This window comes from Sporosarcina sp. P18a (genome assembly GCF_002743135.1).
In the GTDB taxonomy this organism is placed as follows: Bacteria; Bacillota; Bacilli; order Bacillales_A; family Planococcaceae; genus Sporosarcina.
In genome coordinates, this window is sequence record NZ_PDYQ01000004.1 from 57,672 (window position 1) to 114,639 (window position 56,968).

At 42.9% G+C, this 56,968-nt stretch carries 61 protein-coding genes, 1 pseudogene and 1 riboswitch (2 of these 63 only partly in view); of the genes and pseudogenes, 40 read left to right on the plus strand and 22 right to left on the minus strand.

Features of this window, described 5'->3' with window-relative positions; translation table 11 throughout:
* Nucleotides 1–1,264, minus strand: the 5' portion of a protein-coding gene (locus tag CSV75_RS11850) for a DNA topoisomerase III (RefSeq protein ID WP_099676131.1). Its footprint begins 929 nt before the window's first position; 1,264 of the gene's 2,193 nt are visible here — the first part of the coding sequence; the start codon lies at nt 1,262–1,264; its stop codon lies off the left edge, out of view.
* 201 nt (nt 1,265–1,465) lie between these two features.
* Here CSV75_RS11850 and CSV75_RS11855 point away from each other — a divergent pair, with 201 nt between their 5' ends.
* Nucleotides 1,466–1,903 carry a GatB/YqeY domain-containing protein gene (locus tag CSV75_RS11855; protein ID WP_099632016.1) on the plus strand — a complete coding sequence of 146 codons (438 nt, stop codon included), beginning with the start codon at nt 1,466–1,468 and terminating at the stop codon, nt 1,901–1,903.
* Nucleotides 1,904–1,954: 51 nt separating this feature from the next.
* Here the strand turns inward: CSV75_RS11855 and CSV75_RS11860 are convergent, their stop codons facing one another.
* From CSV75_RS11860 to CSV75_RS11870, 3 genes are all read right to left on the minus strand, one after another.
* The gene (locus tag CSV75_RS11860) at nt 1,955–2,557 is read right to left on the minus strand and encodes a hypothetical protein (protein WP_099675994.1); all 603 of its coding nucleotides are present in this window, start codon (nt 2,555–2,557) and stop codon (nt 1,955–1,957) included.
* Between the two features lie 513 nt (nt 2,558–3,070).
* Nucleotides 3,071–4,588, minus strand: coding sequence for an ABC transporter permease/substrate-binding protein (locus CSV75_RS11865; RefSeq protein ID WP_099675995.1), 1,518 nt, complete (start codon nt 4,586–4,588; stop codon nt 3,071–3,073).
* The gene (locus CSV75_RS11870; RefSeq protein WP_099675996.1) at nt 4,581–5,531 is read right to left on the minus strand and encodes an ABC transporter ATP-binding protein; all 951 of its coding nucleotides are present in this window, start codon (nt 5,529–5,531) and stop codon (nt 4,581–4,583) included. Before CSV75_RS11870 ends, CSV75_RS11865 begins: the two co-directional genes overlap by 8 nt.
* A gap of 167 nt (nt 5,532–5,698) precedes the next feature.
* Here CSV75_RS11870 and CSV75_RS11875 point away from each other — a divergent pair, with 167 nt between their 5' ends.
* From CSV75_RS11875 to CSV75_RS11885, 3 genes are all read left to right on the plus strand, one after another.
* Entirely contained in the window at nt 5,699–6,730 is a 1,032-nt protein-coding gene (locus tag CSV75_RS11875) for an ABC transporter permease (RefSeq protein ID WP_099675997.1), read from the plus strand.
* A gap of 1 nt (nt 6,731) precedes the next feature.
* The gene (locus CSV75_RS11880; RefSeq protein WP_099675998.1) at nt 6,732–7,409 is read left to right on the plus strand and encodes an ABC transporter ATP-binding protein; all 678 of its coding nucleotides are present in this window, start codon (nt 6,732–6,734) and stop codon (nt 7,407–7,409) included.
* 189 nt (nt 7,410–7,598) lie between these two features.
* Nucleotides 7,599–8,228 carry an alpha/beta hydrolase gene (locus CSV75_RS11885; protein ID WP_099676132.1) on the plus strand — a complete coding sequence of 210 codons (630 nt, stop codon included), beginning with the start codon at nt 7,599–7,601 and terminating at the stop codon, nt 8,226–8,228.
* A 226-nt stretch (nt 8,229–8,454) separates the two neighbouring features.
* Here CSV75_RS11885 and CSV75_RS11890 read toward each other — a convergent pair whose 3' ends face one another.
* From CSV75_RS11890 to CSV75_RS11900, 3 genes are all read right to left on the minus strand, one after another.
* Nucleotides 8,455–9,360, minus strand: a complete 906-nt coding sequence (locus tag CSV75_RS11890) for an EamA family transporter (RefSeq protein ID WP_099675999.1) — start codon at nt 9,358–9,360, stop codon at nt 8,455–8,457.
* 161 nt (nt 9,361–9,521) lie between these two features.
* Nucleotides 9,522–9,761 carry a hypothetical protein gene (locus CSV75_RS11895; RefSeq protein WP_099676000.1) on the minus strand — a complete coding sequence of 80 codons (240 nt, stop codon included), beginning with the start codon at nt 9,759–9,761 and terminating at the stop codon, nt 9,522–9,524.
* A gap of 16 nt (nt 9,762–9,777) precedes the next feature.
* Nucleotides 9,778–10,077: a DUF3243 domain-containing protein gene (locus tag CSV75_RS11900; RefSeq protein ID WP_099632064.1), complete on the minus strand. Its 300-nt coding sequence runs from the start codon at nt 10,075–10,077 to the stop codon at nt 9,778–9,780.
* Nucleotides 10,078–10,234: 157 nt separating this feature from the next.
* Here CSV75_RS11900 and CSV75_RS11905 point away from each other — a divergent pair, with 157 nt between their 5' ends.
* Complete coding sequence (locus CSV75_RS11905) at nt 10,235–10,702, plus strand: YflT domain-containing protein (protein ID WP_099676001.1); 468 nt, start codon at nt 10,235–10,237, stop codon at nt 10,700–10,702.
* Between the two features lie 199 nt (nt 10,703–10,901).
* Here the strand turns inward: CSV75_RS11905 and CSV75_RS11910 are convergent, their stop codons facing one another.
* Complete coding sequence (locus tag CSV75_RS11910; protein WP_099676002.1) at nt 10,902–11,111, minus strand: CsbD family protein; 210 nt, start codon at nt 11,109–11,111, stop codon at nt 10,902–10,904.
* 294 nt (nt 11,112–11,405) lie between these two features.
* Complete coding sequence (locus CSV75_RS16655; RefSeq protein ID WP_255397303.1) at nt 11,406–11,528, minus strand: hypothetical protein; 123 nt, start codon at nt 11,526–11,528, stop codon at nt 11,406–11,408.
* Nucleotides 11,529–11,673: 145 nt separating this feature from the next.
* Between CSV75_RS16655 and CSV75_RS11915 the strand changes: the two genes are divergently transcribed.
* Nucleotides 11,674–12,867, plus strand: coding sequence for an MFS transporter (locus CSV75_RS11915; RefSeq protein WP_099632004.1), 1,194 nt, complete (start codon nt 11,674–11,676; stop codon nt 12,865–12,867).
* A gap of 48 nt (nt 12,868–12,915) precedes the next feature.
* Here CSV75_RS11915 and CSV75_RS11920 read toward each other — a convergent pair whose 3' ends face one another.
* Nucleotides 12,916–14,565 (minus strand): SLC13 family permease, encoded by a 1,650-nt coding sequence (locus tag CSV75_RS11920; RefSeq protein WP_099676133.1) that lies wholly within the window; start codon nt 14,563–14,565, stop codon nt 12,916–12,918.
* A 256-nt stretch (nt 14,566–14,821) separates the two neighbouring features.
* Between CSV75_RS11920 and CSV75_RS11925 the strand changes: the two genes are divergently transcribed.
* Nucleotides 14,822–15,901, plus strand: coding sequence for an AI-2E family transporter (locus CSV75_RS11925; protein ID WP_099676003.1), 1,080 nt, complete (start codon nt 14,822–14,824; stop codon nt 15,899–15,901).
* A gap of 99 nt (nt 15,902–16,000) precedes the next feature.
* A complete protein-coding gene (locus CSV75_RS11930; RefSeq protein WP_099676004.1) occupies nt 16,001–16,279 on the plus strand; it encodes a hypothetical protein in 279 nt (92 codons plus the stop codon).
* A gap of 37 nt (nt 16,280–16,316) precedes the next feature.
* Here CSV75_RS11930 and CSV75_RS11935 read toward each other — a convergent pair whose 3' ends face one another.
* Entirely contained in the window at nt 16,317–17,024 is a 708-nt protein-coding gene (locus CSV75_RS11935; protein WP_099676005.1) for a hypothetical protein, read from the minus strand.
* Between the two features lie 107 nt (nt 17,025–17,131).
* On the opposite strand from CSV75_RS11935, the gene CSV75_RS11940 reads away from it, so the two are divergent.
* The 4 genes from CSV75_RS11940 to CSV75_RS11955 all read left to right on the plus strand — a co-directional run bounded on the left by CSV75_RS11940 (nt 17,132) and on the right by CSV75_RS11955 (nt 21,015).
* The gene (locus tag CSV75_RS11940) at nt 17,132–17,950 is read left to right on the plus strand and encodes an ABC transporter permease (protein WP_099631999.1); all 819 of its coding nucleotides are present in this window, start codon (nt 17,132–17,134) and stop codon (nt 17,948–17,950) included.
* Nucleotides 17,951–17,955: 5 nt separating this feature from the next.
* Nucleotides 17,956–18,735 carry an ABC transporter ATP-binding protein gene (locus tag CSV75_RS11945; protein WP_099676006.1) on the plus strand — a complete coding sequence of 260 codons (780 nt, stop codon included), beginning with the start codon at nt 17,956–17,958 and terminating at the stop codon, nt 18,733–18,735.
* Nucleotides 18,736–18,809: 74 nt separating this feature from the next.
* Nucleotides 18,810–19,838, plus strand: coding sequence for an ABC transporter substrate-binding protein (locus CSV75_RS11950; RefSeq protein ID WP_483315692.1), 1,029 nt, complete (start codon nt 18,810–18,812; stop codon nt 19,836–19,838).
* 283 nt (nt 19,839–20,121) lie between these two features.
* Complete coding sequence (locus CSV75_RS11955; RefSeq protein WP_099676007.1) at nt 20,122–21,015, plus strand: DMT family transporter; 894 nt, start codon at nt 20,122–20,124, stop codon at nt 21,013–21,015.
* A 48-nt stretch (nt 21,016–21,063) separates the two neighbouring features.
* Here CSV75_RS11955 and CSV75_RS11960 read toward each other — a convergent pair whose 3' ends face one another.
* The 4 genes from CSV75_RS11960 to hutG all read right to left on the minus strand — a co-directional run bounded on the left by CSV75_RS11960 (nt 21,064) and on the right by hutG (nt 26,015).
* On the minus strand, nt 21,064–22,017 hold the full coding sequence (locus tag CSV75_RS11960) for a DMT family transporter (protein ID WP_099676008.1): 954 nt from the start codon (nt 22,015–22,017) through the stop codon (nt 21,064–21,066).
* 4 nt (nt 22,018–22,021) lie between these two features.
* Nucleotides 22,022–23,248, minus strand: coding sequence for a peptidase T (gene pepT, locus CSV75_RS11965; protein WP_099676009.1), 1,227 nt, complete (start codon nt 23,246–23,248; stop codon nt 22,022–22,024).
* A 620-nt stretch (nt 23,249–23,868) separates the two neighbouring features.
* Nucleotides 23,869–25,059, minus strand: a complete 1,191-nt coding sequence (gene gltS / locus CSV75_RS11970; protein WP_099631993.1) for a sodium/glutamate symporter — start codon at nt 25,057–25,059, stop codon at nt 23,869–23,871.
* A complete protein-coding gene (hutG, locus tag CSV75_RS11975) occupies nt 25,056–26,015 on the minus strand; it encodes a formimidoylglutamase (protein ID WP_099676010.1) in 960 nt (319 codons plus the stop codon). Before hutG ends, gltS begins: the two co-directional genes overlap by 4 nt.
* 113 nt (nt 26,016–26,128) lie before the next feature.
* On the opposite strand from hutG, the gene CSV75_RS11980 reads away from it, so the two are divergent.
* Nucleotides 26,129–27,049 carry a LysR family transcriptional regulator gene (locus tag CSV75_RS11980; RefSeq protein WP_099676011.1) on the plus strand — a complete coding sequence of 307 codons (921 nt, stop codon included), beginning with the start codon at nt 26,129–26,131 and terminating at the stop codon, nt 27,047–27,049.
* Entirely contained in the window at nt 27,042–27,923 is an 882-nt protein-coding gene (locus CSV75_RS11985) for a DMT family transporter (protein WP_099676012.1), read from the plus strand. The genes CSV75_RS11980 and CSV75_RS11985 overlap by 8 nt, the downstream gene beginning before the upstream one ends.
* On the opposite strand, the gene CSV75_RS11990 is transcribed toward CSV75_RS11985, so the two are convergent.
* Both CSV75_RS11990 and CSV75_RS11995 read right to left on the minus strand, forming a co-directional pair.
* Complete coding sequence (locus CSV75_RS11990) at nt 27,912–28,562, minus strand: LysR substrate-binding domain-containing protein (RefSeq protein WP_158231654.1); 651 nt, start codon at nt 28,560–28,562, stop codon at nt 27,912–27,914. The genes CSV75_RS11985 and CSV75_RS11990 overlap by 12 nt on opposite strands.
* A gap of 124 nt (nt 28,563–28,686) precedes the next feature.
* Nucleotides 28,687–28,908, minus strand: coding sequence for a DUF2187 family protein (locus tag CSV75_RS11995; RefSeq protein WP_099631988.1), 222 nt, complete (start codon nt 28,906–28,908; stop codon nt 28,687–28,689).
* Nucleotides 28,909–29,194: 286 nt separating this feature from the next.
* Here CSV75_RS11995 and CSV75_RS12000 point away from each other — a divergent pair, with 286 nt between their 5' ends.
* The 7 genes from CSV75_RS12000 (at nt 29,195) to CSV75_RS12030 (ending at nt 34,952) form a co-directional block, all read left to right on the plus strand.
* Nucleotides 29,195–29,458 (plus strand): metal-sensitive transcriptional regulator, encoded by a 264-nt coding sequence (locus CSV75_RS12000; protein WP_099631987.1) that lies wholly within the window; start codon nt 29,195–29,197, stop codon nt 29,456–29,458.
* A gap of 90 nt (nt 29,459–29,548) precedes the next feature.
* A complete protein-coding gene (locus CSV75_RS12005) occupies nt 29,549–30,028 on the plus strand; it encodes a DsrE/DsrF/DrsH-like family protein (protein ID WP_099676014.1) in 480 nt (159 codons plus the stop codon).
* Nucleotides 30,029–30,073: 45 nt separating this feature from the next.
* Nucleotides 30,074–30,652, plus strand: a complete 579-nt coding sequence (locus CSV75_RS12010) for a sulfurtransferase TusA family protein (RefSeq protein WP_099676015.1) — start codon at nt 30,074–30,076, stop codon at nt 30,650–30,652.
* The gene (locus tag CSV75_RS12015) at nt 30,649–31,770 is read left to right on the plus strand and encodes an MBL fold metallo-hydrolase (protein ID WP_099676016.1); all 1,122 of its coding nucleotides are present in this window, start codon (nt 30,649–30,651) and stop codon (nt 31,768–31,770) included. Before CSV75_RS12010 ends, CSV75_RS12015 begins: the two co-directional genes overlap by 4 nt.
* 46 nt (nt 31,771–31,816) lie before the next feature.
* Nucleotides 31,817–32,044 (plus strand): sulfurtransferase TusA family protein, encoded by a 228-nt coding sequence (locus tag CSV75_RS12020; protein WP_099673456.1) that lies wholly within the window; start codon nt 31,817–31,819, stop codon nt 32,042–32,044.
* A gap of 57 nt (nt 32,045–32,101) precedes the next feature.
* The gene (locus tag CSV75_RS12025; protein ID WP_099676017.1) at nt 32,102–32,878 is read left to right on the plus strand and encodes a sulfite exporter TauE/SafE family protein; all 777 of its coding nucleotides are present in this window, start codon (nt 32,102–32,104) and stop codon (nt 32,876–32,878) included.
* A gap of 534 nt (nt 32,879–33,412) precedes the next feature.
* Nucleotides 33,413–33,516, plus strand: a riboswitch (SAM riboswitch).
* Between the two features lie 155 nt (nt 33,517–33,671).
* Complete coding sequence (locus CSV75_RS12030; protein WP_099676018.1) at nt 33,672–34,952, plus strand: O-acetylhomoserine aminocarboxypropyltransferase/cysteine synthase family protein; 1,281 nt, start codon at nt 33,672–33,674, stop codon at nt 34,950–34,952.
* A 47-nt stretch (nt 34,953–34,999) separates the two neighbouring features.
* Here the strand turns inward: CSV75_RS12030 and CSV75_RS12035 are convergent, their stop codons facing one another.
* Entirely contained in the window at nt 35,000–36,487 is a 1,488-nt protein-coding gene (locus CSV75_RS12035; protein ID WP_099676019.1) for a glycine betaine uptake BCCT transporter, read from the minus strand.
* Between the two features lie 370 nt (nt 36,488–36,857).
* Here CSV75_RS12035 and CSV75_RS16445 point away from each other — a divergent pair, with 370 nt between their 5' ends.
* Complete coding sequence (locus CSV75_RS16445; RefSeq protein WP_099627696.1) at nt 36,858–37,034, plus strand: hypothetical protein; 177 nt, start codon at nt 36,858–36,860, stop codon at nt 37,032–37,034.
* Between the two features lie 223 nt (nt 37,035–37,257).
* Here the strand turns inward: CSV75_RS16445 and CSV75_RS12045 are convergent, their stop codons facing one another.
* Nucleotides 37,258–37,440 carry a hypothetical protein gene (locus CSV75_RS12045; RefSeq protein ID WP_099676020.1) on the minus strand — a complete coding sequence of 61 codons (183 nt, stop codon included), beginning with the start codon at nt 37,438–37,440 and terminating at the stop codon, nt 37,258–37,260.
* A gap of 213 nt (nt 37,441–37,653) precedes the next feature.
* Between CSV75_RS12045 and CSV75_RS12050 the strand changes: the two genes are divergently transcribed.
* From CSV75_RS12050 to CSV75_RS12100, 10 genes are all read left to right on the plus strand, one after another.
* Entirely contained in the window at nt 37,654–38,343 is a 690-nt protein-coding gene (locus CSV75_RS12050) for a response regulator transcription factor (protein WP_099676021.1), read from the plus strand.
* Nucleotides 38,344–38,499: 156 nt separating this feature from the next.
* Nucleotides 38,500–40,698, plus strand: a complete 2,199-nt coding sequence (locus CSV75_RS12060) for a HAMP domain-containing sensor histidine kinase (protein WP_099676022.1) — start codon at nt 38,500–38,502, stop codon at nt 40,696–40,698.
* 148 nt (nt 40,699–40,846) lie between these two features.
* Entirely contained in the window at nt 40,847–41,209 is a 363-nt protein-coding gene (locus tag CSV75_RS12065; RefSeq protein ID WP_099631974.1) for a hypothetical protein, read from the plus strand.
* A 55-nt stretch (nt 41,210–41,264) separates the two neighbouring features.
* Nucleotides 41,265–41,726: a DinB family protein gene (locus CSV75_RS12070; protein ID WP_099676023.1), complete on the plus strand. Its 462-nt coding sequence runs from the start codon at nt 41,265–41,267 to the stop codon at nt 41,724–41,726.
* Between the two features lie 248 nt (nt 41,727–41,974).
* Entirely contained in the window at nt 41,975–42,319 is a 345-nt protein-coding gene (locus CSV75_RS12075) for a lmo0954 family membrane protein (RefSeq protein ID WP_099676024.1), read from the plus strand.
* Nucleotides 42,320–42,334: 15 nt separating this feature from the next.
* Nucleotides 42,335–42,967: a PspA/IM30 family protein gene (locus tag CSV75_RS12080; RefSeq protein WP_099676025.1), complete on the plus strand. Its 633-nt coding sequence runs from the start codon at nt 42,335–42,337 to the stop codon at nt 42,965–42,967.
* 50 nt (nt 42,968–43,017) lie between these two features.
* Complete coding sequence (gene liaF, locus CSV75_RS12085) at nt 43,018–43,719, plus strand: cell wall-active antibiotics response protein LiaF (protein WP_099676026.1); 702 nt, start codon at nt 43,018–43,020, stop codon at nt 43,717–43,719.
* Complete coding sequence (locus CSV75_RS12090; protein ID WP_099676027.1) at nt 43,716–44,759, plus strand: sensor histidine kinase; 1,044 nt, start codon at nt 43,716–43,718, stop codon at nt 44,757–44,759. Before liaF ends, CSV75_RS12090 begins: the two co-directional genes overlap by 4 nt.
* Nucleotides 44,734–45,369, plus strand: coding sequence for a response regulator (locus CSV75_RS12095; protein WP_099676028.1), 636 nt, complete (start codon nt 44,734–44,736; stop codon nt 45,367–45,369). Before CSV75_RS12090 ends, CSV75_RS12095 begins: the two co-directional genes overlap by 26 nt.
* A 272-nt stretch (nt 45,370–45,641) precedes the next feature.
* Nucleotides 45,642–46,472: an undecaprenyl-diphosphate phosphatase gene (locus CSV75_RS12100; protein ID WP_099673466.1), complete on the plus strand. Its 831-nt coding sequence runs from the start codon at nt 45,642–45,644 to the stop codon at nt 46,470–46,472.
* Between the two features lie 517 nt (nt 46,473–46,989).
* Here CSV75_RS12100 and CSV75_RS12105 read toward each other — a convergent pair.
* Both CSV75_RS12105 and CSV75_RS16120 read right to left on the minus strand, forming a co-directional pair.
* Nucleotides 46,990–47,727 carry an MBL fold metallo-hydrolase gene (locus CSV75_RS12105; protein ID WP_099676029.1) on the minus strand — a complete coding sequence of 246 codons (738 nt, stop codon included), beginning with the start codon at nt 47,725–47,727 and terminating at the stop codon, nt 46,990–46,992.
* Nucleotides 47,728–47,924: 197 nt separating this feature from the next.
* On the minus strand, nt 47,925–48,119 hold the full coding sequence (locus CSV75_RS16120) for a hypothetical protein (RefSeq protein WP_144034782.1): 195 nt from the start codon (nt 48,117–48,119) through the stop codon (nt 47,925–47,927).
* Nucleotides 48,120–48,371: 252 nt separating this feature from the next.
* Here CSV75_RS16120 and CSV75_RS12110 point away from each other — a divergent pair, with 252 nt between their 5' ends.
* The 5 genes from CSV75_RS12110 (at nt 48,372) to CSV75_RS12130 (ending at nt 53,796) form a co-directional block, all read left to right on the plus strand.
* Entirely contained in the window at nt 48,372–49,568 is a 1,197-nt protein-coding gene (locus tag CSV75_RS12110; protein ID WP_099676030.1) for a class I SAM-dependent rRNA methyltransferase, read from the plus strand.
* An 82-nt stretch (nt 49,569–49,650) separates the two neighbouring features.
* Nucleotides 49,651–50,037, plus strand: coding sequence for a hypothetical protein (locus CSV75_RS12115; RefSeq protein WP_099676031.1), 387 nt, complete (start codon nt 49,651–49,653; stop codon nt 50,035–50,037).
* Between the two features lie 16 nt (nt 50,038–50,053).
* Nucleotides 50,054–50,548: a DUF1648 domain-containing protein gene (locus CSV75_RS12120; protein ID WP_099676032.1), complete on the plus strand. Its 495-nt coding sequence runs from the start codon at nt 50,054–50,056 to the stop codon at nt 50,546–50,548.
* A gap of 90 nt (nt 50,549–50,638) precedes the next feature.
* Nucleotides 50,639–52,369 (plus strand): DUF2207 domain-containing protein, encoded by a 1,731-nt coding sequence (locus CSV75_RS12125; protein ID WP_099676033.1) that lies wholly within the window; start codon nt 50,639–50,641, stop codon nt 52,367–52,369.
* A 23-nt stretch (nt 52,370–52,392) separates the two neighbouring features.
* A complete protein-coding gene (locus CSV75_RS12130; protein ID WP_158231655.1) occupies nt 52,393–53,796 on the plus strand; it encodes a cryptochrome/photolyase family protein in 1,404 nt (467 codons plus the stop codon).
* Here the strand turns inward: CSV75_RS12130 and CSV75_RS12135 are convergent.
* Complete coding sequence (locus CSV75_RS12135) at nt 53,793–54,674, minus strand: MerR family transcriptional regulator (protein WP_158231656.1); 882 nt, start codon at nt 54,672–54,674, stop codon at nt 53,793–53,795. The two genes, CSV75_RS12130 and CSV75_RS12135, sit on opposite strands and share 4 nt — an antisense overlap.
* 128 nt (nt 54,675–54,802) lie before the next feature.
* Between CSV75_RS12135 and CSV75_RS12140 the strand changes: the two genes are divergently transcribed.
* From CSV75_RS12140 to CSV75_RS12150, 3 genes and pseudogenes are all read left to right on the plus strand, one after another.
* Nucleotides 54,803–55,249, plus strand: coding sequence for a hypothetical protein (locus CSV75_RS12140; protein ID WP_099676036.1), 447 nt, complete (start codon nt 54,803–54,805; stop codon nt 55,247–55,249).
* 137 nt (nt 55,250–55,386) lie between these two features.
* On the plus strand, nt 55,387–56,679 hold the full coding sequence (locus CSV75_RS12145) for a globin-coupled sensor protein (RefSeq protein WP_099676037.1): 1,293 nt from the start codon (nt 55,387–55,389) through the stop codon (nt 56,677–56,679).
* A gap of 16 nt (nt 56,680–56,695) precedes the next feature.
* Nucleotides 56,696–56,968, plus strand: a pseudogene (locus tag CSV75_RS12150) (ABC transporter permease) (it continues 799 nt past the right edge of the window).

Genomic DNA, 56,968 nt, shown 5'->3' on the forward strand with positions numbered 1-56,968 from the left:
CTGTGAATCGTTCGTCTGCAATTTTTGCATGAACCGTTAGTTGTTCGTATTCATGTGCTGGGAACAGAACGGCTAAGAATCGCTTAACAACCAGATCATAGATTTTCCGTTCGCGATCGGACAATTTGTCGAGTAATACGATTTCTTCTGTCGGAATGATTGCGTGGTGATCGGATACTTTGCTATCGTCAACAAAGGACTTACTCGTCTTCAGCGGTTTCTTCAATATTTTATTCGCAAGTGCACGATATTCGCCTATACCGACAGTTTTCAAGCGCTCGGGAAGTGTTGCAACGAGATCGCTTGAAAGGAAGCGAGAGTCGGTGCGTGGATAGGTAAGTATTTTATGTTGTTCATATAATTTCTGCATGATGTTTAGTGTATCTTTTGCCGAGTAGCCAAACATTTTGTTGGCATCACGCTGTAATTCAGTTAAATCGTATAGACCTGGTGAGAATGTCTTTTTCGCTTTCTTCTCGACATTTTCAATTACAGCTTGTTTGCCATCCACTTTTTGGACGATGGCAGATAGTTTATCACGGTCAAATGATCGGGTATCGCCTGTTTTTGCATCCTGCCATGTCAGTTTTAATTTAGAGTCAGACTGTGCTTCGATGCCGTAAAAAGTTTTAGGACGGAAGGTGTTAATTTCCTCTTCACGCTGTGCAATAATTGCAACGACAGGCGTCTGCACACGTCCGCAATTCAGTTGTGCGTTGAATTTGGTTGTCAGTGCGCGCGTGGCATTGAGACCGATATACCAATCAGCTTCAGAGCGGGCGACTGCAGCTTCAAATAAATTTTCATAAGCTGTACCAGGTTTTAACTGAGCGAAACCATCTTTAATTGCTTTGTCCGTTACGGATGAAATCCATAGACGTTTAATCGGCTTCTTAACTTTCGCTTTTTCAATAATCCAACGTGCGACTAATTCTCCTTCACGTCCAGCATCTGTCCCGATAATGATATCTGAAACGTCCGTGCGAAGTAGTTGTGCTTTTACGGCATTATATTGTCTGCTCGTTTGTTTAATGACGGTAAGTTTCAAGTCCTTGGGCATCATCGGTAGATCATCTAGTTTCCACGTCTTGAATTTCGTATCATAATTTTCTGGATCAGCGAGTGTCACCAAGTGTCCAAGAGCCCATGTCACGATATATTTATCGCCTTCTAAATAGCCGTTACCTTTTTTATTGCAGTTCAGCACGCGGGCAATATCCCTCGCCACGGAAGGCTTTTCCGCGAGTACTACACTTTTTTTCATATAATGAACTCCTTTTTTATACATGTCGAAAAACTCCTCCAATAGATAAGGTTTATGGCCTTACGCTAAATGAAGAAGTTACTTACTAAAAAGTGTAAACCAGACCGCTACTTTCGTCAATTAAGGCGGAGTGACAATACAAGACTGAACGCAGGATTATTTTGTATACTGTAAGTAACACTATAGAAACGAGGGATTTCAATGTCAGAACTAAGAGATCGTTTAATGGCCGATATAAGGACAGCAATGAAGGAAAAAGACACAATGAAGAAAGGTGTCATCAATTTATTGAGAGCAGGTCTACAGAATGAATCACTAGATCTAAAGCGTGAACTGACGATCGAAGAAGAAATCAAAATCGTTCAGCGTGAGCTCAAGCAAACCAAACAATCGCTTGAAGAAGGTCAAAAAGCCAATCGCGAAGACATCGTGGAAGCAGAAAAAGCGAAGATCGCGATTGTCGAATCGTATTTGCCGAAGCAGATGAATGTGGAAGAAGTAAAAGAATTGATAGCATCATTAGGCATTCCAACCGATGCATCAATGGGGCAGACAATCGGCGTTGTAATGAAGGAAGTTGCTGGTCGTGCAGAAGGAAAGACTGTTTCGCAGGCAGTAAAAGAGTATTTGCAGAATTGAATTACCAATCGGGAACTGGGCGACAAGTCGTGTACTTGTCATCCAGTTCTTTTATTTTTCAAACGAAGCCCGTAATACGTAAACCACGTCGTATTCTTTTAATTCGTCCAAGTAGCCTTCTTTTTGTTCATAAAAATCGTTAGATAACGTACTAGTCGGTGAACCCTCTGTCGTAGATGTGTAGATGATACCGGCCAACAACATGTTATCCGAGAGAAGTAAACCTTCTTGTGGATTGGTATTAAATAGAGTCGCCATGTCATCCATACTCTTAAGTTCTTCTTGATTACTCACACTCGCAGAGCCTTTAGCGTCACTAACACTTGCGGAGAATAATAATTGTTCCTCGAGTGTTTGTGTGACCGTCAAAACGATACTACCCTTCGTCGACTCACCAGGCAGTGGAGTAGATAACTCGCTGATTGGTTCTGCAACCTTCTTACCTTTTTTGTACTTTTCTACCCACAAAGTTACCTTTTTATAGTTTTGATCGGCAGTATAATCAAAGACAAATGCAGTATTGGCAGCTGTTTCAAGTATTTGTTTTTCACGATCTGTAAGTTCAGGCATCGTCAATTTATTCGTATCGGTTGCTGCACAGGCACTTAGAAATAATATGTAACTTAAGAGAGCTATACTCATCCATTTTTTCATCGCATATGCCTCCTTATCTATATATTTTATTATAACATTTTCCAGTATTGTCTGAAGCCATTGGGCATTCCGAATATGTAAAAGAAACCTATCTATTATTATTAAATATGTACTAGTTAACTAAAAAGGAGGAGATGAATTGTTGCGAGTGTCAAGTGGCCGTGGTAATTTGACGAGTTAGGTAGAGAAGTTTATACGCGAGGGCGTGCACGCGTTATGATGGGGGCAACAACCTACGTGTTGCGTGGATGGATTAATTAAATAAACTAAAAACAGTCACCAGCATTTTTCTGCCAGCGACTGTTTTTAATTTACTGGATGCCTTGGTAAGTAGAAGAGGGCTGTTCCGTTTTGCTCATTAAACCGTATAAGCGATCATAATGTTCGATCAACCGCTCTAAGACGGTGTACAAGTGCTCTATCAGCGTGCACACCCGCACTATCATGCACCGCACGCGCTCATACTTGCCCTGTAACCGCTCAATACGTACAACAACGGCTGCACTTTCGGCACTACTCCAACAAACCCTGTTCTTTCAAAAATGCCTCTGCTACTGTTTTCGCACTAGCACCTTCCGCGTTCACTTGATAATTCATTTCACGCATCTCATCGTCCGTCACGATTCCGGCTAGGCTATTTAACGCTTCCTCAAGTTCAGGATACTTCTTCAACGTCTCTTTGCGAAGCAATGGCGCGCCTTGATACGGTGGGAACAGTTCTTTGTCGTCTTCTAGAACTGACAAATCATATTCGCGTAGCTCGCTATCTGTCGAATAGGCGTCCATCAAGTTGATTTCGCCTGCCTCTATAGCTTGATAGCGCAGCTTCGGTTCCATCGTTTGGATGGAAGGGAACGTAATGCCATAAAGCTTTTGAATGCCTAGGTATCCATCTTCACGGTCATTAAATTCGAGAGTAAAGCCCGCTTTTGCGGCCTGTTCAACTGCGGCTAGATCAGAAATTGTTTTAAGTCTGTACTCTTCTTGGAATGCTTTGGAGACAGCGAGTGTATACGTATTATTGAAGGACATCGGTGTCAGGAATGTCATATTAAATTGTTCGTCTAGTCCTTTTCGCGCTTGCTCATAGACTTCGTCCCGGTCATTGCTGACGGCTTCTTCCTTCAAAAACTCGGATATAGCCGTACCTGTAAACTCCGGGTACAAATCGATGCTTCCAGATTTCAGTGCATTGAAGACGAATGACGTTTTACCGAGCCCTGGTTTTAATTCCACGGAGAGATCCGTTTGGTCTTCGATCAATAGTTTGTACATATTAATAAGAATTTCAGGTTCTGCGCCAAGTTTGGCACCAATGACTATTTCTTGTTTGGAGTTACCGCCTATGAATGGAGCTGCAATCATCAGAACCGCTACAATAACGAAAATGACAAACGCGGTAATAGCTTTTCTAAACGAAAGACCTTCAAATATCTTTAATAGGTAATCGAAGAAAAGTGCTAGTAACGCTGCAGGTATAGCGCCTAGGACGATTAATGATGGATTATTACGATCAATACCAAGCAATATCAAATCACCTAGTCCACCTGCGCCAATCAAAGCCGCTAATGTCGCTGTTCCGACAATCAATACCATCGAAGTGCGGATACCTGCCATGATGATCGGCATTGCGAGCGGTAATTCAACTTTCATCAGCCTTTTTCGGGTATTCATTCCCATCGCAGTCGCTGCTTCTTTAAGTGAAGGATCCACTTCTTTAATGCCCGTGTATGTATTACGTAAAATGGGCAACAACGCATAGACGACTAACGCTATAATTGCGGGTATTTTCCCTATACCGAATAAAGGAATCAATAGACCGAGAAGTGCAAGGGAAGGAATCGTCTGCAATACAGCGCTTGCACCGATGACAGATTCCGCCATTTTTCGCCGATTTGTCAAATAGATGCCAAGTGGAACAGCAATTAGTACCGCAATTAATAAGGAGATTAATGAGATTTGAATATGTTCGATCAGAGCTTCCAGTAATTGACCGCGCCGATTTTGAAGAACAGCCAGGAAACTATTCATTCGTTATACCTCCTTTACGTGACTGCTCCGCCAAAAAGTGGAGTATTCCTTCTCGTGTAACCATTCCAACAACGTGTCCGTCTTGTTCAATCGCGACTTGGTCATTAGAAGCCAAGAACTGTAAGAGCGGCCCCCATTCTGAGTCAATCGGGATCGCGAAAGCCAGCGATAGATTTGTAGGAATCTCCTCTAGATGATCCGCAATGGAAAATGTGCGTGCTGCAGCCGATGCGGTAAATTCGCGCACGAACGGTGAAGCGGGCCTAGTAAGAATTTCTTGCGGAGTTGCAATTTGCTCGATTTTACCCTCATTCATGATACAGACCCGATCACCTAATTTAAATGCTTCTTGTAAATCATGTGTGACGAATACAATAGTTTTATGAATTCGTTGCTGTAAATCCAGTAGATCATCCTGAAGTTTCAAACGACTAATTGGATCCAGTGCGCTAAATGGTTCATCCATCAATAGAATATCTGGGTCTGCTGCAAGTGCGCGCACAACGCCTACTCGCTGTTGCTGACCACCTGACAATTCACTCGGTTTACGTTTTCTATACACTTTGGGATCCAGTCCCACCATTTCAAGTAGTTCCGTTACACGTTCGCGAACTTTTTTCTTTTTCCAGCCGACCAATTCCGGGACAATTGCAATGTTTTCTTCGATTGTCATATGAGGAAATAAAGCGATTTGTTGTAATACATAGCCGATTTGCCAACGAAGCTCATGGATTGAATAATCACTGATTCGCTTGCCATCGAGCCAAATCGTGCCTTTTGTAAGTGGGATCAGTCGGTTGATCATCTTAAGCGTGGTGGTCTTTCCGCAACCACTTGGTCCCACTAGAACAAGAAACTCCCCCCGCTGAATCTCTAAATTCACCGATTCCACGACTAGGCGTGACATATCATAACTTTTTGAAACTTCTTCAAAACGAATCATCGAAACCCCACCTTTTTAGTATAATTTTCACATAGTGTCGAAAGAATAGAAAGTTATATCCCTTCGAGAAGAATAATGAAAATTCGTGCATTGTAATAAGCCGTTCATTTTCCGTTCACCTTCACAAGATAAGATGTGAGTATAAAGAATAACACGGAGGCGTTCATATGAAAATCGCATGGAAAGAAATGAAGAAAAGCAAAGCCAAGTTTCTGATTCTCGGATCTATTATATTTCTCGTCAGCTTCTTGACGTTTATTATTTCAGGACTAGCAAATGGATTATCTCAGGATAATGCTGCGCTAATAAAAGATTTACCTGACGGACAATTTTATCTAAGTAAAGATGCAGATAGTACGTATAATCTCTCCAAAATAGACGAAGAGGTTCAAAAGCAAATACTTATAGACAATCCTAATGCAACCGCATTTTCGGTTCAAATGGGATTTGTCAACGATGCGGAAGATAAGCAGCATAGTGTAGCATTCGTTGCATCTACTGAGTCAAAGCTATTTGAAAATGTCAAAGATGGGGAAATCGTTCTGGATAGCTCTTTGAAAGAAGACGGTATTGAAGTCGGTGACGTCTTAACTAACAATCAATTTAGTGGAGAATTCATTGTAAAAGGATTTGTGGAGCAGCAGAAATACAGTCACGCACCCGTTGCATTCATTGGAATGACGAACTACCAAGAGATCTACTGTGTGATGGAAATGCAGACGATTTTCATTCCGGGAAAAGATGCACCAACACTGAGTGCACTCGATTCTTTTTCGAATAAAGAGTTCTTACATGCAATTCCGAGTTACAGTGCAGAGCAGATGTCATTGAATATGATTGTCTGGTTCCTTGTCATCATCAGTGGTATGTTGTTTGCAATTTTCTTCTATATGATGAATGTTCAGAAGATCGGGTTGTACGGCATATTGAAAGCGATTGGTATGAAGACGATTTCGTTATTCAAGATGATTTGGTATCAGATGCTAGTCATTACCGCTATTTCACTCGTATTGTCCATTGCGCTCAGCCAAGCATTCAGTTTTGTTGCCCCTGAAGGCATGCCGTTCCACTTAACGATGGATACAGTATGGATGCTATCCGCAGTATTTATGGCGGTCGGTTTTATCGGTGCGACCATTTCAGGAATCCAAGTGAAAAATATTGAACCGCTTCAAGCGATTCAACAAGGAGAGATGTAATATGTCTGCCTTTACTATTGATCAAGTAAAAAAGACGTTTTCCAATGGAGAAATTGAAGAAGAGATATTAAAAGGTGTGAATTTGTCGTTGAAAGAAGGGGAAATTACCGCGTTGATCGGCCCTTCAGGTTCTGGGAAATCGACAATTTTGACGATTGCTGCAGGTTTGCAAAGAGCCTCTGGCGGTGAGATATTATTTGAAGGAAATGACATGACGAAGATGAGTCAGGAAGAGGTTCGTCATGTTCGTGCAACAGACTTCGGATTTGTTTTTCAGTCTTCCCACTTAGTTCCTTTTTTGACGGTGGAAGAGCAACTGCAGTTGATGCTTGACGTAGCGGAAACGAAAACGAGTAAAAAGGAACAGGCCAAAGCAATAGATAAGATGTTAAAGTTAGTTGAAATGCAGCACCGCAAAGATGCGTATCCTTCTTCTTTATCAGGAGGAGAGCGTCAACGTGTGGCGATTGCTCGTGCGATCATCCATCATCCGAAAATATTGTTTGCGGACGAACCCACTGCAAGTCTTGATACGAAACGCTCAAAAGGTGTGATGGAATTATTGCGGGAACTAACACGTACATTAAATTTAACGACATTGATGGTGACGCATGACGAAGAGATGCTACCGTATGTTGATAGGGTTATTACGATGCGGGATGGTTATATAGTAGAATAAAACAGTAGACCTATCGATACAATGACTAATGAACATCGTGATCAATTAAAGATAGCATTATCAACAAGGACGAAGTATGAACGAAGCCAGAAGAGAAATAAGCTCTTCAACACGTCTGTCACATATAGTGGCAGGCGCTTTCTTCTATGGTAAACTAGTGGCTAAAGAAGAGAAAAGGGGAGAATGACTGTGAAATCACCATTTACATTTACACATACAAAGCCAGCGAAGTCAGAAGAAAAACAACCTGCGCTATTTTTACTTCATGGAATGGGGAGTCATGAAGGAGATCTACCACAATTAGTTCAAGAATTTAAAGAAACACATCATATTTTCAGTTTGAGGGGTCCTGTCGTTCATGCGCCAGGCTATGCATTTTTCACAATTGAAGAAGAAGGAAAGCCGGTCCGTGAAGTATTTGATAAAGTGCTCGTCTACATCCAATCATTTATTCGTGAAGCCATCCAGGAGTATGATCTAGATCCTGAGCGTTTGACGGTCATCGGTTTCAGTCAGGGAGCCGCCCTTGCACAGGCGCTGGGTGTAACGTTGATACCTTCACTCCATGGAGTGGTGGCACTTAGTGGATACGTACCTGATTTCGTCAAGAGTGAATACGCAATACAGTCCGTGGAAAATCAACACGTATTCATTTCCCATGGTGACTATGACTATATAATTCCATCCCAATCTGGAGTGGAAAGCAAGGAATACTTTGAATCACTCGGCGCGGATGTTACGTTCAAAACATATAATGATGGACATGGCGTAACGCCAGAGAATCAACAAGACTTGGCGACGTTTATTCGGTCGCTATAAGGAGTTGGCCGGTTGAACATCAAACCGTTTTGGCCACTTATGCAACTACCGTTCCCCGTCACTTCATTGCGTAGAGTGGATAGGTCGGAATATGAAACAAACGAGACTTCACTAAATTAGTGGGGTCTCGTTTGATCTATCATTTATTTGTATTTTACTAATGAAAAGAGTGACCAGTTGACCGAAAATGAAGCGTGTACGTCTCGGACGCCGATCAATTTTACGTTTACTCGGCTCGTCTTAACCGCAATTTCCTATTCATCGCAAACCGTTGCAACATAGCCGGCCACGTCATCCCGAACAAAACGAGGAAAATGCCAAGAAACTGCAATAACGTTAATCTTTCGCCGAGCAACAACATCGAAGCTATAATCGCTACGGGCAACTCAACAGCGCTTAAAATAGAAGACATGCCTGCGCCGACTTTCGGTACTCCGATAGAAAATAAGAAGATGGGAAGAACAATGCCAAATACACCTAAAATGGTGCCATAAATCCACAATCCATCACCTAACATCCCGTTCCATAAAATTTCGGGAGACTGGAAAAAAGTGATTGCAATCGCTGCATAAAACGACATTAAGAACAACCGCGTCACCACATCCATACCTGGTACTGGCTTCTGATTCGCTGTAACGAACGCTGCGAAACTAAACGCTGCAGCAAGTCCCCATGCCCATCCTTGCCATGGAATCCCGCTTACATCCACGTCAATCAATCCTGCAGCTAAAATCGTTCCACCGAATAGAAAGACAAGAGATACTACTTCTGATTGTTTAGGCAAACGCTTGGATAATACACATTCATAGAGCATGCCGATCCATGTAAATTGAAAGAGTAATACGACTGCTAAGGAAGCAGGCATATATTCAACGGCTTTCCCATAAACCGTTCCAGTAATTGCTGTGAATAATCCCGCAATTAGAACGGGGAAACTTCCACGGATTGTCGGTAAGCCGCGTTTAACTAGAATAAATATAATAAGAGCTAAAAGAAATCCTGTATAATATTGGCTCGTCACTGCCTCTGAAGCGGTGAAGCCATCTTGAATAGCTAATTTGATAATCGTTGATAAAATTCCATAACATGCAGCCCCAAATACAACGAGCAACGGATACATCCACAGTTTCATCGGTACAACCTCCATTTCCATCGGATCATAGTATATCATGAAAATGGTTTTTCAAACTGCGCAATACTAACCGTATTTCCCGGGAAATAGCGACAATAACTGCAAATAAACGGGGAAAAGCTGTACAGTGGAATTTTCACTGTACAGCTTTTATCGGTAGATCAGTGGGGAGCGCCGTAGTCATTCGACAAGCTGCCACCACTAAAACGGGGGGAGTGGTTGATTTTTTCTTTCATAAGCGCTTTTCGCTGATCGGGTAGAGAGATGGAATCGACTGTTTGCATATCTTCATGCAAATCGAACAAACTAACGGTGTTAGTCTGCAGATTTTCAGGATGTGTCTGAATCAGACGATACGTGTTCGGATGATATTTGGGGCTTAGATTTTTCGTTGACGTCACGTCTAATCGCCTCCTATTATGCTTGACGAACCATTTTTAGAAGCATATGTGCCAAAGAGTGTTGCTCTTCTTTAGAGCCTGAATCCCAAAGTTCTTGTAATAAATATTGCTCACGGTTTCGAGGTTCTTCATGACGTGACAAATAATCGGCAATAAATGTTGTAGTTTTCGCCAATTGTTCATCATTCATTCCAAGGATTTCACCTTTTTTTACCTTATCAGCGAGATACCCTTTAAAATGATTGAAGTTCTGCAAAATCTGATCTTTCTTTTCATTACCCATGTTTGAAACTTCAGACTCCAACTTATTTTTCATATCCACCAATCAACCACTCCTTTTCATTGTGATACAACTAGCTTGCACAGGAAGTAATGAACTATGCATGTGAAGATATAGGTAATGTATTTTGAATTATGTGTGAAAAGAGGCTTCAGTGGGTAGGAGTATAGCATAGTGAGAGGGAGGTGCAATAATGGCTAATAAACAATACGCGGGTACATTTCATTCTGTGGATAATGTTCTTTATAAAATAACTGAACTTGAGGCAAAAGGTTTTAAAAAACATCATATGTGTGTAGTTTCCAATGTGCGGGATGATCTAAAAATTTTGGAAAGTGATTCTGAAATAGAGATAATCGGTATCCAGGAAGGGTCGCTCTGGGATCATACGCGCCGCTTATTCAACAGTAAAGATGAAATGTTGACGATTTTCATTAAAATGGGTTTTACGAAACTAGAATCCAAAACATTTTATAATGATTTAAAAGAAGGCGGCATGGCTTTGTTTGTCGATCAACTAACAGACGAAGAACGAGCCCAATCTGTAGATCCTCATGACAGTGCCCGACAGCTAACAGAAAGCGGTGAAAATCTGGATAGTGATCCGAATGAAGGAGTGGGGAACCCGATTCCAAACAGCCCGAGAATAGGTACAGATTAGTTGTAAAAAAGAAGGGGCTGGGACAAAAGGTTTTCAGCAACCAAAAAAGCCGAACTATTATTAGAAATGCTAACATGGCATTCTAAAATATTTCGGTTTTCTGTATTTAGATAATAAAAACGTATTTATCATTCGGTTTTGGACAAAGCTAAATTAGTTATGTCCCAGCCTCTTCTTTTTTATATTCGTACGGCACGTATTACTTGCTAGGGTGTGCCTCATCATCACTGAAGTGTTCTTTCGCTTCACCGATTTTTTCTTGTGCGGCACCTTTTGCCTTATCCCATTTACCTTCAGCCTGCATTTTAGTGTTATTTGTTAAATCGCCTACAGTGTCTTTTACACTGCCTTTGACTTTGTTGCCAATACCTTTTAATTTATCTTCTGTACCGTGATCTTTGTTACTCATATTATCTCCTCCATTTCGTTTGTTAGTATATAAATACCCACTTTCAAAAAGAGAAAACATCTGAAGTATTGTTGGAACGGTTCAACATGATTGTGCCTGCCACATTCTACTGACCGATTATTTCATAACCTCATTTCACAAGATACCAGTTATTCAAAGTATGAGTTACGGATGACTTTTGAATGAACAGTCGGAATGGGGGCATGATATTGCACGATATATTGTGACTAAACAAGTGAAAAGCCGGAAACCTTTAGAGGCTCCGGCTTTTCGGGTGTTTACAAATGTCTGGCATTACGGAGTACTGTTCATTCCAGAAAGGTTACTAATTTGCTCCATAAGCTTTTCCCGTGACTGCTTATTTCGCATGAGGTAAAGTGCACCAAGTCCGACAGCTGTCATCGCCATTTTGTTCATTTGTCTAACACCTCCAAATGGTAGGATGGCTCTTTATAGAAAGAATATACAATGGATTTCAATTTGTCTGCTACAATTTCCTGTTAAACTTTTAGTGTAGTGATATAATTTCATTATTCACATTTAATGGACTGGAAGTGTCGTCATGAATTTACAAGCTAAATCAACGATTCGCGAGCTTCGATTTTGGCGTATTGTCATCGGGCTAGGCATTGCTTCAGTGCTGATTTTTGCCGCGATGTATGCTATACAGCCTTTGCTACCTATTTTAACAAAGCAATTCAATGTCTCCGTGTCCACTGCCAGTTTAGCCATGTCTGTTAATACAATAGGTCTAATTTTCGGTTTGGTGATTCTTGGGTTTTACTCTGACCGGCTAGGTAGATCAATTTTTGTAAAAATCTCAGTTTTAGTAACAGCACTTTTATTTATTCCTATGTTTTTAACGCATTCTTTTACGGTGATCCTCGTATTGCGTTTTATACAGGGCTTTGGGATGGCGGGTGTATTGGCTGCAGCTCTAGCCTATATCAATGAAGAGATCAATGAGCGGGTAGTGAGCGTGGCGACTGCTCTGTATATTTCATTCAACGGCACTGGCGGGATGCTTGGTCGTTTTGTAACGGGGTATTTGGCAGAACGCTGGTCTTGGGAACTGTCCCTACAACTTCTAACGGGCGCAGGTGTATTGGTATTTATCTTCTTACTATTCACGTTACCTAAATCCAATTACTTCGAACCGAGTGTGGCGTCGATAAAGAAAGACATGGAAGGTTTCGGCGTACATTTGAAGAATCCGGCTTTGCTAATGGTCTTTGGGCTTGGTATTGTACTCCAGCTGAGCTTTACCGGCATGTGGACGTTTCTACCTTTTCATTTGACTACTTCACCATTTTCGATGACGCTTGATGAAGTTTCCTATATCTACTTCGCTTATGCATTTGGAATTATCGGTGCACCGCTGGCTGGCTCGATTGCCAGTAAGGTAGGTATGAATCCTGTCCGTTTAATTGGCGTACTATTACTGGCAGTCGGTTGTCTTCTAACAGTTCCAACTATATTGCCACTGATTATTATTGGTTATTGCGTGATCTGTCTTGGCTTTTTCTCTGCCCATTCTTTAACTGCTGCATCTGTCAGTAAAGAAGCAACGCATCATAAGGGGAGTGCATCAAGCCTGTATCTCGTTTCTTATTATATTGGTATGGCGGCGGGAAGTACGCTAGTAACACCGCTTTGGCAGTTTGCAGGGTGGACGGGTCTCGCTGTGTTTTCAGCGGTTGTGCCAGTTGTCTATGTACTGTTGATCCGACTACGACGTAGCGTGTTAAAAGCGTAGTACATAATAAACCAGCTGCCTGGAATGATACCCGGCAGCTGGTTTGTTTTAGTTTTTAAATATTTCCGGAATAGTCTGTAAATCGATACCCCATAATAATGGAAGCAAGAAGTAAATACAAAGCGTCACGAGCACAACTCCGACTATATTGAGCACGAATCCGGCTTTCGCCATATCAGGAATCCGTAGATAACCCGATCCGAAAACGACCGCGTTCGGTGGGGTGGCAACCGGTAGCATAAACGCACAAGATGCTGCTACACCCGCTGCAATCATTAATGCATACGGATGGAAATTTAGTGCCAATGCCAACGAAGCCATGATTGGATACATCATAGAAGCTGTTGCTGTATTCGATGTGATTTCCGTCAAGAAAATGACCAATGTGGTGACGATCAAAATAATGACAATGAGAGGAACACCTTTCAACCCAATCAGTTGAGTACCGATCCATTCTGACAGACCACTACTGACAAAGCCAGCTGCAATAGCTAGTCCGCCACCAAAGAGAAGTAAGATACCCCAAGGTAATTTCACTGCTGTGTTCCAATCTAGCAAGTGATCACCTTTTTTATTTACAGACGGGATGATAAACAAAATCATCGCAAAAGCAATAGCAATGACACCGTCACTTAAGCCGTCAATGAATTTCGATAGGAAGAACGAGCGTGTAATCCATGAGAAAGCAGCAAGCGCGAAGACGATGAAGACCATAATCTCTTCAATTGAAGGTCGTCCAAGCAACCTCTTTTCGTTATCAATGACTTCACGTCCGCCAGGTAATGTTTTGACTGGTGATTTGTAGACGATCTTCACTAAGTACCACCACGTCAATAAGATAAATACCCAAGCAAACGGTACACCGAACAACATCCATTTACCAAATGATAACTCGATGCCGTAAATTTTATTGATAGCGCCGGCAAGCAATGTATTCGGAGGCGTACCGATCAATGTCGCAATCCCGCCTAGTGAAGCTGAGTAAGCAATACCAAGCATCAAGGCTTTACCGAATCCAAAGTTTTCTTTTGATGTATCGATAGAGGGGTCGTCCTTTAATGCAATCGTTACTTGTGTAATGATCGCCAAACCAATTGGCACCATCATCATGGCTGTGGCAGTGTTAGAAATCCACATAGAAAGAAATCCGGTAGCTACCATGAAACCGAGAACGATTTTGTCCATGTTTGTTCCGATAGCAGAAATAATAGTCAGTGCAATTCGTCGATGCAAATTCCACTTCTCAAGCGCGAGTGCGATCATAAATCCACCCATAAATAAGAAAATCGTTTCATCTCCATAGGAAGATGCAGTGTCTTTCATTTCCAATCCGCCTGTCATTGGAAACAATATGAGTGGTAGCAAGGAAGCGACCGGAATGGGAATAGCTTCCGTAATCCACCAAACCGCAATCCATACCGTACTAGCTAAAATAGCGACGCCGGCTGCGGATAAATCTGCAGGTTTGAAGAACAGTAAAATAAGGGAAAAGAGTAATGGACCAAGCACCAATCCAATGAGCTGTGTAGCTGAATAACTGCGGGAGTCTCTACCTCCCCCTTCATGATTTACGCCAATCTTCTTTCCGCCTTGTCCGCCTCTCACCATTTCAGAGGAGTCAGGCGCAGTGAAAAAACGGAATACATCTTTCACTTGATCATGTAACGACCAAAGACGATTCCAAGTCTGTTGTAACATTAAGATCCCTTCATTTCTACGTTGTATTTCTTGAAGAGTAGCAATCTTCCAAGACATCACCATTTTACCTATTAAATACAACTTGAACAAGAGGAATTAAGACTTTTTCGTATAATTAGACAAATATTGTTGCAATACAGTGTTTAAATCAAGAATTATTATATAGCAAGCGACAAAAAGAATTTTTCGACACAGTTCGTTCAACCGCGTATACTAGAACTAACTATGTAAATTAAAATAGAAGGGAAGTGAGCATTTGACGAAAAAGGCGTGGTTCCAGGCAGGTGTGGGTATATTGCTAGCATTGTTGATCACGAAATTCTTTTTAGAAGTAAATTATATCTTTAGACCGGTGGGTATCATTGTACAAACGATTATCATGCCATTAATTTTCGGTGGCCTGCTTTATTACATAACGGTACCTATCCAACACTATTTGGAAAAGAAAAAAATGCCGAGATGGGGAAGCATCATTACGATTATGCTCATACTCGTAGCCGTTTTATGGATTTTAGTCGCAATTATTGGACCGATGGTGACGAAACAAGTAAATAATTTGGTAGACAATGGGCCAGCTCTCACACATCAGCTCGAGCAACTGAAAGATAAAGCGATTAATCAAAAGGAAAACTTACCAGAAGGTTTGCAGGACTCCTTAAATTCAGCAATCGAATCCGTCCAAACTTTTGCGGTAACATTCGGCAAATGGTTCGTACAATTTGTACAATCATTCGTTCAAGCAGTAGTGTTACTGTTACTTGTACCGTTCTTCTTCTTATTTATGTTGAAGGATCATGAAAAACTTGCTCCGAGAATATATAATCTATTTTCCGGGAAGCGACGCATATGGGTAAAGAAGACATTGGAAGATATTGACCAGGTATTACGTTCTTATATCCAAGGACAATTATTAATTAGTGCTATTTTGGCATTGCTTATTTTGATTGGTTATTCAATCATCGGTTTGGAGTATTCTTTGTTACTAGCAATTCTCGCGTTATTCATGAATATCATTCCGTTTATTGGACCATGGATTGCGGTGGCTCCAGCCTTAATCATTGCGTATTTACAGGAACCCAAATTAGTCATTTGGGTCGGAGTTGTTACGTTAGTCGCGCAACAAATCGATAGTAACCTGATTACGCCGAACGTGATGGGGAAATCGCTTGATATCCATCCACTGACGATCATTACGGTATTATTAGTAGCGGGAAGTCTTGCAGGGTTCCTTGGTATTTTGGTAGCTGTACCTGCTTATGCTGTTGGTAAAGTAATTGTGCAGAACATCTATGAAATGCGACGGGAAATTAGTGAAGCCGCCACGAAGAATGTCTAGTGGTAGTACCAACCTCTTGGTCTTTGAACTGAGAGGTTTTTTGGATGGATAAATAAAGTAAAACCGCACATCCTAACGAAAATGAAAGGGTGTTAACGGATGTTGACGGAGTTTCCAGTTATTCACACCGATGTATGGGATGCGATATGGGGTGTACCAGTTGTTTTGGTCGTAGTACTGATCATTAAGTGGCTTTTTAAATTGTCGCCTGCCTGGCTTTCAACAGTAGCCACAGTAGTTGCGCTCACTATATCAATATTCATTAGCCATCCAAAGAATTTGTCTGCCGGAATTTTCATGGGCTTATTTTATAGTGGTGCGGCAATGGGTATTATTTATTCGACTAAACAATCTTTTCATGCATATCGTAAACGTTAAAAGCAGGCCTTCGCGTAGTGAGCGAAAGCCTGCTTTTTTATTGTAATGGACAAAATCCGCAACGCATCAACCCGGGTACATCTTTAGAGAAGCAGCAGGTTTTGCGAACAGTCGTATTCAATAAAGCGGATGGTTCGGAGCCGTTTAAATAGCTTGCAAAACGTGAGTGATCAGCGATACCTGTCCATAAGGTGTCGTTTTTTAGCATTTCTACATCTTCCCTTGCTTCCATTTCCGATCCCGGATCAGACAATAGTACATGATATTGCCAGAGCCAGAACCCGAAGACATTCTCCCATAAGGTGAGAGGGGATATTGACACTACGCTACGCAACGATGTAATGACTGCATGTGCATCATCCAGTACACGTTTAATCTGTGCTTGCCGGTCTTCGTCATCTATCATTTCCCAGTCTGCGCTATTTATAAATAGGCTGACGGTTTTATTGCCAAACTCCTCTCGCACTCCGAACTGAAGATCTTCTGCCAATCCGTTCCACATTTCGTCGTATGCAGCTAAATTATACAGTTGCATGGCGAAGAACATACCGAGGCGACGTACGAAGAACGAAGCGGCAACGACTTCATTTGGACTTTGGCTGATAGTCTGAGTGACTTCGACGATGGTCTGTACTTTTGAAGAATCCAGCACATCTGCTAGCGTAAAGACTGGAATTGCCGGCGGTTCCAAGTAGACACTGTAACTATTCAATTCTCTGATTTGGTCTGCTGTAAGTGTAGTCATGACTTCAGTATAGTCAAACTACTTGGCCGAAACAACCCGAACGTGATACCTGCCCAACCAGTTTACTAGGCCTTTACATACAATAGGCAGTGAAGAGGTGGTGAAGAGTGGAAACTCAAGAATTGGCTCGCAATAAATCATTCGAGGTAGAGCAAAGGGAATGGAAGCTGCGGCAACGCAAGGAACGCGGCAAGCAACTACTGACAATTGTGTCACCGTTATTCCTGCTAGTGCTGTGGGAAGTGATGTCGAGAACAGGTATCTTGGATATTCGCTTTTTCCCGCCGCCCAGTACGATTGTGCAAACCTTTTATGACATGGTTGTGAGCGGCGTGATGGCGAAACATGTTGGCGTCTCATTGTATCGGATTTTCATCGGATTTTTAGCAGGTGTCATTCCAGGCATTATTGTCGGTTTATTGATGGGATTATATTCTCCAATCCGGCATTTCGTTCAACCAATTGTTATGGCACTTATGCCAATTCCAACGTTGGCATTATTGCCAATCATTATTATTTTATTCGGAATTGGAGATTTGTCGAAGGTCGTGACGATTGCAGGAAGTGTATTTTTCCCAGTTGTCATTAATACGGCGGCGGGTGTATTGAATATCGACAAAATTTATTTGGATGTTGCTAGTAACTATCAAACGAGTCGGTGGAATTTCTTCTTTAAAATCGCTCTTCCCGGAGCACTTCCTGTCATGCTCGAAGGAATTCAGATGGGGCAGGCGATTGCGTTATTGACGATTGTGGCGGCAGAGATGATGGGAGCAACTTCTGGGATCGGTTATTTGATATGGACGTCCTATAAAGCCTTCTTATTACCTGAAATGTACGTGGGATTAATACTCATCTCCTTTTTCGGTTATTTATTCTCGCTTATACTGCGTGCGCTTCAAAATAAATTATTGCCATGGAGGTGAAAGAAATGGAGGGGAAGCCTAAGATTACGGTGGATGGACTAATGAAAGCATTTTATAAGAAACAGGGAAGTGTCATTGCGCTCGAAGATATTTCCCTAACGGTAGCTGAAGGTGAATTTGTTTGTCTCGTTGGGCCGAGTGGATGTGGCAAGACGACACTGTTGCGTATCTTGGCGGGACTTGAACAGCCGAGTGTCGGCAGCTTTACGATTGCGTCTGAAACGAATAACCGGCCGTTACAATCGATGGTATTTCAGGAACGTGGTGTCATTCCGTGGCTGACGGTTCGTGAAAATGTAGCCTTTGGGTTGAAGATGCGCAACTTGCCGATAGCATTCATAAATGAACGAACGGACTTTTATTTGAAGAAGACCGGGTTGGAACGGTTTGCTTCGCTGTACCCAAAAGAGTTGTCTGGCGGTATGAAGCAGCGCGTAAGTATTGCGAGGGCTTTTGCGAATGATCCAGAGATTTTATTGATGGATGAACCGTTCGGCGCACTCGATGAACAGAATCGTTTTATTTTGCAGGAAGAGTTATTGAGTATTTGGGCAGAGACGAAGAAGACTGTATTGTTCATTACACATAGTATTGATGAAGCGTTGTTGCTGAGTGATCGAATTCTGTTGATGGGCGCTCAACCGGGGAAAATTATTGAAGAAATCGTTATTGATATGCCAAGACCGAGAAAGATGGAAGATGTTCGGAAAGATCCAGAAATGGCGACAAAATTCATTGAGATATGGCGTCACTTGCAGGAGGAAGTACAGAAATCGAGAGAATAAGGGATAAAAGGAGAGATGATGTGGGGAAATGGGTGAAGAAGGCAGGTTTGTTCGGCGTATTGTCGGTCGTATTAATGATGGGGGCATGTTCTCCGAAAGAAGTTACGAAGCCTGTAACGAATGACGAAAAGCCGGCATCGGGTGATTTGGCTCCGCTTGAGAAACAGGCGAAAGTATTTATAGCGGAAGATGGTGCTGCTTCCGGCGCAGGTTTCTACATTGCGAAAGAAAAGGGGTATTTTGAAGACTATAATATACGTGTAGATTTTGCGGATTTTGCAAACAGCGATGATATGTTGCCCGCACTAGCCGCTGGAGAAGTGGATATCGCGGGTGGTGTTTCCACTGCATCATTCTTTAATGCGATCGCTCAAGGCATTGATGTACGGATTATCGCGGATAAAGGTCATAATATGCCCGGTAAATCGTACTTCAGTTTTGTCATCGGTAATCATATGGTCGATGAAATCAAAGAGTACAGCGACTTTAAAGGAAAGAAAATCGCGGTATCGTCCCGCAACTCCATTGACGGCTATATCTATGAAGAGATGTTAAAGCATGCAGGTTTGACGGAAGACGATGTAGAGTATGTACACATCGCAGACTTCGGTGCAATGCTTGGAGCAATTGATTCAGGAACGATTGATGCCGCATTGAATATCGAACCGCTTATCGCGCAAGGTATCAATAAAGGTTTTCACGTTCGCTTTGGAGATGCCACCGATTATGCGCCTGAATCACAAATCGCCATGGTATTGGCTTCACCGAAGTTCATGGCCAATGAAGAATTGTCGCTACGCTTCATGGCAGCCTATTTAAAAGGAGTGCGTGACTATAACGACGCATTCTTTAAAGATCAAGGTAAAGAAGAGATCATAGACATTATGGTCAAACATACGGCATTGAAAGATCCTGAGTTATGGGAGAGGGTATTCGTAACGGGGCTCGATCCGAACGGCAAGATGTTTGTAGACGATATTAAGAAGCAGTATGAGATGTATAAGGCGAATGGGGCGATACGTGGTGAGATCGACTTCGATAAGTCTGTTGATCCGTCACTTGTTGAGCGTGCTATTAAGGAAATAGGGGTGTACGAAGATTGATAGTTAGTGGAGTTGTCCTAGAAGTCATGACGTTAGTGACTTCTAGTGATGGCTCCTTTTTTGCTATGTAGGGGATGCTAGGATAGGTATTTGCTTTCCGGAAGCCGTCCCCAGCTGGAGCTTTAATCCATTGTGGATGCTATTTCATTTACAGAGTCAACATGTATTACGAACGCTTTTCTTCTAATGGAAAAAGGGAGTATCCGTTATAAATTCAGCTATAATCAGACCGAAAATCATGCTAGAATAATAGGACTGACTATTCGGAAGTTTGGTGAAGGACATGAGAAAATACATAGGTGAGATCGGGTTGACGATCACTGCAATTATCTGGGGGAGCGGCTTTGTGATGAGTGCGCTCGCTTTGGAATATTATACACCGTATCAAATTTTGGCCGTACGTTTTGTCATAGGAGCTCTGCTACTTAGTATCGTCTTCCATAAACGTCTGCTTCGGATGGAGCAGTCGATTTTATGGAAAGGTGCATTGCTTGGTGTTTTGCTGTATGGGGCATTTGCTTTGCAGACGGTAGGTTTACAGTTTACAACGCCTTCAAAGAATGCATTTTTAACCGGTGTAAATGTCGTGATGGTCCCGTTGATCGCATTCATTTTGTATAAGCGGAAGCTCGATACATTTGAATGGGTTGGTGCAGTACTGGCACTAATCGGAGTGGCGGTTTTATCGTTGCAGTGGTCTACTACTATTAACATTGGCGATGTACTGACACTTGGTTGTGCTGTGATGTTCGCTTTTCATATTTTGTACACGGCACGATTTGTCCGCACGGAAGACGCCATTTTGCTCACGCTATTACAAATGGTTGTCGCGGCAGTGATCAGCTCCGTGACCGTTATCGCAATGGGCGAAACGTCATTCTCCGTGGAACCAAAGGGTGTAAGTTCGGTGCTGTACTTAGCTGTGTTCTCCACGACTCTTGCATTCTTGATGCAAACAGTTGGACAGAAACACTTATCAGAGACAAAAGCGGCCATTATATTATCGACAGAATCAGTTTGGGGCATGATTTTCTCAGTGGCCCTCGCCTATGAATTGTTGACGTTCCGCATGTTCCTAGGTGCACTGATTATCTTCATTGCGATTTTAATGTCAGAAGTTAGACCGCAACTATTGAAAAAACGCATCCCGACGCAAGTAGAAGAGCGTAACATTTGAAAAAGGGTTGTCCAGCAAGTCATCAACTGACTCCGGGACAACCCTTTTCTATATTTTCTTTGCTGCCAATGAAGTTTGATAACTATGCAACGACATGCCCCCGATAATCACGAGCACGCCGACCAATGAAAGTGCCCCCGGTAATGGCATGCCTAGTAATAGCATCTCGCCAAGCATGGCAAAAATTAATCCGACAGACTGTGTAGCTTCGACAGCAGCCAGTTTCCCTTGATCATGTTGTACCATGTCCGTCGCCATGAAGAATAGTGAAGTAGCGATCACACCTGAACTGACTGCAACAATTAATGACTGCGCGACTTGGCCCATAGAAGGCAAGCCGACAGTTGCTGTTGCATAAATCGCTAGCAGTAACCAAATCGGTATCGTCATCCATGTCATCGCCAGTACACGCTGGAACGTATCAAGCCTTCCGCCCACTAGATTCATCATTTTTCGATTGCCAAGTGGGTAAGAGAACGCAGCAATGACAAGTGGCAACGTACCAAGCAGAATCGTTTTCGTCGATACGCTCGCTGCATGTGGAATCTGGATTAGCACAACACCTACTAAGATGATCAATGAAATTACCAATGAGGCCGCTGGAATTCGGTGACGGATCATGCGTATTTCCCCAGTTTCCGTCTTGGATTGAAACGTAAAGAAAGGTGCTAGCAACACGCCGGCGACGATTGTCATCTGCCATGTTCCAGCAACGAGCCATCCCGGACTATAGCCGGCTGAAAATGTTAGTGGACCATAAAACAGAACGAAAGCTACGAAACTCCAGATGAAAAAAGGCCAAGGTGCCGCGGTCATCTCCCGTTTTACACCTGGTAGACCACCGCGCATAGCCACGATGATCACTAGGAAGGGCACCATGAAGAAATAACGCAAAGATGCACTCCACATCCAACTACCGCCATCTAGTTCCATCGATCGGTTCAACACAAAAGTCACCGCAAAAAACAGGGCGGATAGTATACCAATTCCAATTGCCCTCATACACTTACCCCCGCTGTTCCAGAAGTTGTAGCGCTTCAATAATGACTTGTGTAGCTTTCACCATATTATCTGCTGAGATGTATTCATATTTACCGTGGTAATTTTCACCGCCTGTGAAGATGTTTGGCGTTGGCATACCCATATAAGATAGTTGTGACCCATCCGTACCACCACGAATGGGTGCGATATTGGGTTCGATATCGAGACTACGATAGACGTCCGCCATTACGTCGACAATTTCCATGACAGGTGCAATTTTCTCCCCCATATTGAAGTACTGATCGGTTACTGTCAGCTCTATCGCATGTTCACCGTGCTTCTCTTGAAGACGTGTAGCGGTATCTTGCAAGAGCTGTTTGCGAGCTTCAAAAGAATTCCTGTCAAAGTCACGAATAATATATTGATAGGTTGTTTTTTCTACAGAACCATCTACGTGCATCAGGTGAATGAAGCCTTCATAGTTTTCTGTTTCTTGCGGGATTTCATGTTCCGGCATGGCTTGATGGAACTCTGCCGCGATCAATAGGGAGTTGACCATTTTACCTTTTGCAGTTCCCGGATGGACATTCGTTCCGTGAAATGTTACGTCCGCGCCTGCAGCATTGAAGCTCTCATACTGAAGTTCTCCAAGTGGTCCGCCATCCATTGTATAAGCGAAATCTGCACCGAATCGATCTACGTCAAACTTAAGCGGACCACGCCCGATTTCTTCGTCAGGTGTGAAGCCAACGCGAACTTTGCCATGTTTGATTTCCGGATGTTCCACTAAATACTGCATAGCTGTCATAATTTCTGCGATACCGGCTTTATCGTCAGCGCCTAGTAATGTCGTGCCATCCGTCGTGATCAGTGTATGACCGACATAGTTGTGGAGTTCGGGAAATGCTTGTACGGACATGACTGTTGTTTCATTCAATGAAATGTCTTTGCCGTCATAGTTGTCGATGCGCTGAGGGTTGACGTTTGTCCCCGTGTAGTCCGTTGCTGTATCGACATGTGCTAGAAAGCCGACTGTAGGCAGTTGTTTGTCGGTGTTAGCCGGTAGTGTGCCGAAGAGATAGCCGTTTTCGTCCACCGAGATTTCGTCGAGACCGATGTCGGCCATTTCTTTTTCGAGCACACGTAGCAGATCCCATTGTTTTGCGGTAGACGGTGTCGTGTCCGAAGTAGCATCGGATTGAGTGTCGATTTTAGCGTAGCGGATGAGTCGTTCAATCAGTTCTTCTTTCATGTAGCAAGCTCCTCTCCAAGATACGAATTAATGTTTTCATTCTAACAGAGGTGTGTGAATGTTTCGCTTAAAATGAAAAAAGAACCGAGAGTTTCGGTTCAGGAGAAAAGGTGTAGGGTTAATTGGTGTTGGGGTTGGGATTGGCGCTACGGAGGGGCCGCGGTGAGCCAACTGTTCGCTGCGCTCTCTTAGTTGTCTCACCTGATCGGGCTGATCCTCCCAGAGTCGCCCCTCCTACGCGCCAATCCCTTACAACCTGAGTGGGTGATACTAATGGTAGTCAATGAAATTAGTGTTGTAACTGGTTCTGTACTTTAACTTTAATAAGTTGAAACACAACAATAATTGAGACACTACCTACAATGAGCGATATAAGTACCTCCACTAGGTAGGATTGAAGCGGGAGCTGGGGCGACTCCGGGAGGATCAGCGAAAGCCGTAGCGAAGGACGGCTTTTGCGAGTAAAAGCGAAGTGTTAGGAGCATGTATGTTCCTAGACTTCAACAGAAAAGCCACGCCCTCAGGAAAGCGTCCCCAGCTGGAGCTTCAATCCCCTCGTACACACAGATTAGCTCCCAATTTTTTAAAATGTTCGATTTAGATTTTGCTTTTATTTATAATCAAGCAAATATATTAATCGTTGTAATGATGATCGGCATCGAGACGACGTCTATGAGGAAGGCGCCTACGATAGGGACGATCAGGAAGGCTTTACGTGACGGGCCGTAGCGTCCCGTAACGGCTGCCATGTTTGCCATTGCGTTTGGTGTTGCACCTAGACTATGACCCGCGAAACCAGCGATCATAACTGCTGCGTCGTAATCCTTACCGAGCAAGCGGAACAAGATGAAGATTGCAAACAATATGACGAAGATCACTTGTACAAAGACAATCAGTAACAATGGAAGCGCCAAGTCTGCGATTTCCCACAGCTTGATGCTCATTAACGCCATCGATAGGAATATACCGAGTGATACGTCGCCGATCAAGTTGATGCTCGTCATATGCACCGCGTCTTCTTTCACGCGATCCACAATGTTTCGTACGATAACCGCGACGAACATCGCGCCTACGTAGCCAGGCATTACGAAGCCAGTAGCGTTTGAGAAAAGATCTCCTATCAGCGTACCGCCAGCAATACAAAGTGTAATCAATAGAGTCTGTGTTAGGAAGTTGTCGGTATTGATTGGTTTTTCCAATGACTCCACGGAGTATGCTTCTCCATGCTCGACTTCTGTAGATTTCAAATCATGTTTATTGATTAAGTATTTAACGATAGGACCACCGACTAGACCACCTGCTACAAGACCAAAAGTAGCCGCTGCGATACCAATGGATAGTGCTGAATCAATGCCCAGACTTTCTAATGTTTCACCGTAAGCAGTAGCGCCACCGTGCCCGCCTTCCATGGAGACAGCGCCAGCCATCATACCAATCAACGGATGTAGACCAAATATATAGGACATGGAGACACCTATGACGTTTTGAGCTAGGGCTAAGAAGCCACAAGCTGCCCAGTAGATCAGCAATAATTTTCCGCCAAGACGGATTAGACGAAAACTAGCACCGAGACCGACTGTTGTGAAAAATGTCAGCATGAATAAACTTTGTAGTGATGTATCCAACGAAAAACTTAGTAAATCGAAGTACTTCAAAATAGTCGCTACAAACGCGAATAGTAAACCACCGACAACAGGGGCAGGGATACAGAACTTCTGTAGAAAGCCGATTTTACGGACTAACACCGTACCCAGTGTGAGGAGGGCTAACGCTAAAAATAGCGTAGTGATTTGATTTAGCTCAATTGTCATGTGATTCGACCTCCCAGCAATGCAAAGATTGCTTCATTTGTTAGATAAGCTCCCAGCTTAACCGTTTGATTAGTATGATCAAGTGACGGATTTATTTCGGAAATGTCGAATGAAAGGGTTTTCTCATGCGATGCAATGGTCTGAATGAAAGAGCGTACAATCAACGGATTCAATCCGAAGGGAGAGGGCGCACTTACACCTGGAGCATATGCAGAGTTCAGGACATCCGAGCACAATGTTAACAAAACAGCGTCCTGTTTTTCAATGAATAACTGTACTTTTTGCAATATATTGTCTAAAGGACTCGTTATTATCTCTTGTTCCATGACATATGTCACGCCTTTTGCATCGGCTTCTGCAAACAATGCTTCCGTGTTGCCGAACTCCTGTATACCTAGCACAAGGTAGTCAACATGCGGATCAGCATCTAGCATCTGCTTGAACATCGTGCCTGAAGATGGTTGTTCTTCGTAGCTGCGAAGATCGAAATGGGCATCAATATTGATGACACCAAGTTTTGCATCTGGACCAAGAAAGTTTCGAACTCCTGTATAATGACCGTAAGCGGTCTCATGTCCACCGCCTAAAATGACAGGCTTTGTATGGTTTTGAAGGCTCTTTTGAACGACTGCCCCTAGTTCGGCTTGCGCTTTTTCTAACTGATCATCTTCACATACTACGGTACCTACATCAATTAGCTGACAGTCGGCCGGTAAGCGCCAAGGTAGTTTTGCTAGTTCGCTTCGGAGTGCATTCGGTCCTTCTGCAGCACCAAGTCTGCCATTATTTCGACGTACGCCTTCTTCAGAAGAAAATCCGATTAGGGTACAAGTTTTGTTGGTAGCGCTTTCTTTTAATTCGGAAAATTGGATGATTTGGTGCATTCGGAATGCAGCTCTGTCGGTCTCGCTATCGGTGCGACCTGACCAGTATTTTTCATTTGATGGGATTAACAATATACTTCACCCTTTCCAACGTGATATTCTTACTATACTGGCTTGTACTTATTAATTCTAATACATGTTTTTCATATATTCATGCATACAGGCTATAAGTGGAGGCGAGATGAATGGAATTGAAGCAATTGCAGTATTTTGTCATGGTGGTGCAGCAATCGAGTTTTTCCGAGGCGGCAAAAAAACTTCATCTAACGCAGCCTTCGCTCAGTAAGACGATCAAGAACTTGGAATTTGAAGTAGGCTTTCAGTTACTTGAACGTACGACCAAACGTGTCCAACTGACAGAATCGGGCAATGTGGTTTACGAGCGTGCATTGAAGATTCTGCATGAAACAGACATTCTACAGCAAGAAATTAAAGAAGTGAAGTGGATAGGTAGTGGAAGTGTAAAAATCGGTATGATTGAATCAGTAAAAAATTGGATTCCTTCTATACTACATGCGTATCGTCAGGAGTTTCCATCCATGCATGTGAAGTTAATTGAGGTATTAGGCCGTGGAGATGTTGAGCGAGCGCTTCGTCAATATGCGGTCCACGTCTGTTTGACAAATCAATTTATAGAGGCATCGGATATCGCAACAATTCCTTTGTACCAAGAGCAATTAGCAGTTGTCATGCATCCTGAACATCGACTGGCAAGCAAGGAATCCATTACGCTAGCTGACCTAGAAGATGAGGCATTCATTGTCACGAGTGTTGGGTTGCAAACTAGACAGGATATTTTTGCTGCATTTGCTGAAGGAGGAGTACGAATGAATATATGTTATGAAGTAGAGCGTTTTGAAACGATTGTGGAGCTGATACGAAAGAATATTGGCATCTCAATTATTCCACAAGAGTATTTTGCACATGAACTCGATCCAACACTTGTAATTAAAACAACCAATTCGAAGACGCTGACACGTACAGTCTATCTCACGTATTTAAAAAAACGGTATATGCCACCAGCTATTGAGATGTTGGTGAGTAGGATGCAAATGCAGCGTGACTCCTATGTGAAGTGGGAAGAAGGAGGAGAGCTGGATGAATAAGTTATTATTCGGTGTTTTAGTTGTCATTACGACTGCTTTAATGGGGTCGTCGTTTGCTATTGGAAAAATCGGATTGGAATACTCTTCACCGTTGTTGCTAGTAGCATTACGTTTTACGATTGCAGGAGCGATCATGGCGGTAATTGTGAAAGTAATGAAAAAACCCCATCCTAAAACAGTTGGAGAGTGGAAGTGGCTTGTACTGATCGGTTCTTTGCAGACCGCTGCAGTCATGGGTTGTATTTTTATAGCACTTCGCACCATTACATCAGGTGAAACATCTATTTTAACGTTTACGAACCCATTGCTTGTCGTGGTCATCGGGACGTTAGTATTAAAGATTCATTACCGCTTGCAACAGTGGATTGGTGTCATTTGCGGATTGTTTGGGGTATTTATTACAATGGGCGGCCATTTGAATTTGAAGATTGGTACGGTATTAGGATTTTTATCTGCAGTAGCATGGGCTTGCGCAACTTTGCTCGTCAAAGTACATGGTCACCGTTTTGATACGTGGGTGATGACAGCATATCAAATGTTATTTGGTGGATTGATCCTATTCGTGGCAAGTTATCTACTTGAAGAACCATTTTTCCTAGCGAATCCCTTATCATTGGCAATTTTAGCGTGGCTTGCGATTGCCGCATCTATTGTGCAATTTTCCATTTGGTTTTATTTATTGCAGACAGGAAATCCCGAAAGAACGAGTGCGTTTCTGTTCTTGGCACCGTTCTTTGGGACGTTGTCGGGATGGGTTCTGTTGGATGAGAAGTTGTCTATGTCATTGGTTTTAGGAGGAATGCTCATTAGTTTGGGAATATTCCTCGTGAACTGGCGCAGCAAAAGAGAGTTGAGTAGTGACTTATTGCCATAGACGGCAATAGGCTTGGAGTTCGCTGAGGAATGCTTGTACTTCCTTCGTGTTGGAATGGGTTCCTGTATAAAGAGTACGTTTGATTGGAGCTACTTTATAATCGAGTACAGTTAGTTCACCTTTTGCAAGTTCGTGTTTGCAACTATGACGCGACAAAATAGCGATGCCTAGCCCACTTAGAACAGCTTGTTTGATGCTTTCTGGCGAGCCCATGATAGTGGGCTGTACTTGTACTCCATATTGTTGAAGCGATTGATCAATTAATGGACGGCTAGGATCTTTCGTGTCAGGCAGGATCCAATGTGTATTTTGCAAATCTAGGATGGATGGGCTTTTTTTATGTGCAAGCGGATGATGAATGGAAGCAAAGAGTAATAGTTCGTCTTGCATAAATGCTTTAGACGTTGGTAAATTGTCTCGTTCACTACAACCGATGTCGGCTTTCTTGCTTTTTAGTAATCGCATAATTTCAGAGGAAGGTGCGGTCGTCAGTTCCAGCCGCATGTCGGGATATTTTGCGTGTAGCCGAGTTAGGACGTCCGGTAAAATAGCTTGCGAAATAACCGGCGAAGCGGCAATACGTAAGATTCCTTTACGTGCCGTTGATTGCGTTAAATCTACATTTGTACGATCAGTCAAATCAATCATCTCCCATGTGCGTTTATATAGTAATCATCCTGCGGGTTTCACGATATCCAATAAACGGGCTAATTTTGTATGAAAAAATAGCCTTGCATTATTCTGCAAGGCATCGAGCATACAATTATTGAACTGTGTAATTTTTGTGTGCGACGACAGTCATGTTGGAAGCTGCTCCAATGTTTTCCGCGTCTTCTTCAGAAATTTTCACAATGACGGAGTTTTCGAGAATCTTGTGTATAGTTCCGGAAACTTCATGTTCATTACGGTTGAAAGATATGACTTCGTCTACATACCGTGATGCTACAAAATCAGAAACTGGACGATCTTTTCGTGGGAATGCCAATCGAATCAACTCCTTCAGTAGTATGGATTCTAGTTTGTCGTAATTTGTCATGAAAATCAGACGAAAAGTACGTACAATAGCTTACTAGAACTAGTATAACACATTTTGAGAAATTATTCATCATACTAGAATTATGTCGAATGGGCAAGTTTTGCGTAGAATCATTTCTTGAATGTGACTAGTTCCACTGCCAAAGATAGAGAGTATGGATTACGTGCAAATCAATTCGTTGACATTATACCTCCAGGGGTATAATATAAAGTTAACAGTAAGGAGGTCGAGCGATATGGAATACGATGATAAAGTCAAAAATCGATTAAAGCGTCTAGAGGGTCAAATCAAAGGTGTCTTGCGTATGATGGAAGAAGGCAAGGACTGTAAAGAAGTGATTACGCAATTATCAGCCAGTCGTTCTGCTATTGATCGTACAATTGGCGTAATTGTCAGTTCGAATTTGATTGCCTGTATAGAGAATCTAGATGAAGCAGATGAACGCACGCATGAATCCATCATTAATGAAGCGGTGGATCTTCTAGTAAAGAGTCGATAAGCAACATCGCTTGACTCTTTTTTTTACAACTTATAATATACCCCTATAGGTATTTAGTAAAGTGATTTTTAAATAGAAAGGAACGAGAACATGACGGAGCAAAAGAAAACGACGATCGTATTATTTAGTGGAGATTATGATAAAGCGATGGCGGCTTATATTATCGCGAACGGTGCAGCGGCGTATGATCATGAGGTAACCATTTTTCATACATTCTGGGGATTGAACGCCTTGCGAAAAGATGAACCTATTAAAAATACTAAAAATTTTATTGAAAAAGCGTTTGGGAAAATGATGCCACGTGGAGCGGATAAACTAGGATTATCTCAAATGAACTTTGCAGGAATGGGTCCAAAGATGATTAAGCACGTGATGAAAAAGCATAACGCGATGACATTACCACAACTAATCGTCATGGCAGTGGAGCAAGACGTGAAGTTGATCGCATGTACGATGACAATGGATTTACTAGGCCTAGGTGAGAAAGAACTCTTGAAAGAAGTTGAGTATGGCGGTGTAGCGGCTTACTTAGGAGAAGCACAAGACGGTCACGTGAACTTATTTATTTAATTTTTTTGCGAAAATAAATACCCTAGGGTGTATAGGAGGAATACAATGATTCAGTCAGATAACGTGTTGGATGCAAAAGGTCTTGCCTGTCCGATGCCCATTGTGAAGACAAGAAAGATGATGAAAGATATGGAAGATGGTCAAGTGCTCGAAGTACAATCTACAGATTCAGGTACAACAGCAGATTTGCAGGCATGGACGGAAAGTGTGGGACATCAATACGTTGGTCATGTGAAGGAGGCAGATGTCTGGCGCCACTTCGTACGAAAATCGGGCCAGGAAGATCAGTCACAAAAAGAATATCCGGTTACTGTTGACAACAGCCAGTTGATGGACCGACTGCAACAACCTGACGCGGTGTTACTAGATGTCCGGGAAGAAGCCGAATATGCATTTGCTCATATTCCCGGCGCCCTATCTATACCGCTTGGTCAGTTGGAGGAACGTATGGCGTACTTGGATAAGAACAAGAAGTTTTACGTTGTATGCCGAACAGGCAACCGCAGTGATATGGCGTGTCAAAAACTAGTCGCAAATGGATTTGAAAGTGTCTCGAATGTCATTCCTGGCATGTCGGAGTGGAATGGCGGGACGGAAAATACAGTAGGGGGTATGAAAAAATGAGAATTATTCAATCAAGTGAAGTAGCAAAGAGCGTAATTACGAAAGAATCATTATTTATTTTAGATGTACGAAATACAGATGCATTCGAGGATTGGAAAATCGAAGGGGAGCGAGTACGCCATTTAAACGTGCCATACTTTGATTTATTGGATGGCATTGAAGAAATTGAAGATCAATTGCCAAAAGATGAAGAAATCTTGGTTGTCTGTGCAAAAGAAGGTTCGTCCATCATGGTGGCAGAAATTCTTGAAGAAGCAGGTTTCTCAGTAGGTTATCTTTCAGGTGGAATGAAAGCATGGAGCGAGTATCTTGAGCCTGTGAAAATTGCTGATTTGAAATCGGGCGGCGAGCTATATCAATTCGTTCGTCTTGGTAAAGGATGTCTTTCCTACATGGTCATGTCGGGTGGAGAAGCAGCAATCATTGATGCTACACGTATGACAAATGTGTTCACGGACTTTGCTAAGCAACGCGGTGTGAAGATTACAAACGTATTCGATACTCACTTGCATGCGGATCATATTTCAGGTGGTCGGCAGATCGCAAAAACTACGGGTGCAACGTATTGGCTGCCACCGAAAGATGCCGAAGAGGTAGTATTTGAATATGCTGCATTAGAAGGCGATATGTCCATTCAAATAGGTGATACGAGAATCGATATTCAAGCGCTTTATTCGCCAGGGCACACCATTGGTTCGACTTCATTTATCGTAGACGACAGTTATTTGATGACAGGTGATATTTTGTTCATTGATTCGATTGGACGTCCTGATTTAGCAGGTTTAGCAGAAGATTGGGTAGGCGACTTGCGTGAGTCATTGTATAGCCGCTATAAAGAATTGTCGAAGGATTTAACTGTCTTACCAGCTCACTTCATGATCATAGATGAGTTGAATGAAGATGGTAGCGTGTCGGAGAAGCTCGGCGTATTGTATGAGCAAAATCACGGCTTGAACATTGAGGATGAAAAAGAGTTTAGAGAGTTAGTCACGGGGAACTTGCCTCCACAGCCTAACGCGTATCAGGAAATCCGCCAGACGAACATGGGGAAGATCCAGCCTGACGAGGAAACGCAACGCGAGATGGAGATTGGCCCGAATCGCTGTGCGGTACGGTAAATAGTTAATTTAATTCATATGAAAAAATTTAAAGGAGAAGATATATATGAATACAACAACATTTTTAGATGCAAAAGGCCTGGCATGTCCAATGCCAATCGTACGGGCAAAGAAAGCAATGAAGGATATGCAAACAGGAGAAGTTCTTGAGATTCATACGACAGATAAAGGATCAGTATCCGACCTGACAGCATGGGCTGCTTCTGGCAATCATGAAATAAAAGATCAGCAACAAGAGTCTGATGTCTTTAAATTCTGGATCCAAAAAGGATAAACTAAGGATAGAGGGAATGGCTGTCTCCCTCTTTCGTCGGGAAGAAGGGAGGACATCATGACAATTCCATTTATTATCACGATCTTCCTCATTGGATTCGTCGGCTCATTCCTTTCCGGTATGATGGGAATCGGTGGCGCAATTGTCAAATATCCAATGTTGCTATTTATTCCTGCATTACTTGGTTTTGCTGCATTTACACCACATGAAGTAGCCGGAATTACTGCAGTGGAAGTTTTCTTTGCATCACTTTCAGGCGTTTTAGCGTATAGAAAGAGTAATCTGATCTTGAAGCCACTCGTTCTTTATATGGGAATCAGTGTATTAGTCGGCAGTGTACTTGGCGGTGCTGGGTCTAGTATGCTTTCAGAAGCTACTGTCAACGTAATCTACGGTATTCTAGCCGTCATGGCGGCTATTATGATGTTTATACCAAAAAAAGGACACGACAATCAGCCGATCGATGAGATTACATTCAATCGCTTCATTGCTTCAAGTGCAGCCTTTATCGTCGGCTTGGCGGCTGGAATCGTCGGAGCTGGCGGCGCATTTATCATGGTACCGATTATGCTCGTGATACTAAAAATCCCCACACGCGTCACGATTGCTACATCCCTAGCAATTACGCTGTTGTCATCGGTGGGCTCGGCATCAGGCAAGCTCTTAACAGGGCAAGTACCCTATGGACCAGCTGTCGTTATGATTGTCGCTAGCATCATTGCCGCTCCGCTCGGTGTAAAAATGAGCCGAAAAGTAAACACCAAAGTACTACAAAGCATCCTAGCCGTACTTATCATGGCTTCCGCCGTGAAAATATGGTGGGACATATTCTAACCAATCACAATCGCCAGCACATCGTTCAATGAACATGTGCTGGTGATTTTTTGTGTGAAGTCATAAGTGGAACATCATTAAATGCACTTCGGCTCTTGTAGGTAGCTCCCGTTTAGTAAATGTGTAAATCATTATACGTCAAAATAATCAAGGACGTAAACTAGTTGATCGTAAGTGGAAGGCGACGAGTGCAATGATGTGCTCCTAACGCTGCGCTTTTACTCGCAAAAGCCGTTCTTCGTAACGGCTCTTCCCAGAGGATCAGCGTGTGTCTAGAGACCCTGTCAGGTGCCTTAATTTCTGCAAAGTACACAGAAATACGGCAAAGCGAACCCTTCGCTGTTCGCTTGGCTCAAGCCACGCCCTCGGGAAAGCGTTCGCCTGGAACGCAGATCAACGGTGCCTTCACTTTTCCTACTTTCATTGCAAGGTATTAAAATTAATATTAACTTCAAAACATTCAATTAAATTACCTTGCAATAGACTAGGAATAGCCGTATACTATTTTTCAACGATGGAAAACGAATAGACATACTCTTATCAAGAGAGGCGGAGGGATTAGGCCCTGTGATGCCCGGCAACCGGCGAAAGCAAAGGTGCTACTTCCTACAAACTTTCAATAGTTTGGAAGATAAGGGAGGAATGAGCGAAAGCAGAGCCCTCTTCTTATTATGGAAGATGGCTTTTTCTGTACTTAGCGAATCGTCCTCTTGTGTTTTTCTTGTCTAGTTCTAGGAGGAAGTTGTCCGAGGAATTTCGTTGTTCCATCAATACATAAAAAAGGGGAATGGTTATGACGAATTTACAGCCAGAAACGATATTATTACACGGAGGGCAAAAGCCGGATCCAGAAACAGGCTCACGTGCCTTACCGATTCATCGTACGACTTCTTATGTATTCAGAGACACGGAGCACGCACAAAACTTATTTGCCTTGAAAGAAGCCGGCAATATTTATACAAGAATTACGAACCCGACAGTAGCTGTCTTTGAAGAGCGTGTCGCGCAGTTAGAAGGTGGAACAGCTGCAGTGGCATTGTCTTCTGGAATGGCGGCCATTGCTTTTTCTATTATGAACATCGCTGAAGCGGGCGATGAAATCGTTGCAGCCAGCAATCTCTACGGTGGCACATATAACTTATTCGCCGTGACATTACCACGCTATGGCATCAACGTGAAGTTTGTTGACGCGTCCGATCCAAAGAACTTTGAAGCAGCTATTACGGATAAAACGAAAGCGTTGTTTGCAGAAACAATTGGTAACCCGAGTTTGCAAGTTCTTGACGTGGAAGCTGTTGCGAACATCGCACATGATAATGGCATTCCATTACTAGTAGATAATACATTCCCGTCTCCTTATGGATCAAATCCTATCGAGTACGGTGCAGATGTAGTGATCCACTCAGCGACGAAATGGATTGGCGGACACGGTACGACCATCGGTGGTGTAGCCGTGGATGCAGGGAAATTCGATTGGACACAAGGTAGATTCCCGGGCTTTACAGAGCCGGATGAATCCTATCATGGCTTACGTTACGGAATCGATACAGCTGCCGCGGCTTTCGCAACGAAACTGCGCGTGCAATTGCTAAGAGACTTCGGTCCATGTCTGTCACCAGATAGTGCATTTAACTTGTTGCAAGGTTTGGAAACCCTTCATTTACGCGTACCTCGTCACAATGAGAACGCACAAAAAGTCGCGGCATTCCTACAACAACACCCGGCAGTAGAATGGGTGACGTATACTGGTCTAGAGGATCATCCAACAGCGGAACTAGCAAATAAATATTTGAAAAACGGCTATGGTTCAATTATCGTATTCGGTATTAAAGGTGGACGCGATGCAGGAAGACAAGTAATCGACAATGTAGAAATTTGGTCTCATGTAGCGAATGTGGGAGATGCGAAGTCATTAATCATTCATCCGGCATCTACAACTCATCAGCAGTTGTCTGTGGAAGATTTGAAAGACTCAGGCGTTAGCGAAGAGCTAATCCGCTTATCTGTAGGGCTGGAGTCAGCAGAGGATATTATTGCAGATTTGAAGCAAGCCATCGAAAAAGCAGCAAACTAATATATAAAAAGAACACCGTCGCAAATGCGACGGTGTTCTTTTCTTTACTATCGTTGTATTCGATTTTTTTCATCTTTGAGTGATTTGAACAGCGAAACGACCATCATAATGAGTATGATAGAGAATGGCAAGGCGGCAATAATGATGACGTTTTGCAGTGCACCCAATCCTCCGACATATAAAAGAATAACTGCGATGGCAGATTGAATGACGCCCCAGACCACTTTCAAATTATTCGGTGGAGTCAATGACCCGTATGACGACTGCATACCGAGTACAAATGTAGCAGAATCCGCTGATGTGATAAAGAACGATGTAATCAACAAGATTGCAATGACTGATATGATGAATGATAAAGGCAATTCGCTGAACATTTCAAAGATCGTCAATTCAGTTGCACTCGCAGCTAAGTCGATGATGCCAGCTTTTTGCGTTTCGATTGCTGTCGTCCCAAATGCTGTGAACCAGATCATACTGAGCACAGTAGGAACAACTAGTACGCCAATCATGAACTCGCGAATCGTTCTACCTTTTGATACGCGGGCAATGAACATCCCGACAAATGGTGCCCAAGCTATCCACCAAGACCAGTAGAATAGAGTCCAACCATTGAGCCAGATACGATTTTCCGGGGTGAGTGGTGCGGTTCGGAAACTCATACGAATGAGATTTTCCAAGTAGCCACCGATGGAATCAGTGAACATGTTGAAAATCAATAATGTGGGTCCGAGCGCAATAATGAAAACTAACAATGCCAATGCCAAAATCATATTAGCATTAGATAAAATTTTAATTCCTTTTCCAAGTCCACTCCACGCAGATGCAAGGAATAATACCGTTACCACTGCAATGATAAAGAACTGGGACCAGAAGCCGATTGATATACCAAATAAGTAGTTGAGTCCGGCGTTGATTTGGACAGCTCCAAATCCAAGTGATGTCGCCACACCGAAAACAGTGGCAAAAATAGCGAAGACGTCAATGACTGTCCCGAGCTTTCCGTCTACTCGATCACCAAAAATTGGACGAAGTGTAACGGAGATTAATCCGGGTTGTCTTTTGCGGAACTGGAAATATGCCAATACTAAAGCGGTCATGCCATATACAGACCAAGCATGGAAACCCCAGTGGAAGAATGTCGACTGCATTGCTTCTTTATAAGCAGCTTTTGTTTCAGGAGCCTCTGTTGCAGGACTTACTGCGTAATGCGAAAGAGGTTCGGCCGCACCGTAGAACACGAGTCCAATTCCCATACCAGCGGAAAATAGCATCGCCAGCCAGGAAAACATGGAAAACTGCGGTCTGTCATTATCCTTTCCTAATCGGATTTTACCGGTCGGACTGAATATCAAGTATACCGAAATGAAGAATAACATGGAGACGGTTAGTAAGTAATACCAGCCGAATGAATCCGAAATATAGGCTTGGATAGTGGACGTGATTTCTTCAAAGTGCTTGGGGGCAATGACGCCGTATCCCACTGCCAATATGACAGCCACTAATGTAATGTAAAATGTTGTTGATATTTTTTTCATAGGTCCTCCTATTTAGAATGTAGTCTGAGAAATGAGCAAAGTACATAATCGAAACAGTAGAATAAAATTGCATATATACAGTTGATAATACCCGTTTGACCGCCCATATAAACGTTAAATAAACGACGTTCTATTGCCAAATTCATCGCAAATACAAATAGAATTGACGAAAAAATTTGCTTCTCGTCGCATATGTAAGTTGTTTCCGTAGTACCATTCATGTGCTTGCTCAAAAAAGTCGCCTTGCGCTTGTGACAGTATACATGAAACGCATGGGTGATTTCTACCTTAACAAACAATCTCCTTTCACACAACAGGAACAGTGGCCATGTTATACTATTGAAACAAAGGTAATGAGGAGGAAATTTTCATGCAATATTCACAGCCTAAGATGCTTCAGCTCGTAAAGCATAGCCCAGAGCTAAACAGAAAATTGAAAGCGATTATGAAAGAGCATGAGCTAGAGAAAAGCTTTGCATTGAAAGCACTTTATCATGCAGAAGTGAAAGACGGCGGAGTCTATCAGCGGGATTATCAGGAGCTGTAAGTAGACGCACACGTATATAGCGGGCGTTGTACTAGACATTATTCACAAAAAGACCGATGAGAGATTCTTTTCATCGGCTCTTTACACTACGGGTTGCTATATGAGTAGCCACGTTAACTGATGTACATACTAAAAAAAAGAGCAGCCAAAATTGGCTGCTCTTTTTTGTGATGAATGAAAAGCGAATGATTATATTTGATCACGATGCTTTCTCCTTTAAAAATCATGAAGGATTAAACGGTTGATTACCTTCCGACTGCTTGTTCTTCTTCGAGTTCGCGTTTTTATTCTTAGCCGCATCGTTCTGTCCAATGACATCAAAATCGTCAGGACTCAAATCATATCCAAAACCATATTCCTCGCGCATGTTCTCATTTTTCTTCTTATTGTTCTTTTTGTTAGACATGTTCGTCACCTCCATTATAGAAGTGTGGCATTCTTATTGGAGATTATACATCTGCTAGGAGCGGTTGTGACGTTGCATAGAGCGGTTGGATATGTTCTATGAGCACAAAAGAATTCATTCATATCGATCTTAAGATTTTCTTCATATTTATCCTCAGTCTTTGTTAAGAGTGGGGTGGTAGAATGAAGGTATTAGTGAGACGGGGTGACGTACATGGCAGAGTTTACAGTGCTTGTAGCAGATGACGATAAGGAAATTCGTGAGGGAATTGAGATTTATTTGAAAAATGAAGGATATCGTGTACTGAAAGCGAAAGATGGGCAAGAAGCGTTAGAGTTGCTTTCGTTGAATGAAATCCATTTATTGATTTTAGATATTATGATGCCGAATATGGATGGGATCACGGCAACGTTCAAGATACGAGAAGCGCAGAATATCCCGATTATTATGTTGAGTGCGAAAGTGGAAGACTCGGATAAAATCCACGGGTTATCAGTAGGTGCAGATGATTATGTCACGAAGCCATTCCATCCGCTTGAATTGATGGCTCGTGTGAAATCACAACTTCGCCGGTATGTACAGTTAGGGACGTATGAAGGACAAAAAGTCATTGAAGTAAACGGACTGGTCCTGAACGAAGAGGAGAAGGAGCTGACGGTGGACGGGACACCCGTTCGGCTGACTCCGATTGAATTCAAAATTACGGAACTACTGATGAAACACCCAGGACGCGTATTTTCAATTAATGAAATATATGAACGTGTGTGGAATGAGCAAGCGTATAATGCAGAAAATATCGTAGCGGTGCATATCCGAAAGATTCGGGAGAAAATCGAAGCGGATCCTAAAAATCCGCGGTATGTGAAGGTGGTGTGGGGCGTTGGCTATAAGATCGAAAAATAGAAATGGCTTGGTTGGGTCACTCATTGCGATTACGCTAGCTCTAGGAAGCCTAATGTACTGCGCCTCATTTACGGTTGATCTTTTCCTCGACGGATGGGAACGATTAAACCTGGCAGCCCATTACTTTGGACGAATTATTAGAGGAGGAACCGTGTGATGAACAAAAGTATAAAATTGGCTATCTGGTCTGCACTCGTGACACTAGTATTGATCGCATTGCCGTCCATCATTCATTATGCACCGCAGCTTGTTGGCAAATCGTTTACCGATCAAGAAGACTTTACCTATAGAATGGAACAAGTATACGATAATTTGTCGGCTACTGTACTCAATCCAATCGACTTGAAAAAAGCGGAGAAGGAATTAACGGTTTCACAGGATGAAATTGAAGAATACCGACAGCGATACGGTACACTTTCTGAACAGCTTGATACTATCCAGCAACAATATACAGAACGAATTGCGGAAGCGAAAAGCGAGAAAAATGAAACGTTGCTATTGGCTCTAGTTAAAGAGCGAAATACGAAACTAGAAGAGATCCAAAAGAATTTTGATAGCCATAGTTATGTAGAAGACAAAATCCGTTCGGAAAAGGTAAAAGCTTTAGCTAGTCAAATTAGGGAGACAGAAAATAATCGAGAAATGAATATTCCCATTTCCTATGATCTCGTGAATGTTGAAACGGGTGAGCGATTTACGCGTGGAGATGTCGAGGTCACGTCACTTTTCCAACAACAATTTACTGAAGCAACAGGATATTTCAAGGCGAACTCGGCTGTGTATGACAATGGCTACTCTGACTATTCAATGGAACAAGGCTCGACGTTCACAGATGACAATGCGGTGGAAATTAGTAATCCCGCGCAATATTTCAAAGGAACTGTTAGTATTCCTTCAGATGCTACAGTGTCGGGGCAATTGGCTAAGGAAAACGATCAATTCATCCGAGGAAAATATATGATGTATGCCTTGTGGGTTCTCGGTGTGCTAGCGCTCGTGGCATTGTGTACAGTGATGAAGTTTCAGAAAGAATGGGTGCGGCAGTCAAGATTGGCCGCAACGTATTCACGCTGGAAAATAGATGTGAAAGTAGTTCTTTTGCTACTGACCGCATTTATTCTGACTCTTTATTTCGAATCGACTATATTCAATATCTTTAATCAGTTTATGTACCTAAACTTAGGCATTATTAGTAATATGGCGGTCAGTTTCTTGCTGATTGGCGTACCGTTTACCGCATTATTGGCGTTTCAAGCTGTTCATGTATTTATGTTATACCGCCAACCAGGGCGGCTGATGAAAGATTGGCATGAAAGCTTCACGATGCAATTTGCGAAAGATAGTAGAGACACATTCAACAATCGTACGATGGGTGTACAGTTCTCGTTGGTACTGATGATCTTTTTCCTTGCCGGCGTAGGCTTGGTTGGGGGAGTTATGCACCCATCGCTTCTGATCATTTACGTTTTCTGTGTACTGTTTGTCGCACTACCGGCATTATTCATTTTCGTGAAAAAAGCAGCCTATTTGAATCGTATACTGGCAGCAACGAATGATATGGCGGCGGGTCATCTGACGCAGGCGATACCGGTCAAAGGTACATCGCAGCTTGCGAAGCATGCAGCGAATTTGAATAATCTCCGCGAAGGGGTTCGCGTATCGATCAATGAACAAGCGAAAAGTGAGCGGTTAAAAACGGAGTTAATCACAAATGTCAGCCATGATTTGCGGACACCGCTTACTTCAATTATAACGTATACGGATTTACTGAAAGATGAGACGTTAACTGCGGAAGAACGTTCAAAATACATTGGCATTCTAGATCAGAAGTCACAGCGCTTAAAAACACTCATAGAAGATTTATTCGAAGTATCCAAAATGGCAAGCGGTAATTTAGAAATGGAGAAGCAACGTGTAGATTTAAATCAGCTGATCCAACAAGCATTGGCAGAGCATGCGGAAGAATTCGTTGAGCAAGATTTGCATATTCGAACTACTTTACCTGAAGAACCCGTCTTTGCGATGGTAGACGGACAAAAGTGGTGGAGAGTACTTGATAATCTGTTCATCAATGTATGGAAGTACTCGTTGCCAGGTACGAGGGTGTATGTCAATCTTCAACAAGTGGGATCGAATGCGCGTATCGTGTTGAAAAACGTTGCACAATATGAACTTGGTGACACGACAGATGAATTATTCGAACGCTTTAAGCGGGGGGACACGTCTAGGCAAACGGAAGGTTCGGGTCTAGGATTGGCTATTGCACAATCTATTGTCGAGCTGCATGGCGGCCGGATGGAAGTGGAGGTCGATGGAGATTTATTTAAAGTGACGATTGATGTCATAGGGGGGTAAATTGGCGCGGAGTGGGGTGGGAGAAAATTCCCATCTTACTCTTTTTTTGAAATTGAAAGAGGAATCAGTTTAGTTTATGGCGAATACGGGTATGTATAGAGAGTGCGGTCTATTGATTAGGGGCAGCATGAAAGGGAGGAATGGTTATATGACAATCGTTGACGGAAAGTATCCAAACAAAAAAGATCTTACTCCGAGAGTGGAAGAAATCAATGAAGAGAAGTGTGTGGTAGAAGGCGTAGTAGTACCAGATGAACTACCTCTTGCCGATCCAGCAGATTCTGATTCAAGTGTAGCATTTAGAGAAAATGCACAAGATGAAACGGGAGAACATAAACCTTCCGCTTATAGTCAAAATAAATCCCCGAGCCAAAACTATCATGATCTGACACCCGGTGAAAAATTCCCGTATGGAGATCAGGAAGAATATAATCGTGAATACAACCATGAAGCGCATGATCAGTGGAATGAGCATAAGAATATTAAAAAGCAAGAAGAGAATCCGTCATAATGTCAGCCTGCCTAAGTGCAAGGCTGTTTTTAGATTATAAGAGAGGGTGGAATGAATGGGTGCATTGCAACAATTCTCCATGGCGAGAGGTTATACATTAAGTCTTTGTAAACGAGCGGACGAATCCGCGTGGGACGTTCAACCTAAAGGTTTTTCAAATACTGTACGGTGGAATGTAGGACATATCTATTCATTGACTGAAGACTTTCTTCACCGCGCAATGAATGACTATCCAGTCGATAAGTTGGAATGGTCAGAATTCTTCGCGACGGGAACGAGTCCATCTACTTGGCCGAGTAGCGCTCCAACTGAAGAGGAATTGATCACAGCGATGAAAGATCAAGGTAAGCGTATTTCGAAACTAACTGAACAACAGCTGACGCATCGATTGAGTACACCGCTTTCTATTGGTACGTTTATTACGATGGAAACTGTCGATGAAGTTCTGCAGTTTCTTACTTGGCACGAAGGTTTGCATGCCGGTGTGATTGATGGGCTACTTAGAGCGAATAAATAATATCGGATATAGCCGTTTGGGAGATCGTAATTGATTTCTTGAGCGGCTTTTTTGTGTTACTGGCCTTCGTTGGTAAGGGAGTAAGCCTTTTAGATTTTTATACTGAAGAACACAGATCAACGGCACCTTCTAAATCGAGATTTACTCACACTCAGCCTTAAGTCTGAGTCAGAAATCCGCTATGGGACCGTCGGAGAAATCGGGGATTCATTATAAACTAAGGATACAAATGAAGGGAGGACATCCACATGAAGACACTTGGATTAGTTTTATTAGGCATTATAGCAGGTTTGGCATTTGTGCTAAACGTAGGTCCAATCATTGCTTTAGCCATAACAGGAGCGATCGCGCTTGTTAGTTATCACTACTGGAGAAAGAGCCAGTCGATGTTCGCGAAAGTATTCTGGATGGCGATTTTGATCATCAGTGTAATCGGTTCAATTTCTAATATTGGTGCATTCATCGGGATCATCGCATTGATTGGAGTCTATTACGTATACCGCAAATGGAAAGATCGCAATGTAAACCCGAACGTAATATCCAATGACCCGTTCACAAACTTTGAACGTCAATGGAATGAACTGACAAAATAAAAGGAGAGATGTAATATGAACGCATTTTGGCACAAACTAAAATATACGTTACAAGAAGATTTGAATAGTTTGATGGATAAGTCGCAAAAGAAAGAAAATCCGCTTGTATTACTGAATCAGTATTTCTTAGAAGCACAAAAGCAAACAGCGGAAATCGGGAAGTTGCTTGAACGACAAGGAAGACTGAAGGAAGAATTGGAAGCCGAATGTCAAGACGCGAATTCGATGGCGATGAAACGCCGTCGTCAACTGGAACTTGCTGAAGTAACAGGAGACGCAGAGTTGATTGCATTCGCGCAAGAAGAAGTAGATGCATATGAAGGACGAGTTGCCCGCTTATCTGCGAGCATCCAAGACGCCACGCAAGAATTGCTGTCATTGGAACGGAAATTTGAAGAGATGAAGCATCGTGTGAAAGATATGCGTGTTCGTCAGTTGCAATTGATGGGCAAAGAGAACGTGACGCGTGCGCAGGAAAAGATGAATCGATTCGTCAAGCCAGATAGTTCGTTTTCAACACTGGACGACTTGCATTCGTACATCGAAAATCTTGGCGGTGAAACGAGAACGACGCAATCACACTCGTCAATGGAGCAGCGTTTGGATTCATTAGAGAAATCTAACGCAAAATCTCAGGATATTGTGTAAACTATAAGAGGAAGCATCACGCTTCCTCAATCGAGAAGGGAGAGAATGAAATGGCTAAGAGGGATTCTACTAAAGTTTCAGTATACGTACTTGCTCTTTTGGCGATTGCTTTCGTCGAATCCATGGTGTTTTCAAACGGCAATTTCATCTTCCTCCTTCTCGGTTGGGGATTCCTCGATTATGGTTATCGAAAACGTGGAAAATGGACAGCAATCACAGGAATCGTCTTTATAGTGATTGCGCTTCTGACATTATGGAGTGTACGTCTGCTGATTTTAGCCATTGTTTTGTATATTATCATGAAATTATGGAAAGGTACGCCGGCCAATGAAGTCTTTGGCGATTTGCAAAAGCCTCGTGTTAGACGATCGCAAGGTATGTGGAGGAACCGCTTGTTTTCGGTCCAATCCACTCCATTCTCGACGTATGAGTGGGAAGATATTCATATGCAAGGGTTTTTCGGTGACGTGCATGTCGATGTGACGGATACGGTATTGCCTAGAGGCGCTTCCTTTATTTCGATTCGGCAAATCTTCGGTAAAGTGCGTATTGAACTGCCGTACGATATTCCGGTACGCATTCATTATGCCACGTTATACGGTGAAGCGAATATGTTAGGCAAAGTTCCACAGCAACTATTTAATGAAACTATACAAGAACATGACGGCTATGAAACGAAACGGCCGAATGATCCCGAGTTGATTATTTCAGTATTTACTTGGATCGGTGACGTGGAGGTGCGTAGAAAATGAAGGTAATCATTGGTCGCACCATTCTCTTGACGTTGACGTTTAGTACGATCGTCGCGGTCTTTTTCTATTTGTTCATTGATGTATCTATCACTGACTATCAGAGGTTGCTACTTGATACGGAAGCTGCGGATATGCCGTTGTTGGTCTGGTTGTTCACGACGATTTTCGTCATTAGTTTAGGAATTGCTAGCTGGATCAGCCTACACAGTAGGATGAAAGAGAATATCATTATCGGAAAATTACAGGATTTGTATGCTAAACAGCAGTTTACAAGCTCGAATAAAATGAAAAAACAAACGAATCGTTCCATTGAACAGTTATATGAAGTACTTGAAGCACAGCGAAACAGTTTGCGTAAAATTACGGATGAGCGTGTCGAGACACAAGATCAAATTATTCAGGAACGTATTATAGAAGAACGTCAAAGGTTAGCAAGGGAACTGCATGACTCTGTCTCCCAACAATTGTTCGCAGCCTCGATGCTGTTATCAGCACTAGCGGAACAAGCGGAAGAAGGACCAATCCGTAAGCCGTTACTGCAAGTGGAACGAATGGTTCAGCAGGCCCAATTAGAAATGCGAGCATTGCTTCTTCATTTACGTCCGGCGGCACTGCATAACCAGACGCTTGCCGAAGGTCTCGAAGAATTATTGTGTGAATTACAGGAAAAAGTGACGTTCGATATTACACATCGTTTAGAAGATATCGTGCTATCCAAAGGTGCGGAAGATCATTTATTCCGGATTGCACAAGAAACGTTATCGAATACACTTCGCCATGCAAAGGCAACGGAAGTAGAAATTTTATTAATCGAACGGGATGGATTGGCGATTTTACGCGTGCAAGACAATGGCGTTGGATTTAAGCAGGACGTAGGAAAAGGCGGATCATATGGTCTGCAGAATGTGAAGGAACGGGCGATTGAGATCGGTGGTAGTTGTAAGATTGTCTCGGTACCGTCTCAAGGAACGATCGTAGAAGTGAAATTACCGATTTTGAAGGGGGAGCTGGCGGATGATTCGAGTGCTGTTGGTAGATGATCATGAAATGGTGCGCATTGGCGTATCGACGTATTTACAGATGCAACCGGATATTGAAGTAATTGCGGAGGCCGAAAATGGACAGATAGGCGTCGTAAAAGCACTGGATTTACGTCCGGATATTATTCTGATGGACATGGTCATGCCTGTTATGAATGGCGCCGAGGCGACTGCTGAGATTATCGCCAAGTGGCCGGAAGCGAAGGTAATTATCGTCACGAGTTTCCTCGATGATGATAAATTATACCCTGCACTTGAAGCGGGTGCTGTCAGTTATATTTTGAAAACATCCAATGCGAAGCGCGTGGCGGATGCTATTAGAGATACCATGCAGGGACAAACCGTGCTTGAGCCTGAAGTGACATCTAAAATGATGACAAAAATGCGCAGTGGCCAGACGCATGCCTTGCATGAAGACTTAACCGATCGCGAGCTCGAAGTCTTATTATTATTGGCTAAGGGTAAATCTAATCAGGAAATTGCGGATGAACTATTCATTGCGTTAAAAACTGTGAAAACTCACGTCAGTAATCTATTATCCAAATTAGAAGTCCAAGACCGCACTCAAGCGGTTATTTATGCGTTTCAAAATAAATTAACGGATTACTAGTCTACAAGTATAAGCCGCGGCATATCAATAGATCAATGATAAAACTGTGGATAAACGACGATATAAGTTAGAATAGTCTGAAGTTATGAACTTCTCCACAATCTATCCACGTACTATGTGCATAAGTATTCCGTTATATGTGAAAACAAAATGTATGCACATGTGGATAAAAATATTCTGCCGGAAACTTATCCACTGTTTGTTACGTCATGGTAGACTGGATAAAAGAAAATAGAATAGCAGAAGGGGAGCCTTCGCGGAAAGAGAGTCATATGGAATTATTTGATTTAATTAAAGCGCTAATTTTAGGATTCGTAGAAGGAATGACGGAATTCGCGCCCGTTTCTTCGACAGGTCATTTGATTATTGTCGATGATATGTGGCTGAAGACGGAAGAATTCCTTGGGAAATATCCTGCGATTACATTTAAGATAGTGATTCAACTCGGTTCAATTTTGGCGGTTGTCGTAGTATTTTGGAAGCGGTTATTTAGTTTAGTCGGTTTGTATAAAGTAGATAGCGGAGTCAAGATGAGCGAGCGTTTCAATTTATTACACGTAATCGTTGGGATGTTACCCGCTGTTATTTTCGGTTTTGCATTTAAAGACTTGATTGATGATTACTTATTCGGCGTGGAAACCGTTATTTTTGCGTTAGTTGCAGGAGCGGTGCTGATGATTGCTGCGGATAAGTTTGGGCCGAAAAATCCACGTGTACAGACGTTGGATCAAATTACATATAAACAGGCGTTTACAGTTGGACTGGTTCAGTGTTTGTCGTTGTGGCCTGGATTTTCACGATCGGGTGCGACGATTTCAGGTGGTGTATTGTTCGGGATGAATCACCGGACGGCTGCTGATTTTACGTTCATCATGGCGGTTCCGATTATGATGGGTGCGAGTCTGGTATCGGTATTGAAGAACTGGGAGTATATGTCGATGGATGACTTAGGATTTTACGTGGTTGGTTTCTTGAGTGCGTTTGTGTTTGCGCTGATTTCAATTCGTTTCTTTTTGACGTTGATTTCAAAAGTCAAGTTGATGCCATTTGCGATTTATCGTCTCGTGTTGGCAGCGATCTTGGCCGTGATTGTGTTTTTATAAGAAGTGAGACGACCTTTGCGGGATGTGCAGAGGTCGTTTTTTTTACATGAAATAAAATGGAAAGACTGGCAGTGGTTACGGTAGGGGATTTGCGCTACAGAGGGGACGCATTTTGAAGTGCCCGCGGTGAGCCAACCAGGTCGCAAAGCTCCCTTTGGTTGTCTCACCTGATCGGGCTGATCCTCCCGGAGTCGCCCCTCCTCCGCGAAAATCCCTTGCAGTGTAAGTAGGTGATACATTTCATAGTTCGTTGAAGTTTATGTTGTAATTGTTTCTGTATTTTAATTTAGTTAATTTAAAAGACCGTAATAACTCACCCTCTACTGCGAGTGAGTCATTTGCATCTCGCTACGATCTATGTAGGATTGCAACGGAAGATAGGGGCGACCGATGGAGCAGCGCGGGCCTTGGGACCCCGGATAGATGCCTTAATTTCTGCAAAGTACACAGAAATACGGCAAAGCGTCCCCTATCTGGAGTTGCAATCCCCTTGTACCCACCAATTTACTGTCCAGCTTTAACGTGCTATATATTTCTTTCCGACTTCCGCAATCTCTACCGAACCGCTGAACGTTTTCATTGCTTCATTCAATATTTCATTAATATCACCATGGTGTGGCAGATGGGTGAGGACGAGTTGACCCACTTCTGCTTGCTGCGCAAGTGTTCCTGCTTGGCTACCTGCCATGTGACCTGGAGACTTGCCGAGGTGCTCTTCGTATAGATTGGCCTCGCAAAATACGATATCTGCGTGTTGCGAGAACGTAACAAGCTTGTTCGACCATTCCGTGTCGGCAGTGAAAACCACGGACTTGCCTTCTACCGTAAACTTCATTGCGAGGCAGTAGACGGGATGGATCGTTGGACAAAATGTTACGGTAAATGGACCGATTTGAACGGATTGGTCTTCCTGAATTTCGATACCTTGTGTTTGATTTTTATACGACAGTTTCTCAAATTGTTCTTTGTCTTGTGCGTGGCTGTAAATCGGCAAGACAGGTGACGGTTGACCGAGGTAATACTGAATCAAGCGGCTGTATTGCAGACTGCCGATGTCCGCGATATGATCCGCGTGGTAGTGACTGATGACGACTGCGTCGAGCTGGTCGAGTGTGATGTAATTTTGCAAGGAAGATAGAACGCCACTGCCGCAGTCGAAAAGGCAATGGAATCCTTCGTGTTCAATGAGAAATGAAGAGGTGGCGCTGTTCGCTTTCGGATAGCCGCCCCAGATGCCTAAAGGGATAATGTTCATGTGAATTCCTCCTGTTTGGGTATTTTAGTACTTTTATTGTAAGTGAAAGGTTAGTAAAAGTCGTAAAATAGGTTTTTTTGAGTTGCCGACTCTAAGCGTCACCTTTCACTTTTGGTTCATCTAGTTCAAGCGGCTAGGATCTCGGGTCATAAGCCGTGCTGGTCGTGAGGCAAAGAGCGCCTCAAGTCCAGCCCGTCTTATGCCTGTCGATCCTGACGAACCGCTTTCACTTTTGGTTCATCCAGTTCAAGGTGGCAGAGTCTCGGGTCATAAGTCAAAGCTGCTGTGCGGCAAAAAGCGCCGCTTCGCATCTTCGCCTGATGCCTGCCGATTCTAAACGCCACCTTCCACTTTTGTGTCATCCAGTTCAAGCGGCTAGGATCTCGGGTCATAAGCCGTGCTAGTCGTGAGGCAAAAATCGCCTCAAGTCCAGCCCGTCTTATGCCTGTCGATCCTGACGAGCCGCTTTCACTTTTGGTTCATCCAGTTGCAGGTGGCAGAGTCACGGGTCATAAGTCAAAGCTGCTGTGCGGCAAAAAGCGCCGCTTCGCATCTTCGCCTTATGCCTGACGACTCTAAACGCCACCTTTCACTTTTGGTTCATCCATGCGATAATAGAGAAAATACACTTTGAGGATGACGATATGAGTAAATTAGTTGAAATACAGTTAAATGCACAGGGCGCGGTGGCTTTGAAGAAGGGATATCCTTTGATTTTGAAGGATGCTGTGATGACTAGCGAGATTCAGGCGAAGGAAGGTAGTTTGATTCGTTTGACGGATCGCTACCATAAATATTTGGCTACGGGTTATTATGGAATACAAAATAAAGGAATCGGCTGGGTGCTGACTTCGAATGAAAAAGAAGAGATTGACTTTGATTTCTTCGATCAAAAAATGGCAACTGCCTTTGAGCGTCGTGCGTCGTATGCTAATGATCCAGATACAACGGCTTACCGTTTATTTAATGGGGAAGGCGATGGAATCGGTGGTTTGACGATCGATTATTTCGACGGCTATTATATGGTCAGCTGGTACAGTGAAGGCATTTATGCGTTCCGCCACCACGTCTATAATGTTCTGGATAAGCGTGGGGAATATAAAGCGGTGTATGAGAAGAAGCGTTTTGATTCGAAGGGGCAGTATGTCGAGCAGGATGATTTTGTCAAAGGAACGCCTGGAGATTTTCCGATTATTGTTAAGGAGAACGGCATGAACTTTGCAATTGATTTGAATGATGGCGCGATGACTGGAGTTTTCCTTGATCAGCGCGATGTACGTGAGGCGATTCGGGACAAGTATTCAGAAGGTCGCGAAGTGTTGAATACGTTTTCGTATACAGGAGCGTTTTCGGTTGCAGCTGTTTTAGGTGGAGCGAAGAAAACGACGAATGTGGATTTGGCGAAGCGTAGTGTCGCAAAGACAATCGAGCAATTCAGTGTCAACGGTATCGATTATGAGCAACAAGATATTAAAGTGATGGATGTCTTTGACTATTTCCGTTACGCGAAGCGTCATGACATGAAATTCGGACTAGTCGTGCTGGATCCACCGAGCTTTGCGCGTTCGAAGAAGTATACATTTAGTACAGCGAAGGATTATCCTATGTTGATGAAAGAAGCGATTGCGGTTACGGAGAAAAACGGCATTATCGTCGCTTCTACAAATAATGCGAGCTTCAGTATGAAGAAGTTCAAAGGCTTCATTGAGCAAGCTTTCAAAGAGACAGGTATGCGTTATAAAGTACTGGAAGAATCCACATTACCGAGGGACTTCCGTACGCCACGGGACTATCCTGAATTTAACTATTTAAAAGTAGTGATTGTGCAGAAGTTACGTTAATTCGTCACAAAAAGTAGGGTGACAATGTCAATATTTCCTAGTACGATGGATTCAATGAAGTCGTGAAACGGGAGGTAAACATATGAAGCAAGTACTTGCGCTGATGGCCGTGGTGTCTGCTTTGGTACTAACTGGCTGTTCCAATGCATATAGTCAAGAAGACGGCTACCGCATGGCCATCATCAATCAAGGATTCCCTGTTCCGAAAGAAGCGTATGAAGTAAAAGCAGAAGATTGCATAGGGGAGATTTCTAAATCAGCGAAATATAAGTTGAAGGGAATCGGTGACTCCGAAGGCAATCCGCCAGATCATTATTTGCGTACTATTGAAGAATGGGGCTGGACGGAAATGGTGGAAGACCGCAGGGGATCTATCCATTTCTATGAGAAGCAAGGCAAGATTATGTCGCTCAATATTCAAGAGAACGTTTTTGATGTATTTGAAATGACGAGTGCAACGGATTCATAAATAAGGTGGCGAGAGTATGGAGACGAAAAAACCGAAGCTAGACATAGAGAAGCCTGCTGTTGCAAAAGCGTTCGATGTGTTGGTGATTGCTTTATTCGCTGCTGCTCTCGTCTATTTACTATTGCAGTGGAATCAATTGCCTGATCGTATTCCTGCGCATTTTGGAGCGAATGGGGAAGTGGACCGTTATGGTTCGAAAATAGAATTACTGCTGTTATCAGTCATTGGCGTCGTTATGTGGGTAGGTTTATGGATAGTGGAGAAGTATCCGTATATGTTTAACTACATGAATTTGCGCCCTGACAATGTAGAAATCCAGTACCGCTATGGCGTGCTATTCATGAATGTCATCAAAAACCTTTCTACATTAGTAGTGATCTTTCTACTATGGCAGTCTGTCGATATCGCTTTGGCTCGAATCGGTTCATTGAACGCGCCTATCCTCATCACGCTACTTGTACTACTCTTCAGTGCGATAGGTGTTTATTTTTATAAAGTACTGAAATTATAGCCATGCCTGAATTGTATTTCTAAAATTCTACCAATAAATGAATCTATTGATCACCTCCTATCGTATACTCATGATAAGAGGTGATTTTTTGTGAAATGGAAACTGTTACTTGTCACTTTACTAGCTTTCCTTGTTCTGCCGACGACAGTAGGGGCTGTAGATTTCAGCATTTCGGATGTAAAAATCAACGCACAATTGGAAACGGTTGGCACCGTCCGGGTAACGGAACAGCATACCTATAATTTTGACAGCGAATTTAACGGGATCATTCGAGAAATTCAACCGAAACGAGGAGCTTCGATTGAGGAGTTTAAAGCCTCTGAAAAGGGTAAAGAGTTAAGGATTGAGAAGCGTAACTCGGAATATCGTGTACATCGCAAAGGAGACAGCGAAGTCATTGTCTTCGATTTGCAATACTCCATTAGAAATGGAATGGAAAAGTATGCAGATGGCGCGCAGTTCTACTGGCCATTTTTCGATCGTCGTAATGAAACCGATTATGGCAATATGACGATTACGATCGTGCCACCTAGTAAAGCGTCTGACGTGATGTTCATCGGCTATGACAGTGCGGAAGAGACAGGAAAAGTGCAACCGGATGGAACGGTCATATTTTCATTAGGGGAAGTCCGTGCGGGAGACAATGGAGATATTCGTGTGGTCTATGAGCCGACTTTATTTCCAGCAATGACCGCAGTAGATGGCGAAATCCGTTCGACATTGAAGAAGGATCAGGAAATAGCGGCTATGCTTCGGCAGGAGTTCATTGAGAACCAAAAGATTGTGGGCACTGTGGGTGGTGTGAGTGTAACGGCAGGTATTCTTGGCGTCGGTTTGATTGCATTTTTTGCGAATGCTAGAAGAAAAAGATATGTGAAGGAAGCGCACTATCAAATGGAATTGAATGGTTTCTACGTTCCAGTGAATGATATGAGTTTACCGGCAGTACTTCTCTTCAAGAATGGTGTAGCCTCGGTTGAGCTGATGTCTGCAGCACTACTTGATCTCGTTCGAAAAGGACATGTGAAACAAGTATCCGACGAGGAATTTGAGTTGGTCGATGCGAACGTCAAATTAGAACATGAGAAGGCATTGATTCAGCTATTATTTTTCCAAATCGGCCACGATAAAAAATTCACATTGAATGAGTTGAAAAGTTACACAAAAGAAAAGAAGAATTATCAAGCATTTGATAAGAAGTTTAGCTTGTGGAAGGATCTTTTACAAGCAGAATTGAATCAATTTGAAGTGAAGGTCAAGACTACGAAAGAACGTATAATCCTAAGCTTGATCGGTGTGCTTGGAATCGGGTTCGCTATCTCCTTTGTCTATTATGAATTATATGTGCAATTAGTCATAGTGGCGATGTTGACTTTGGTTGCATTCGGATTCGCATTGTTCTACAGTCCGTACAATTATGAGGGGACGCTGCGGAAGCAGGAGTGGGAGCGAGTGGATCAATGGATACGAGAACTACATACGGAAAAATGGGAAGGCTTATCGCTTGATGATCGATTTCGTGTGTTGATTTATGGAGTCGGTGTGAAGCATCCTGAACTGGACGCGTATTATAAGGATTTCGCCAGTGTCCAGAAGCAACTTGATCAAAAGCGCGCTCGTTATGATGAAAGATATCGACAGGATACGGAGGACGCTCAGTACGGAAACGCCTATTACGGAGGCGTTGTCTATAATCCTATGTTCCTCGCCGGTTCTTTCAATCAAGCATCGGCCAATGTATCACACAACGCTCCAAGCAGTGATAGTAGTAGCAGTGGAGGCGGAACGGGTGGTGGAGGCGGTGGATCAGGTGCGTTTTAAGATAAGTAAAAGGAGTGAATAGAGTGGGTAAGACAATAGTTTGGTTCCGAAAAGATTTGCGTTTGCATGATCATCCGGCATTGGTGGAGGCGGCAGCACATGGTGAAGTGTTGCCCGTCTTCATTTTGCCGGAAACACGCCACGCAGCATCTGATTGGTGGTTGCATCACAGTTTGCTGGAAATAATCGAGCGCTTTGCAAAGCAGCAAATTCAGTTCGTGATCAGACAAGGATATCCTGTTGAACAGCTGATGAAGTTGCTAGATGAAAGCGAAGCCGATCAACTTGTGTTCAATGAATTATATGATCCGGAAAGTCGTGAAGTGGAACGTGGAGTAGCAGAGGCTTGTGAGAAAAGGCGTGTTCAAATGCGTTCATTCCAAGGGTCACTACTCGTTGCACCGGATGCGATTTTCAATAAAACCAATCAGCCATATAAAGTATTTACGCCGTTTTGGAAGCGGCTCCGCCAAGAACGGATTGCGACACCGCTCGCAACTCCTGAACTTGTACCGTCTACTGGTACACTACAGTCATTGTCTTCAGAAGAATGGGGACTATTATCGGATGAACCTTGGTATAACAAGTTTGCAACTTATTGGCGACCTGGGGAAAAAGCTGCGATGGACTGTTGGGAAACGTTTCGAGACGGTGGGTTGTGCGATTATTTAGTGGGACGAGATCTCCCTGCGCAATATAGTGTTTCGCGCATGTCGCCTTACTTGGCTTGGGGGAATGTTAGTGTACGTTCGCTATGGCATGGTGCATTAGCTGCGGCGGAAGACGTCGGTGATCGGCAAGTGGAAGCTTTTATTCGGCAATTGGCGTGGCGGGATTTCGATAATTACCAGCTACTGTACTTTCCAGAAATGTTGACGAAACCCGTGCGACCGGAGTTTGAAAAGTTCCCGTGGCAACCTGCCGACGCTCAGCTGGAAGCTTGGAAAACAGGGCGTACCGGTTATCCGTTAGTCGATGCCGGAATGCGTGAATTATGGGAAACAGGCTATATGCATAACCGTGTGCGAATGGTCGTAGCTTCTTTTTTGATTAAACATTTATTGATTGACTGGCGAGAGGGCATGGCGTGGTTTGAAGAGACGCTGCTCGACTTGGATCTAGCGAACAATGCGATGGGATGGCAATGGGTGGCGGGCAGTGGTTTTGATGCGTCGCCGTACTTTAGAGTGTTTAATCCCATTCTTCAGGCAAAAAAATTCGATGAAGATGCTCGCTATATAAAAAAATGGCTGCCCGAGTTGGCGGACATGCCAGTAAACTATGTATTTCAACCAGCAGACGCACCGGTTGATGTGCTGGAATCAGCAGGCGTTACGATTGGTACATCCTATCCGGCTCCGATTGTTGACCATCAAGCTGCCCGTGCACGCGCATTGGCAGCGTATGATACATGCAAAAATTCTTAAATGTCATCAATAGATTCAAGTAGATGAATATGTTGTAGCTGTAACCGATCCGCCCAAATGAACGATCCGTATCCGCCTAGATAAAATTCGGTATGAGGGTGTTGGCCTGCAAACTCGTCCAATTCTTGTATCATCTGTGGACTCTCTTCAAACGGAAACGTAGTCGACGCCGACAATAACACTTTGCCCGGCTTGATTTTTTCTATAAGAGACTGAATAGCGCCAGGAGCAGGTAATGATCCAATCATCGCTGTACGCCAGCCTTTTAGCATGAGTTGCAGTAAAAAAATATGCACCGGAATTTCATGTGATTCATTCGGGAGACATGCGCCGAGCAATAAGGGCGAGTCCTCCCGGTATTGGAAGTTGCGCCGTAGTTGGACGAGTTGATCTCGTACGACCAGACTTGACAAGGCTTCCTGATATTCATCCCACTCTCCACTTGCCCAGTGATCACCTATTTCCTTCAAAAATGGAATGACGATTTGCTGGAGATAGTGTTCAAGTCCTAACCGATGGTAGGCGGCTTGCAAGGAAAAGTTTAATTCTAATTCATCACAATTTTTACCGTGGCGCAATAAGTCGCTCAATATATCTTCTATATAGGTATTTTCGGGATTCGATGGGAAAATGGAGTTTTTCTGGGATTTCGCCATCTCGGCTGCTTGTAAGAGCGCAAAACCATCCTCTGCATAACGTTTCATCAGCAAAAATAACCGAATATCTTCATCGTGATATACCCGATAGCCATTATCTAGTCGCTGTGGAATCACGATATCATAGCGTTCTTCCCACTTCCTCAAGACTTGCCTCGACAAACCTGTTTGCTCCGCAACTTGTTTAATTGTATACGTAGGGGTTTCAGATGACGGCTTCAAAATAATCAACCTTTCATTTTACTATAATTTGCGATCATACATCGCCCAGTTCTATATGTTTAACATTATACATAGATTTGACAATGTAAGTCAAACCTGCTATTTTTACATGGTAGGAAGGTGTCTTAATGAAAACGACATATATAGTACAAGGTACATGGATTGGTATCATAACGGGTGTTTTTCTCGCTATTTTCTTCAAAATCATACAGTCGATTACAGGTCACAAGGTCTATACTTTGTTATTGAATGTGGATTACATACCCATCGTAAAAGAATATGTATTTCCAGAAGTAATTGAAGTGTTTTTCCATCTGATTGTTTCAGTTATTCTTTGTATCATACTGGTGATTCTGTATGACAAGAGTAGTGGTTTCATTCGTCATCATGCGGTATTGTTCCCTTTTCTAGTGAATAGTATTATCGGGTTATTACTGTATCCGACGACTTCATTTTCTGATCGTACGCCAAGTGTCACAAATATCATTTCTTTGTCCTGTTGGCTCGTCGGACACGCTGTATATGGTTTCTTCGTAGGGGTTTTGATTAGCAGGAAATCAAAAAATATAAAATAGGTCTATTCCGGTCAATTATTCTAGTATGTATAGACAGACTACTGTATAATCAACTTACATTAAGATTGTACAAAGTATGAACAGTTTGGAAAGCGAAAGTTTGTTCGTGTCAGTTAAAGATAAAGGAGAATTTCAATATGTGGATCACTAAAAAACACAAGGCCCAATCATTAGTCCGCTCTATTTCCACTACCCCTGTCAAATTGCAAGTTCCTACCAAAGAAATTCAATTGCAGTTAGATGCTATTCAATTAAGAGAACGGGATTTACAACTTTTACGCGCGTTAAAAGATCCAATGAATGACCGGATTGATGAAATTGTAGAAGCCTTTTATTCTAGTGTCACGGCAGTTCCTAAATTGTCTCAGATGATTGAAACGTACACTACGACCGATTATTTACGTAAGACGCTAGCTGTACATCTCGCGGGATTATTCGACGGTGTGGTTGATGAAGCCTATTTACTCAATCGCAGTAAAGTAGCGGGTGCTCATTTGCGCATAGGCTTGGAACCTAAATGGTATATCGCGGCTTTTCAAAACTTGCATGCAACGATGCTCGATATATTATTTGATTTAGAATTGGACCGTGCAGAAGAACGTGAAATGATCGTAGCGTTAAGTAAGATTTTGAATTTCGAAAAGCAATTGGTTCTTGAGGCGTTCGAGAAGAGTACGAATGATGCAATTCATGCAAATCAGCAAGAAGTAAAAGATAGCGTCAAGCAACAAATTGGAAGTATTGCGCTTGAGATTGAAGAGAAGTCCGAGTCCACATATGCGGTAGTCAATGATTTAATCGAGCAATCTACTACACTCGAAGGAAAAATTCAGGAGAGTATTGTCCGTTCCGAAACGTCAGTCCATCAAGCACAGTCTGGAATTGAACAGATGTCACAGATGGTGGTCACTTCGGAGACAATTGTCAAGGAAACGAAAGGCATGGCGGCATTGATTGAAGAATTAAACCGCGCATCCATTCAAATTGAAGAAGTCGTTCAACTAGTGAAAAATATTGCAGATCAGACCAATCTTTTGGCACTGAACTCTGCAATTGAAGCGGCACGTGCGGGTGTTCACGGAAAAGGTTTCGCGGTTGTTGCGGATGAAGTCCGAAACCTAGCGGATCAAACGAAACGGTCGACAGATAATATTGCACAACTCGTCGCGCAGTCGAAGGCGAAGACGCGAGCTGTTCATGATGCGATAGATACTGTCACGAAGTATGCCGATATGGGCATGAAAGAAACGGAAACAACTAGAGAGACATTCCAGAACATAACTGAGACGGTTCATTTGACCATAGACGATATCCAGCATTTTTCAGACCATATGAAAAATTTGCAAAGCGTCATTACATCAATTGGCGGCGTATCGAAGGAAGTCGTATCCACTTCTTATGAGTTGGAAGAAGCGATAAATGTCCTATAAAAGGAAGTGAGAATGAATGTTTTTAGCGTGGAGCGAAATCAAAAAGAATAAATTACGATTTTTACTCATCACATCGATTTTACTATTGGTGTCATTCCTCGTGTTCTTCCTATCCGGACTGGCAAATGGATTAGCCAGCATGAACAGAGAAGCGATCGACTCGTGGAAAGTCGATGCAGTCCTTCTGACAGAGGAATCTGATAAGAGTTTGTATGAGTCGGCACTTGATAAGAAAATAGCCGATGAACTGGATGCGAAAGAAACGGCTGTTGTTAGCCAAATGGGCGCC

What these genes read in the sequence shown, in the direction of transcription:
- CSV75_RS11855 (WP_099632016.1), top strand. Translation starts at nt 1,466, where the DNA reads ATGTCAGAACTAAGAGATCGTTTAATGGCCGATATAAGGACAGCAATG.
- CSV75_RS11860 (WP_099675994.1), bottom strand. Translation starts at nt 2,557, where the DNA reads ATGAAAAAATGGATGAGTATAGCTCTCTTAAGTTACATATTATTTCTA.
- CSV75_RS11865 (WP_099675995.1), bottom strand. Translation starts at nt 4,588, where the DNA reads ATGAATAGTTTCCTGGCTGTTCTTCAAAATCGGCGCGGTCAATTACTG.
- CSV75_RS11870 (WP_099675996.1), bottom strand. Translation starts at nt 5,531, where the DNA reads ATGATTCGTTTTGAAGAAGTTTCAAAAAGTTATGATATGTCACGCCTA.
- CSV75_RS11875 (WP_099675997.1), top strand. Translation starts at nt 5,699, where the DNA reads ATGAAAATCGCATGGAAAGAAATGAAGAAAAGCAAAGCCAAGTTTCTG.
- CSV75_RS11880 (WP_099675998.1), top strand. Translation starts at nt 6,732, where the DNA reads ATGTCTGCCTTTACTATTGATCAAGTAAAAAAGACGTTTTCCAATGGA.
- CSV75_RS11890 (WP_099675999.1), bottom strand. Translation starts at nt 9,360, where the DNA reads ATGAAACTGTGGATGTATCCGTTGCTCGTTGTATTTGGGGCTGCATGT.
- CSV75_RS11900 (WP_099632064.1), bottom strand. Translation starts at nt 10,077, where the DNA reads ATGAAAAATAAGTTGGAGTCTGAAGTTTCAAACATGGGTAATGAAAAG.
- CSV75_RS11905 (WP_099676001.1), top strand. Translation starts at nt 10,235, where the DNA reads ATGGCTAATAAACAATACGCGGGTACATTTCATTCTGTGGATAATGTT.
- CSV75_RS11910 (WP_099676002.1), bottom strand. Translation starts at nt 11,111, where the DNA reads ATGAGTAACAAAGATCACGGTACAGAAGATAAATTAAAAGGTATTGGC.
- CSV75_RS16655 (WP_255397303.1), bottom strand. Translation starts at nt 11,528, where the DNA reads ATGAACAAAATGGCGATGACAGCTGTCGGACTTGGTGCACTTTACCTC.
- CSV75_RS11915 (WP_099632004.1), top strand. Translation starts at nt 11,674, where the DNA reads ATGAATTTACAAGCTAAATCAACGATTCGCGAGCTTCGATTTTGGCGT.
- CSV75_RS11920 (WP_099676133.1), bottom strand. Translation starts at nt 14,565, where the DNA reads ATGTTACAACAGACTTGGAATCGTCTTTGGTCGTTACATGATCAAGTG.
- CSV75_RS11930 (WP_099676004.1), top strand. Translation starts at nt 16,001, where the DNA reads ATGTTGACGGAGTTTCCAGTTATTCACACCGATGTATGGGATGCGATA.
- CSV75_RS11935 (WP_099676005.1), bottom strand. Translation starts at nt 17,024, where the DNA reads ATGACTACACTTACAGCAGACCAAATCAGAGAATTGAATAGTTACAGT.
- CSV75_RS11945 (WP_099676006.1), top strand. Translation starts at nt 17,956, where the DNA reads ATGGAGGGGAAGCCTAAGATTACGGTGGATGGACTAATGAAAGCATTT.
- CSV75_RS11950 (WP_483315692.1), top strand. Translation starts at nt 18,810, where the DNA reads ATGATGGGGGCATGTTCTCCGAAAGAAGTTACGAAGCCTGTAACGAAT.
- CSV75_RS11955 (WP_099676007.1), top strand. Translation starts at nt 20,122, where the DNA reads ATGAGAAAATACATAGGTGAGATCGGGTTGACGATCACTGCAATTATC.
- CSV75_RS11960 (WP_099676008.1), bottom strand. Translation starts at nt 22,017, where the DNA reads ATGAGGGCAATTGGAATTGGTATACTATCCGCCCTGTTTTTTGCGGTG.
- pepT (WP_099676009.1), bottom strand. Translation starts at nt 23,248, where the DNA reads ATGAAAGAAGAACTGATTGAACGACTCATCCGCTACGCTAAAATCGAC.
- gltS (WP_099631993.1), bottom strand. Translation starts at nt 25,059, where the DNA reads ATGACAATTGAGCTAAATCAAATCACTACGCTATTTTTAGCGTTAGCC.
- CSV75_RS11980 (WP_099676011.1), top strand. Translation starts at nt 26,129, where the DNA reads ATGGAATTGAAGCAATTGCAGTATTTTGTCATGGTGGTGCAGCAATCG.
- CSV75_RS11985 (WP_099676012.1), top strand. Translation starts at nt 27,042, where the DNA reads ATGAATAAGTTATTATTCGGTGTTTTAGTTGTCATTACGACTGCTTTA.
- CSV75_RS12000 (WP_099631987.1), top strand. Translation starts at nt 29,195, where the DNA reads ATGGAATACGATGATAAAGTCAAAAATCGATTAAAGCGTCTAGAGGGT.
- CSV75_RS12005 (WP_099676014.1), top strand. Translation starts at nt 29,549, where the DNA reads ATGACGGAGCAAAAGAAAACGACGATCGTATTATTTAGTGGAGATTAT.
- CSV75_RS12010 (WP_099676015.1), top strand. Translation starts at nt 30,074, where the DNA reads ATGATTCAGTCAGATAACGTGTTGGATGCAAAAGGTCTTGCCTGTCCG.
- CSV75_RS12015 (WP_099676016.1), top strand. Translation starts at nt 30,649, where the DNA reads ATGAGAATTATTCAATCAAGTGAAGTAGCAAAGAGCGTAATTACGAAA.
- CSV75_RS12020 (WP_099673456.1), top strand. Translation starts at nt 31,817, where the DNA reads ATGAATACAACAACATTTTTAGATGCAAAAGGCCTGGCATGTCCAATG.
- CSV75_RS12025 (WP_099676017.1), top strand. Translation starts at nt 32,102, where the DNA reads ATGACAATTCCATTTATTATCACGATCTTCCTCATTGGATTCGTCGGC.
- CSV75_RS12030 (WP_099676018.1), top strand. Translation starts at nt 33,672, where the DNA reads ATGACGAATTTACAGCCAGAAACGATATTATTACACGGAGGGCAAAAG.
- CSV75_RS12035 (WP_099676019.1), bottom strand. Translation starts at nt 36,487, where the DNA reads ATGAAAAAAATATCAACAACATTTTACATTACATTAGTGGCTGTCATA.
- CSV75_RS16445 (WP_099627696.1), top strand. Translation starts at nt 36,858, where the DNA reads ATGCAATATTCACAGCCTAAGATGCTTCAGCTCGTAAAGCATAGCCCA.
- CSV75_RS12045 (WP_099676020.1), bottom strand. Translation starts at nt 37,440, where the DNA reads ATGTCTAACAAAAAGAACAATAAGAAGAAAAATGAGAACATGCGCGAG.
- CSV75_RS12050 (WP_099676021.1), top strand. Translation starts at nt 37,654, where the DNA reads ATGGCAGAGTTTACAGTGCTTGTAGCAGATGACGATAAGGAAATTCGT.
- CSV75_RS12060 (WP_099676022.1), top strand. Translation starts at nt 38,500, where the DNA reads ATGAACAAAAGTATAAAATTGGCTATCTGGTCTGCACTCGTGACACTA.
- CSV75_RS12065 (WP_099631974.1), top strand. Translation starts at nt 40,847, where the DNA reads ATGACAATCGTTGACGGAAAGTATCCAAACAAAAAAGATCTTACTCCG.
- CSV75_RS12070 (WP_099676023.1), top strand. Translation starts at nt 41,265, where the DNA reads ATGGGTGCATTGCAACAATTCTCCATGGCGAGAGGTTATACATTAAGT.
- CSV75_RS12075 (WP_099676024.1), top strand. Translation starts at nt 41,975, where the DNA reads ATGAAGACACTTGGATTAGTTTTATTAGGCATTATAGCAGGTTTGGCA.
- CSV75_RS12080 (WP_099676025.1), top strand. Translation starts at nt 42,335, where the DNA reads ATGAACGCATTTTGGCACAAACTAAAATATACGTTACAAGAAGATTTG.
- liaF (WP_099676026.1), top strand. Translation starts at nt 43,018, where the DNA reads ATGGCTAAGAGGGATTCTACTAAAGTTTCAGTATACGTACTTGCTCTT.
- CSV75_RS12090 (WP_099676027.1), top strand. Translation starts at nt 43,716, where the DNA reads ATGAAGGTAATCATTGGTCGCACCATTCTCTTGACGTTGACGTTTAGT.
- CSV75_RS12095 (WP_099676028.1), top strand. Translation starts at nt 44,734, where the DNA reads ATGATTCGAGTGCTGTTGGTAGATGATCATGAAATGGTGCGCATTGGC.
- CSV75_RS12100 (WP_099673466.1), top strand. Translation starts at nt 45,642, where the DNA reads ATGGAATTATTTGATTTAATTAAAGCGCTAATTTTAGGATTCGTAGAA.
- CSV75_RS12105 (WP_099676029.1), bottom strand. Translation starts at nt 47,727, where the DNA reads ATGAACATTATCCCTTTAGGCATCTGGGGCGGCTATCCGAAAGCGAAC.
- CSV75_RS16120 (WP_144034782.1), bottom strand. Translation starts at nt 48,119, where the DNA reads ATGACCCGAGATCCTAGCCGCTTGAACTGGATGACACAAAAGTGGAAG.
- CSV75_RS12110 (WP_099676030.1), top strand. Translation starts at nt 48,372, where the DNA reads ATGAGTAAATTAGTTGAAATACAGTTAAATGCACAGGGCGCGGTGGCT.
- CSV75_RS12115 (WP_099676031.1), top strand. Translation starts at nt 49,651, where the DNA reads ATGAAGCAAGTACTTGCGCTGATGGCCGTGGTGTCTGCTTTGGTACTA.
- CSV75_RS12120 (WP_099676032.1), top strand. Translation starts at nt 50,054, where the DNA reads ATGGAGACGAAAAAACCGAAGCTAGACATAGAGAAGCCTGCTGTTGCA.
- CSV75_RS12140 (WP_099676036.1), top strand. Translation starts at nt 54,803, where the DNA reads ATGAAAACGACATATATAGTACAAGGTACATGGATTGGTATCATAACG.
- CSV75_RS12145 (WP_099676037.1), top strand. Translation starts at nt 55,387, where the DNA reads ATGTGGATCACTAAAAAACACAAGGCCCAATCATTAGTCCGCTCTATT.